The sequence below is a fragment of the Amycolatopsis pretoriensis genome (assembly GCF_900107925.1).
GTDB lineage: Bacteria > Actinomycetota > Actinomycetes > Mycobacteriales > Pseudonocardiaceae > Amycolatopsis > Amycolatopsis pretoriensis.
In genome coordinates this window covers 54,496-111,674 of the sequence record NZ_FNUJ01000017.1, presented here as the reverse complement: position 1 = coordinate 111,674, position 57,179 = coordinate 54,496, and the positions used below count along the sequence as shown (strand labels likewise).

Here is a 57,179-nt window from a genome sequence, read left to right as displayed (position 1 = left end):
GTGCCGATCATGCTGGTGCTCGCGTTGATCGCGGCGCTCGCGATCGACAGTGCCCGGCTGCACGCTCCCGGGTTCTTCCGGGTCGTGATCTTCCTGCCCTACGCCGTGCCCGCCGTGGTCGCCGCGCTGATGTGGGGCTTCATCTACGGTGACCACTTCGGACTGGCCGCCGACCTCAACCACCTCTTCGGCACCGACGCGATCAAGCCGCTGTCCCAGAACTGGCTGCTCACCTCGATCGGCAACGTCGTCACGTGGGAGTTCGTCGGCTACAACATGCTGATCTTCTACTCCGCGCTCAAGGTGATCCCGAAGGAACTGTTCGAAGCGGCCTCGATCGACGGCGCCGGCGCGTTCCGCACGATCCTGTCGGTCAAGCTCCCGGCGATCCGCGGCGCCATCGTCATCGCCACGATCTTCTCGATCATCGGCAGCTTCCAGCTGTTCAACGAACCGAACATCATGCGCAACCTGGTGCCCAACGTGATCGGCACGTTCTACACGCCGAACATGTACGCCTACAACCTTTCCTTCGCCGGCCAGCAGTACAACTACTCCGCCGCGGTCGCGATCGTGATGGGCGTGATCACCGCGGTCATCGCCTACGTCGTGCAGCTGCGCGGCTCCCGGAAGGGGATGTGACGTGGCGACCTTCTCGGTGACGCGGCCGCGCAAGTCCCGCGTCCTCACCGCGGTCATGGCGCTGTACCTGCTCTACACCCTGGTGCCGCTGGCCTGGCTGCTGATCAACGCCGCCAAGACGCAGGACGCCCTCTTCACGACGTCGGGCCTGTCCTTCGGCGGCTCGTTCGCGCTGTTCGACAACATCGCCCAGACCTTCACCTACAACGGCGGGATCTTCTTCCGCTGGCTGGGCAACACCTTGCTCTACGTCGTGGTCGGCGCCGGCGGCGCGACGATCCTCGCCACCGCGGCGGGCTACGGCCTGGCCAAGTACCGCTTCCCGGGCCGCCGCGCGGTGTTCGCCGTCGTGCTCGGGGCCGTGGCCGTCCCCGCCACGGCGCTCGCCGTGCCGACGTTCCTGATGTTCAGCAAGCTCGGGCTGACCAACACCCCCCTTGCCATCATCATCCCGTCGCTGATCAGCCCGTTCGGCCTCTACCTGATCTGGGTCTACGCCGCCGACGCGATCCCCGACGAGCTCCTCGAAGCGGCGCGGATCGACGGCGCGGGCGAGTTCCGGATCTTCCTCACCGTGACACTGCGCCAGCTCGTCCCCGGGATCGTCACGGTCGCGCTGTTCACGATGGTGCAGACCTGGAACAACTACTTCCTGCCGCTGATCATGCTCAGCGAGCCCAAGTGGTACCCGCTGACCGTCGGGCTCAACCAGTGGAGCGCGCAGGCCAACGGCGCCGGCGCGCAGCCGATCTTCAACCTCGTGCTCACCGGCTCGCTGCTCACGATCATCCCCCTCGTCCTCGCTTTCCTGCTCATGCAACGGTTCTGGCAGTCCGGGCTGAGCGCGGGCAGCGTCAAGCAATAGCCGTCACACCGTCGTGAAGGGACACTCGATGTCACGCATCCGCAGTCGCGCCAAGGCGTTCGCCGCCGTGGCGCTCGCCGCCGCCCTCGCGGTCGGCTGCTCGTCCGGGAGCTCGTCCGGTCCCGCCGCGGCCACCGGCACCCAGGACTCGGTCGACGCCGCCCTCAAGGCGGGCGGGACGATCACGTACTGGAGCTGGACTCCCTCGGCCAAGGACCAGGTCGCGGCGTTCGAGAAGGAATACCCGAACGTGCACGTGAACTACGTCAACGCCGGGACGAACAAGGACGAGTACACCAAGCTCCAGAACGCGATCAAGGCCGGCAACGGCGCACCGGACGTGGCGCAGATCGAGTACTACGCGCTGCCGCAGTTCGCGTTGACCGACTCGCTGGTCAACCTCGATCAATTCGGCTTCGGCTCGTTCGAAAAGGACTACAGCGCCTCGACCTGGGCGCAGGTGAAGAACAGCACCGGGCTCTACGGCCTGCCGCAGGACTCCGGTCCGATGGCGTTGTTCTACAACAAGGAGGTCTTCGACAAGAACGGCATCGCCGTGCCGAAGACGTGGGACGAGTACCTCGCGGCGGCCAAGAAGCTGCACGCGGCCGACCCCACCAAGTACATCACCTCCGACACCGGTGACCCCGGGTTCGCGCTGAGCATGATGTGGCAGGCGGGCGGGCGGCCGTTCAGCGTCGACGGCAAGAACGTCAAGATCAACTTCGGTGACGCGGGTGTCAAGAAGTGGACCGCGGACTGGGACCAGCTGATCCAGGGCAAGCTGCTCGCCCCGGTCAAGGAGTGGTCCGACGACTGGTTCCGCGCGCTCGGTGACGGCACCATCTCGTCGCTGGTCACCGGAGCCTGGATGCCCGGCAACTTCATGTCCTCGGTGACCGCCGGCAGCGGGAAGTGGGCCGTCGCGCCGATGCCGACCTACGACGGCAAGCCGGTGACCGCGGAGAACGGCGGCAGCACCCAGTCCGTGGTCAAACAGAGCGCCAACCCGGCGCTGGCCGCGGCGTTCGTGCGCTGGCTCAACCACGGCGGCGGTGTCCAGCCCTTCATCAAGAGCGGCGGCTTCCCGTCCACGACGGCCGACCTGACCTCGCCCGCGTTCGTCGACGAGGCCGTGCCGTACTTCGGCGGGCAGAAGATCAACCAGGTGCTGACGAGCGCGTCGAAGGACGTCGCGCCGGGCTGGACCTACCTGCCGTACCAGACCTACGCCAACAGCGTCTTCAGCGACACCGTCGGCAAGGCCTACCTGAACGGCACCGGGCTCGACGCCGGTCTCGCCGCCTGGCAGCAGGCGCTCGTCGACTACGGCAACCAGCAGGGCTTTACGGTCAGCGCCGGATGACCGTCCACATCGAAGGTGACGCGGGCCGGGTCGTCGGCCCGGTCCCGCGGCGCCTCTTCGGCTCGTTCGTCGAGCACATGGGCCGGTCCGTCTACACGGGACTGTACGAACCGGACCACTCCACTTCGGACGATCGCGGGTTCCGCGGCGACGTGCTGGAGCTGGTCCGGGAGCTCGGGCCCAGCGTGCTCCGCTACCCCGGCGGCAACTTCGTCTCCGGCTACCGCTGGGAAGACGGCGTCGGCCCGGACCGGCCGGTCCGGCTCGACCCGGCCTGGCACAGCGTGGAGTCCAACCGCTTCGGCCTGCACGAATTCGCCGCGTGGGCCGAAGCCGCGGGCGCCGAGGTGATGTACGCCGTCAACCTCGGCACCCGCGGCATCCAGGACGCCGCCGACGTCCTGGAGTACTGCAACCACCCGGGCGGTACGGAGCTGAGCGAGCGGCGCCGCGCCAACGGCGCCGACCGCCCGTTCGGCTTCAAGCTGTGGTGCCTCGGCAACGAGATGGACGGCCCGTGGCAGATCGGCCACAAGACGGCCGACGAGTACGGCCGCCTGGCCGCCGAGACCGCGCGGCTCATGCGGATGATCGACCCGGCCGTCGAACTCGTCGTCGCGGGCAGCTCGCACGCGGACATGCCGACGTTCGGGTCGTGGGAACGCACGGTGCTGCGCCACACCGCCGAGCTGGTCGACCACATCTCGCTGCACGCCTACTACCAGGAGCTGCACGGCGACACCGACAGCTACCTGGCCAGCGGCGCCGCGCTGGACCGGTTCATCGGCACCACCGCGGGAATCATCGACGAGACACTCACGGAACTGGGCCTGGACAAGAAGATCGGCATCAGCGTCGACGAGTGGAACGTCTGGGACCTGCGCCGTTGGAACGAGGTCGACCAGGCACGCCTCGCCGAGGGTGGCTGGCGGGAGCACCCGCGGATCATCGAGGACGACTACACCGTCACCGACGCCGTCGTCGTCGGCTCGCTGCTGAGTTCGTTGCTGCGCAACGTCGACCGCGTCACCATGGCCAACCAGGCGCAGCTGGTGAACGTCATCGCGCCGATCCGCACCGAGCCCGGCGGCCCGGCGTGGCGGCAGACGACGTTCCACCCGTTCCAGCGGGTGGCCGCGCTGGCGAGCGGGGTGAGCCTGCGCCTGTCGGTCGAGGGCGACCGGATCCGCACCGCGCAACACGGCGAAGTCGACCTCGTCGACGTCGCCGCGACGGCGGGGGAATCCGGGCGTGGCGCGGTGTTCCTGACCAACCGCGCCACCGCGTCGCCCACCGAAGTCCGCATCCGCCTGCGTGGCGCGCGATACGGCGTCTATGCGGCCGAAACGCTGACCACACCCGAAGGCGGGACGCGGCACACGACCAACACCGCCGCCGCACAACCGGTCCGGCCGGTGCCGCTACCCGGCGCCGCCGCGACGTCCGACCCAGGGGGGACGACCATCACCGTGACACTGCCACCGCTGTCCTGGACCGTGCTCCAGCTGAGCCTCCAGGCGGCTTCGCATGCCTGAGTTCGCCATCGGGGAGACCGACTTCCTGCTCGACGGGCAGCCGTTCCGGATCCTGTCCGGTGCCCTGCACTACTTCCGGGTGCACCCGGACCTGTGGGCCGACCGGATCGACAAGGCCCGCCGGATGGGTCTCAACACCATCGAGACGTACGTCCCCTGGAACGCCCACGCCCCTTCGCCGGACACGTTCGACCTGACCGGCGGCCTCGACCTCGGCCGCTTCCTGGAGCTGATCGCCGAAGCCGGGATGTACGCGATCGTCCGGCCCGGGCCGTACATCTGCGCGGAGTGGGACAACGGCGGCCTGCCGGCGTGGCTGTTCCGCGACCCGGCCGTCGGCGTCCGCCGGTACGAGCCGCGTTACCTCGCGGCCGTGCGCGAATACCTGACGCGCGTCTACGAAGTCGTGGTCCCGCACCAGGTCGACCGCGGCGGGCCGGTGCTGCTCGTCCAGGTCGAGAACGAGTACGGCGCGTTCGGCGACGACAAGCAGTACCTGCGGGCGCTGGCGGACCACACGCGCGCGTCGGGGATCACCGTGCCACTGACCACAGTGGACCAGCCCGACATGCTCGAAGCCGGCAGCCTCGACGGACTTCACCGCACGGCCTCGTTCGGCTCCGGCGCGCGCGAGCGGCTCGCGATCCTGCGCGCGCACCAGCCGACCGGGCCGCTGATGTGCAGCGAGTTCTGGAACGGCTGGTTCGACCACTGGGGCGCGCACCACCACACGACCCCCGCCGCGGACGCCGCGGCCGAGCTCGACGCGCTGCTCGCCGCGGGCGCGTCGGTCAACCTGTACATGTTCCACGGCGGCACCAACTTCGGCCTCACCAACGGCGCCAACGACAAGGGCGTCTACCAGCCGCTGGTGACCTCGTACGACTACGACGCGCCGCTGGACGAAGCCGGCGACCCGACGCCGAAGTACCACGCGTTCCGGGACGTGATCGCGCGCTACCACAAGGTGCCGGACGCGGTCCCGCCGCCGGCGCGGCCCGCGCCGACCGCCCACGCCGTGCTGCGCGACCCGGTCCGGCTGCTCGACGCCCCGGACCGCTGGGGCACCTGGGAATTCCACGAGGAGCTGCCCGCGTTCGACGACCTGACGCCGATGCCGCGCCTGGCGCTGCTGCGCTGCTTCATCGAGGGCGACCGGCCGGGGGTGCTGACGTTCGGCGAGGTGCGCGACCGCGCGACGGTGTTCTTCGACGGCGATCCGGTGGGCACGCTGCAGCGCGACCACCACGAGCGGGCGATCGCGCTGCCGCGGGCGCACGGCGAGCTGCTGGTGCTGGTCGAGGACCAGGGCCGCGTCGACTACGGCCCGCGGATCGGCGAGGCGAAGGGCATCATCGGCGGGGCGGCGCTGCACGGCGAGCCGCTGACCGGCTGGGACGTGCTGCCGCTGGAGCTGGAAGCGCTTCCCGGGCTGCGGCCGGCGGCGCCGTCGCTGGTCGCCGGCGCGGTGGCCGGGCCGGTGCTGCTGCGGGCTTCGGTGGACGTCGACGCGTCCGCGGACCTCTTCCTCGACACCGGCGAGTGGGGCAAGGGCCTGGTGTGGTTCAACGGGTTCCCGCTCGGCCGCTACTGGCGGCGCGGGCCGCAGCGGACGCTGTACGTGCCGCGCCCGGTCGTCCGCGCGGGCGCCAACGACCTCGTCGTGCTCGAACTGGACACGATGCTCGACCCGGCGGCGCGGTTCGTGCCGCGGCCGCTGCTGGGCCACACGGAGGCCTGAGGAAGTCCCCACCGAACGAAGGGCAAGTTCGACGATGAACCTGCGGCGTTTGCTGACCGTCCTTTGTGTACCTCTGGTGGCGACGGGGGTGGCCGCGGCACCCGCGTCGGCGGCCACCGCCGTCACCGTCCGACCCGATCCGACCTACCGCCAGCAGCCGTTCGAAGGCTGGGGGTCGAGCCTGGCGTGGATGGCCGAGGCGACCGGCGGCTACCCCGACTCCGTCCGGAACCGCCTGGCGGACCTCGTCTTCGGCCCCAGCGGGCTGAACCTGAACATCGCGCGGTTCAACGTCGGCGGCGGCAACGCCCCGGACGTCCCGGACTACCTGCGGCCCGGCGGCGCGGTGCCGGGCTGGTGGAAGGCGCCCGCCGGGACCACCCGCGCCGACAAGGACTGGTGGACACCGGGCGACCCGGCCGAATTCGACAAGTCCGCGGACCCGAACCAGCGCTGGTGGGTCGACAAGATCAAGAGCCGCGTCACGAAGTGGGAGGCGTTCAGCAACTCACCGCCGTACTTCCAGACCGTGTCGGGGTACGTCTCGGGCGGCTTCACCGCCACCGACGAGCAGCTGCGCCCGGACAAGATCGGCGACTTCACGGCGTACCTGGCGCAGGTCGTGCGCACGCTGGAACGCGCGCACGGCATCAAGTTCTCTTCGGTGGACCCGTTGAACGAGCCGAACACGAACTACTGGAAGACCACCCTCGGCGCCGACGGCAACCCGACCGGCGGCCGTCAGGAGGGCGCCCACATCGGGCCGGCCGTGCAGTCGCGGCTGATCCCGGCGATGGCCGCGGCGCTGCCCGCGAAGGTCGTTTCCGCGCCCGACGAAACCAATCCGGACATCTTCGCCGCGGACTGGGCCGGCTGGTCCGCCGAGGCGCGGGCGGCGGCCGGGCGGCTGAACGTGCACACCTACGGCACCGGCAACCGGCCGATCCCGCGTGACCTGGCCAAGGGCGCGTCGAAGTCGTTGTGGATGAGCGAGGTCGGCGGGAGCTGGCTGGACCGGCAGGACTTCACCAGCATGGACCCGGGGCTCGGGCTGGCCGGCCAGATCACCGACGACCTGCGCCTGCTGGAGCCGAGCGCGTGGGTCAGCTGGCAGCCGATCGAGGACTACGACAACATGAAGCCGGGCGGGGAGTCCGCGGCGGGGATGAACTGGGGCGAGATCCAGGTTCCGTTCGACTGCACCACTTCGGACTGTCCTATCCGGACGAACACGAAGTTCGACACGATGCGGAACTTCACCCACTACATCCGCCCGGGTGACCGGCTGATCGCGTCGGACGACACCGCCTCGACGGCCGCGATGCGCGGCGACGACCTGTCGTCGGTGGTCCACGTCAACTCGGGCAACGCGGAGCAGGACGTCACGCTGGACCTGTCCGGCTTCGGGTGCGTCCGGCCGGGCGCTTCGGTGACGCCGGTCGTCACCGACGTCGCGGGTGCGCTGCGCCGCGGCAAACCGGTGCGGGTGACGTCGGCGAAGGCGACGCTGCGGGTCCCGGCGCGGTCGGTGACCACGTTCCTGGTCGACGGGGTGCGGTCGACGGCTGCGGGCACGGGCCTGGGCTCGGGGAAGCCGTTCACGTTCACCGGGGTACAGGGCGGCAAGTCGCTGTCGGCGGAGAACGGCGGGCTGGTCCAGCGCACGACGGACGCGTCGGTGCCCGCGCAGCGCTGGACGCTGACCGACCGCACGGGCCGCTACGGCAACCGCGACCGGTTCTCGATCGCGTCGGCGGCGACGGGCGAGGTCCTGAGCACCTCGGGCGGCGCGGTGACGCTGGCCCCGCGGGGAACGACGGACGCGGCGTCGCAGTGGACGCTGTCGACGACGGGCGACGGGACGTGGACGTTCGTCAACGCGGCGAGCGGGCAGCTGCTGGACGTAACGGGCGAGTCCCGCGACGACGGCGCCCGGATCGGCCTGTACCGGCCGACGAACGGACCCAACCAGCGCTGGCAGGCCGAAGCTCGTTAGGGGCTGTGGACAACCCGGGCAACCCCGCGCGGAGGGCGCCGATTTCGTCGGTGCCCTCCGCTAGCGTGGATACCGGGGGCTGCTCAGTCAGCCGAGCCGTACGGACGCTGCGACGCGCCCTTGCGGCCCTCCGCTTCACGGCCTTCGTCGGCCGCGATCTCCTCGGCGCCGCGGCGGCCGCTGTCGCTCGAGTCCGGCTCCGTGTCCGTCGGGGACAGCGTCCCCTCCGAAGCGACTCCGGAACCGCGCGAACCGCTCGCCTCCCGGGCCTTGTCCGCGGCGGCCGCCGCCGTCGGGTCGTCGCCCGCGACGTCCGGTGCCCAGCCGTGGTGGTTCTCCTGTTCGGCCATGACGGCCTCCTCACCTGCCCCCTGTACCGGTCCGCGTACCCGGCGGGAGCGGCGGCAAACCCGGCCGCGAACCCGGCCGCGGACCCGGCCGCGAACTCAGCCCGCCGGCTTGAGCGGGTCGCCGGCTTGAGCGGGTCGTGCCCGATCGACATCAGCCGGTGCCGCCAGTGCTGCTCGCCCGCCGTCGGCTCGAGGTCGTCGCGGCGCTGCGCGTGCACCCGGTCGACCACCTTGCGCATCACGTCGGCGTCGTGCTCATCCGCGTCGCCCCGGCGCTTGCGCAGCACCGCCAGCACCTGGTGGCCGGTCGGCGGACCCGCCTCGTCGGGCAGCGGTTCGGCCTCCGGGCCCGCGTCGCGCGTGCGCAGCCAGTCCTCCAGCTCGCGCGAAGTCATGTTCACCACCCGGTGGAACTCCGCCCACAACTCGTCGTCAACTGCCGTGTTGCTCATTTTCGAGGTCTACCCGGCGCGGCCCTCGCCAAACCGGACCCACCCGGCCGGTAGAGTTCTCCCGGACCCGTTGAAACGCCAGCGGTGGTCTTGGTTGACGCTGCTGGCGAGCTCTTTCCCATTGCTCGCCGCTTGACGCATGGGAGGGGTGGATCTTGCCGACCACTGGCGACGCCATGGCGGAGCGGGTCGACGAGCTGAACGCCGTCCTGTCGGATCTCGTCGGGGTCCTCGAATCGGTCTCGGACACGCCAGGCCTGCTGGACGCGGTGTGCGGCGAAGCGGTCCGGGTGGTGCCCGACGCGGACCTCGCGAGCATCGTGGTCGTCCGCGACGGGGTGACGCAGACCGCGGCCTTCACCGACGAGCGCGCCCGGCGCATCGACGACGTGCAGTACGCGGCGGGCGACGGTCCGGGCCTGTTCGCGGCGCTCACGGGCGAGGTGGTGCGGGTCGCCGTCGGCGACACCGGCGACCGGTGGCCCGAGTTCGTCCTCGCGGCCAAGGAACTCGGCGTGGGCAGCTACCTGGCGGTTCCGCTGCGCGTGGACGACGCGCTCGTCGGGGCGATCACGCTGTTCGGCTTCGGCGCGCACGGCTACCACGAGTTCGACACGAAGGTGCTGCGGCTGTTCACGTTGTGCGTGGAGACGGTCCTGCGGCTGACCCGCCGCTACCGGGAGGCCCGCCGGCTCGCCGACGAGCTCCGCAACGCGATGGAGACCCGGGCGGTGATCGAGCAGGCCAAGGGCATGCTGATGCTCATCCACCGGGCGAGTGAGGACGCGGCGATGCAACGGCTGATCGTCGAATCGCAGCACACGAACACGAAGCTGCGCGACGTCGCGGCCCGCTTCACGAAGAGGATGAGCTCGGCCGACGGAGGTCGCGGCTAGCCGCGGCGAAGAGCGGGACCAGCGCGGGGTCGTTGAACGCGGTGATCCGCGCGACCCGGGTCCCGAGCACCGTCAGCACCTGGACGCCGTGGGCGGCGAACCCGCCGCCCACGGCTTCGTACTCCAGCAACGCCGGCTGGCCGTTCGCCTTCGCCGGGACCAGCCGCCACGCTCCCGGCCGCAGCACCCGGCGGCTCAGGAAGCCCACGACCGCGTCCCGGCCGGTGAACCACGTCGGGATCGGCGGCATCTCCAGCTCGACGTCGGCGCGCAGCAACGTCACCAGCGCGCCCGGGTCGGCGCGGACGAACGCGTCGACGTACCGGTCGAGCAGCCGGCCCTGCCCGGCCGGTTCCGCCAGGTCCTCCTGGACCGGGCCCGCCTCGGCGAGCCGGCCGCGGGCGCGGCGCAACGCGCTGTCGACCGCCGCCGGGGTCGTGTCCAGGATCTCGGCCACCTCGGCCGTGCCGAACGCCAGCACGTCCCGCAGGGTCAGCACCGCCCGCTGCCGGGCGGGCAGCAGCTGCAGCGCGGCGATGAACGCCAGCCGCACCCCGGCGCGCCCGGCCACGACCGCGGCCGGGTCGAGGAGCGCGTCCGGGATCGGCTGGAGCCACGGCACCGACGGGTCCGCGGCCGCCACCGCGACCCGGTGGTCGTCGGCCGGCGCGCCCAGCCCGGAGGGCAGCGGCCGCCGGGCCCGGGTCTGCAGCGCCGTCAGGCACGCGGTCGTGGCGATCTTGTACAGCCAGCGCCGCACCGACGAGCGGCCCTCGAACCCGCCGAACGCCCGCCACGCCCGCAGGTACGTCTCCTGCACGAGGTCCTCGGCGTCGTGGATCGAGCCGAGCAGGCGGTAGCAGTGCGCGAGCAGCTCGGGCCGGAAGGGCGCGGTCTCGGCGGCGAAGTCGGGCATGGCACTCAGAGCGTACGCAGGCCGGTGCCGCTGACCTGGTATTCGGCGGCGTCGCCGTCGACGACCTCGAGGACGGCCTTGGCGACCTGCTCCGGCGTCAGGACCGGCTCCATCTTCGCGACGAAGGTGTCGCGGTCGACGCCGTTCCGCGCCGCGTAGCCCTCGACGCCGACGGTGCCGAGGCCGGTGGTGGGCGTCAGCTGCGGCAGGAGCGTGGCGAACCGGAGGCCGAGCCCGGCGCGTTCCGACTCCTCGGCGCCATACGCGCGCAGGTACCGGATCGCGGCCTTCGCGCTGGCGTACCCACCGCTGAGCGGCGACCCGCCGAGGGCGGCCCCGCTCGACATCGAGACGACGACACCGCCCTTCTCGAGCGGCTCCCGGAGCGCGGCGCGCGTCCAGGCGAAGACGTGCCGGGTGTCGACGTGCCAGTTGCGGCTGAAGGTCTCCCACGTCTGTTCGTGCACGGGCGCCATGTGCGGCACGGCGCCCGCGTTGAGGACGAGCAGGCCCGGGCGGTGTTCGCGGAGTACCCCGGAAGCGAGGGCGTCGTCGGTCGCGTCGGCGGCGACGGGGACGAAGCCCGCCCCGAGTTCGGCGCGCACGGCGTCGAGGTCGGACGCGCTGCGGGCGATGCCGACGACGGTGCGGCCGGCGGCGACGAGCGCGGCGGCGATGGCGCGCCCGAAGCCGCGGCCGGCCCCGGTGACTACGGCGGTGGTGGACATGCGGACTCCCCGGTGGTCGATGCGGTGCGGACCGGATCAAGACCGCCGGGGGAGCGGGAAACCGTCGCGGAGTGACTCAGCTCACAGGGGCTTGGCGGACGGGCGGCGGTGCAGCAGGTCGAACCGCGACCACATCGCCTCTGCCGCTTCGATCGACTCGCTCGTCCGTGCCGGGTCCACGGCCGCCAGCTGGGCGACGATCGCCTGGACCAGCGCCATGCCCGCGGTCAGCGACGGGAAGAACGTCACGCCCTCGGCCGGCACCATCAGCACCTGCTCCACCGCGCCCGCCAGGGCCGGGCTGGCCGCGTCCGTCACCGCGAACACGCGTGCGCCGCGGCTCTTCGCCTCGCTCGCCGCCAGGACCGTGCTCTCGTACAGGCGCCAGAAGCTGATCGCCACGAGGACGTCGTCCGACGTCAGCTTCGCCGTCTGGTTGGCCAGTTCCGCGTCGCCCGCCGTCACCGCGTGGACGTCGTACCCCGCGAGACGCGCGTTGTGCGCGAAGGCGATGCCAACCGCCGCGTAGCTGCCGTCGGCGATCACCAGCGTCCGGCGGGCCGCGGCGATCGCGCGGGCGACCTCGCGGATCACCTCTTCGTCGAACCGCCGGTTCAGCAGCGCGAGGCTGTCGAGGTCCCGGCGCAGGGACGCGGACCCGGGCGAGTCGACGCCGCGGTGCTCCTCGGCGACCTGCGGCGCGCTCAGCGACGACATGTACCGGGCCCGCAGCTCCTGCTGCAACGCCGGCCAGCCGGCGAAGCCCAGCGCCTGCGCCGTGCGCGTCACGGTCGCCACGTTGACGCCGGCGAGCTGGGCCAGCTCGGCCGTCGAGCCGAAGGACGCCCGCCGCGGCTGGGAGACGAGGACCTCCAGTACCGCGGCCGATTTCGGCCGCAGCCCCCGCTCGGGCAGCCGGTCCCGCAGCCACCCCTCGAAACCGTCGTCGGTCTCCGCCACTCGTCCCTCCCTCTGTCGAGGTGAACCGTAACGCAGGGATGTCGACTTGCAACGAACATTGCAAAACCGTGAAAACGCAGTATACGTTGTCCGCACTCCCCGGCGCCCGACACGGAAGGCGTTCCCCCATGACCCTGCTGACCCGACTGGATCGGCTGCCGCTCAGCCGGCCCCACTACAAGCTGCTGCTCATCGGCGGGCTCGGCTACACCTTCGACGGCATGGACTCGGCGGTCGTCGCCTTCCTGCTGCCCAGCGCCAAGGCGGCGTGGGGCCTCGACAACGGCCAGCTCGGCCTGATCGGCTCCGCGACGCCGTTCGGCTTCCTCTTCGGCGCGATCGCGGCCGGCCTGCTCGGCGACCGCATCGGCCGCAAGAAGGTCATGATGTACGCGCTGGCCTTCTACGCGCTTTTCTCGGTCATCGCGTCCTTCTCGCCCAACTACGAGGTCTTCCTCGGCGCGCGGGTGCTCGCGGGGGCGGGCGCCGGCGCCGAAAGCGCGATCATCGCGCCGTTCCTGTCCGAGTTCGTGCCGGCCAAGCGGCGCGGCTGGTTCGTCGGCGCGCTCGCCGGCTTCTTCTCCTTCGGGTTCGTCGCGGCCGCGCTGATCGGGCGGTTCGTCGTGCCGTCGTTCGACGAGGGCTGGCGGGTCGCGCAGCTGGTCACCGCGCTGCCGATCGTGATGCTGCTGTGGTGGCGGCGGTCGCTGCCCGAGTCGCCGCGGTTCCTGCTCGCCCAGGGCCGGGTCACCGAAGCCGAAAACGTCGTCGCCAAGCTGGAACGCGACGTCGAGAAGGCCACCCGTACGGCCCTCCCGCCGGTGCCGCCCGCCGACGCGGCGCCGGCCACCGAGACGCCGAAGGTCAACCTCTTCAGCGCGCTGAAGTTCCTGTGGAGCCCGGCGATGCGGCGCCGGACGGCGGTGATCTGGACCGTCTGGTTCGTGATCACGTTCTCCTACTACGGCTTCTTCTCGTGGATCCCGACGCTGCTCGTCGAACGCGGCATCACCGTGACGAAGAGCTTCGAGTTCTCGATCATCATCTACCTGGCGCAGGTGCCCGGGTACTTCTCCGCCGCGTGGCTGTCCGAGCGGCTCGACCGCAAGCACACGATCGCGCTGTACCTCGCGGGTTCGGCCGTGAGCGCGTTCTGGCTGAGCCAGACGAGCGCGCCGTGGTCGATCACGCTCGCCGGGGCGGTGCTGTCGTTCTTCCTCAACGGCACCTACGCCGGGGTGTACTCCTACACGCCCGAGGTGTTCCCGACCTGGATCCGCGCCAGCGGCACCGGCCTGTCCAGCGCGTTCGGCCGGGTCGGCAGCATCCTCGCGCCGACGATCATCGGCCTGTCCTCGGCGAGCCTCGGGTTCGCCGGCGTCTTCGGCATGACGACGGCGGTGCTGGCGGCCGGGGTGCTCTGCGTGCTCGTCTTCGGCCTGTCCACCGCGGGCCGGTCCCTGGAAGAACTGACCGAACACGGCGCGCCGAAGGCCGCCGCGAAGGAGATGACGAAGTGAGTCTGTCCACTGTGGAGGAACGGGTGCGCGACGCGATCGGCGTGCGGCTGTTCACGGTGCTCGCGTGGGTGCCCGAACGCCGGGCGCTGCGGCGGGTGCACAGCAGCCACCCGGCGGAGTACCCGGTGGGCGGGGAGAAGACGGTCGAGGTCGCCGCGGGCTGGCTCGACAAGTGCGTCACCGCGCAGGAGCCGTACTTCGGGCGGGACCGCGCGGCGGTGCGCGAGATCTTCGCCGACCACGAACTGATCGAAGGGCTCGGCTGCGGCTCGATCATCAACGTGCCGGTGATCGCCGACGGCCGCACGCTCGGGGTGCTCAACATCCTCGACGCGGAAGGCGCCTACGACGACGATGCGGTGGTGGTGGCCGAATCCCTGACGCCACTGGCCGTGTCGGCCCTGCTCGACCTGGAGAAGGAGAACCGGTGACCGGATCCCTGCTGCTGCGCAACGCCCGGCTGCTCGACCCGCTGTCCGGCGAGTACACCGAAGGCGACCTGCGCGCTTCGGACGGCCGCATCGTGGAGGCCGGGCCGAACCTCGCCGCGGCCGACGTGCCGACGCTCGACGTGCGCGGCGCGGTCGTGCTGCCCGGGCTGGTCGACGCACACGTGCACGTCACGGCGTCGACGGCGGACCTCGGCTCGCTGCCGTCGTCGTCACCGTCCTACGTGGCCGCTCAGGCCGCGCAGACCATGAGCCGGATGCTCGACCGCGGGTTCACCACGGTCCGCGACGCCTCCGGCGCCGACTACGGATTGGCCGACGCCCAGGCGGACGGGCTGTTCCGCGGGCCGCGCCTGCTGTTCTGCGGCCGCGCGCTGAGCCAGACCGGCGGCCACGGCGACAGCCGCACCCGCGGCACCCAGGTCAAGGACGACCACCCGTGCTGCGCGGGCCTGGGCCGGGTGGCCGACGGAGTCGACGCGGTCCGCGCGGCCGCCCGCGACGAGCTGCGCAAGGGCGCCCACCACATCAAGGTGATGGCCTCCGGCGGCGTCGCGTCCCCGACCGACCGCATCGACTCGACGCAGTACTCGGCGGAGGAGCTGAGCGCGATCGTCGAGGAGGCGACGGCGGCGAACCGGTACGTGGCGGCGCACGCGTACACCGCCCGCGCGGTGAACCGGGCGCTGGAGCTGGGCGTCCGCTCGATCGAGCACGGCAACCTGCTCGACGACCGCAGCGTTTCGCTGTTCCTTTCCCAGGAGGCGTACCTGGTCCCGACACTGGTGACGTACTGGGCGCTGAAGGAGGAAGGCCGCGAGCACGGCCTCCCGGAGTCGAGCTGGCGCAAGGTCGACGAGGTCCTGGGCGCGGGCATGGCGGCGCTGGAGCGAGCGGCCCGCGGCGGCGTGCAGCTGGTCTACGGAACGGATCTGCTGGGCGGCATGCACCGCCACCAGAATCACGAGTTCCGCCTGCGCGGCGAAGTCCAGAGCCCACTGGAGGTCATCCGGTCGGCGACGTCGACCGCGGCGGACCTGCTGAACCTGACGGGTGAGATCGGCACACTGGCCGTGGGCGCGCACGCGGATCTCCTGGTGGTGGACGGAGATCCGCTCGCGGACATCGGCGTTTTGGCCGAACCGAAGCACTTCCGCCACATCGTCCAGGGCGGCGAGGTGGTCGCGGGCTGAAGGGCACCTTCGTTGCATGAGACGTGCTGAAGGGCACCTTCGTCGCACGAGATGACAGCAAGGTGCCCTTCAGCCGCCTACCAGTTCCGCACCGCGGGCGCGTACCCCGCCGGTTTGTCGCCCACCTTCGTATCCGGTGTCACGATCCAGTTCTGGTACTGCGCCGTGAACATCCGGTACACCGACGCCGGCGGGACCGCGCTCGCCTCGTCGAGCACCGCGCGCAGCTCGGCCGGGATTTCGAAGTCCAGCGCCGCCATGCTCGCTTCCAGCTGGCCGGCGCTGCTCGCGCCCACGATCGCCGAGGCGATGCCCGGCTGCGTCGCCACCCAGTTGATCGCCACCTGGGCCATCGTGACGCCCAGCTTGGTCGCGACCTCTTCGAGGGGCTTCAGCAGCTGCCAGTCGCGTTCGGTCCAGGTCTGCGCGTCCGGGTCGGCGAACCGGCCCGTGCCGCCGTCGCGGTACTTGCCCGTCAGGAAGCCGCCGGCCAGCGGGCTCCACGCCGTGACGCCGAGGCCGAGTTCCTGGCCCATCGGGACGTGCTCGGTCTCGATCTGGCGCTGTACCAAGGAATACGGCAGCTGGAGGTTGATCATCGGGGTGAGCGAGTTCGCCTCGGCGATGCTCTGCGCGCGAGCCGCGTACCAGGCCGGGACGTCGGACAGGCCCGCGTAGCGGATCTTGCCCGCCCGGGCGAGGTCGTCGAGCGTGCGCACGACCTCCTCGACCGGGGTGAGCCGGTCCCAGGTGTGCAAGAGGAACAGGTCGACGTAGTCGGTGCCCAGGCGGCGCAGCGACGCCTCGAGCGCGCGGATCAGGTGCTTGCGGCCGTTGCCGCCCGCGTTGGGATCGCCGGGGTCGACGCTGTTGGTGAACTTGGTGGTCAAGACCACCCGGTCGCGCACCTTCGCTTCGGCGATGAGGCGGCCGAGGATGGTTTCGCTCTCGCCGGCGGTGTAGAAGTCCGCCGTGTCGAGGAAGTTGCCGCCCTCGTCGAGGTACTTGCGGAAGATCGGGCGGGCTTCGTCTTCGGTTTTGCCGTAGGCGGCATGGAAACCGCCGGTGCCGAAGTTCATGGTGCCGAGCGCGAGCCGGCTGACGCGCAGTCCGGACCGGCCGAGGAGGTAGTACTGGTCGAGTGCCATGACTTCAGCGTGCCGAGCCATTTTTGGACCCGCAAGTCCATTCGCCGTGGGTGCCGGAGGGAGGCCGGCACCCACGGCGTGGACTCAGCGGCAGCGGTAGCTCGACGCCACCGCCGGGTCGCCACCCGTGTACCGCGAGACCGACGGGAGCGGGCACAGGTTCCGGGTCTTGCCGTCCGCCGAAGCGGCCGTCAGCGTCGCCGGGGCCTTGCCCTTCTCCACCCAGTCGACGAGCTGCCCGAGCGCGTTCGTCGGCTCCGGGCCGCCACCGCCGAAGCAGTGCTCGACACCCGGCGCGGAGAACAGCCGGTAGAAGTCGTTCACCCGGTGCGCGCCACCCATGGTCCGCTCCACTTCACGGCGGTAGGACAGCGTGCCGCCCGGCGGGATCAGCTGGTCGTTCGCGCCCACGAACGTGATCAGCTTGCCGCCGGCGCGGCGGAAGGCCGACAGGTCCGGGTCGGACGTGCCGATGACGTCGTCGTACTCCCGCACCGACTGGCGGAACAGGTCGGCGAACTGGCCGTAGGTCAGCTTCGAGGTGTCAAAACCGGCCTGCTTCTCCAGGAACGACTGCACCCACTTGACGGCCACCGGGAAGCCCGGCGCGACGAGCGTGCCGTCGGGGCCGGGTGTCGTGCCGGCCAGCCAGGTGAAGTCCGCGCCCTTGGGCAGCCCGGACCACAGCTTGCGGCCGCGTTCGTCGGTCGGCCCGGCCCAGATCTTGCGCATGACCTCGGCGTCCGCCGCCGTGACGGTGAACTCCTGGCCGTCGCAGACGACCTTCGTCCCGACGAGGGTGCGCGGGTCGTAACTGCACTCGTCCGGGCGGTCGACGATGCCGTTGGTGACGCCGTCACGCGCGTCGCACGCCTGGACCGCGGCGGTCCGGAACGCCGAAAGCACGCAGGTGCTGGGGAAGTCGTGGCTCTGGTTCATCACGATCTGCGGCCACAGCGTCGCGACGGCGAACTGCGTCCAGTCGACGGCCGGGGCGTTGGCCAGGATGCCGTCGAAGTCGCCGGCGTGGTTCTGGGCCTCGGAGTAGCCCTGGCGGCCGCCGGTCGAACAGCCGGTCCAGTACGAGTACGCCACCGGGCGGTGGTAGTACCGCTGCGTGACGGCCTTGCCGATCAGGGCCTCTTCGTGCACCGAACGGGTGGCGAAGTTGGTCAGCAGTGTCTGGTCGACCTGGCCGGGCGCGGTCAGCGCCCACGACGTGTCGAGCCCGTCCAGGGACACGCCGGCGTCGGTCGTGACGCCGGTGTAGCCGTCCTTGACGGCCTGGGCGAGGCCGTCGAAGTCGCCGGCGGCGTAGGCGCTGCCGCCGAGCGCCTGCAGCCGTCCGGTCCAGCCGGTGTCGGGCAGGGCGACGGCGACCTTGACGTGGTCGCGGCCGGAGTGGGTGAGCGTGACGGTGAGCTGGCAGTACGCGGTCTTGTGCTCCGCCTGGACCGACTCGATCTTCGCGCCGGCGGGCGCCTCGACCGGCACGGCGGCACAGACCGGCGTCGCGGCCGACGCGCTCGGGGCGAGCGGGATCAGCCCGGTCAGCAGGAGCGGCACGGCGGCCGCCAAGAACTTGGGGATGCGTCTCATCGGTTCCTCGGGTCGCTTGCGTGGACGCTGCGAAGCTAGGCGGCGGCAGGTGGCCGCCGCGCCCGTCGGGTGACGCTGTTGATGTACGTCACTTAGCCCTGAGCTGCGGAAACACCGGTTGGGTAAGGTCGGTCGCATGGCGTTGCACGGGCGGGAAGCCGAGCTGAAGGAGCTGGGTGAGCTCGTCGACGGTCCCGGAGATCGCAGTGGCGTCGTGATCCGCGGCGAAGCGGGTATCGGCAAGTCGGCGCTGGTGGCCGAGACGGCGGACGCGGCCTCGGTCGCGGGCCTGCGCGTGCTGCGGACGACCGGGGCGGAGGCCGAGCGGAACCTCGCGTACGCGGGTCTGCACCAGCTGCTCTACCCGGCCCGGGCGGGGGTGGCCGAGCTGCCGGCGCCGCAGCGGGACGCGCTGCGCACGGCGCTGGGCCTGGCGGACGGCGTCACGCCGAGTGCGTACCTGGTGGGGCTCGCGACGTTGACGTTGCTGGCCGAGGAGGCGGCGGCGAAGCCGTTGCTGCTGGTGGCGGAGGACGTGCACGGGCTGGACCGGGCGAGCGCGGACGTCCTGGCGTTCGTGGCGCGGCGGATCGAGAACGAGCCGATCGTCCTGGTGGCGACGCTGCGGGAGGGGGCGGCTTCGCCGCTGCTGGACGCGGGGTTGGCACCGATGGTCCTGGAGCGCCTGGCGGCGGACGACGCGGCGGACCTGCTGGACGCGGTCGCGCCCCGGTTGGCACCGGCGGTCCGGACCAGGTTGCTGACGGAGGCGGCGGGACATCCGCTGGCGTTGACGGAGCTGCCGGCGGCGTTGGCGGACTTCGACGGGCTGGACCCGGTGCTGCCGTTGACGGAGAGGCTGGAGCGGACGTTCACGGCCCGGGTGGCGGGCTTGCCGGAGGTGACGCGGACGGCGTTGCTGGTGGCGGCAGTGAACGAGACGACGGCGCTGGCCGAGACGCTGGCGGCGACGAGGGTGCTCGTAAGAGCGGACGTCGAGCCCGACATCCTCACTCCCGCCGTCGAGGCCCGGCTCGTCGAACTGTCCGCCGGCACCGTCACCTTCCGCCACCCCCTCATGCGCTCCGCCATCCCCGCCGCCGCGACACCCGCCGAGCGGCGCCGAGCCCACCTCGCCCTCGTCGAAGCCCTCCGCGACCAGCCCGATCGCCGCGCCTGGCACCAAGCCGCCGCGACCGCCGGTCCCGATGAGACGGTGGCCGCCGCTCTCGAAGCGACTGCCGAACGCGCCCGGTACCGGGGTGGGGCCGCCGCTGCCATCGCCGCTCTCGAGCAAGCCGCGCGGCTGAGCGAGCCCGGAACCCGAACCGGTCGGCTGCTGAAAGCCGCCGAACTGGCCGTCGAGTCGGGACGCCGCGAGACCGCCGAACGGCTCGTCCACGCCGCCAACCCCGCCACCCCCAGCCAGCGGGCCACGGCGAGCCGGCTGCTGAGCGAGTTCGAAGACGGCGTCCGCGAAGACCCCGCCCGCGTCGCCGAACTCGCGGCCACCGCCCAGGCCGTCGCCGCCGACGGGGAAACCACCGCCGCCCTGCGGATCCTCTGGAGCGCCGCCATGCGGTGCTTCTGGACCGAGCCCGGCCCGGCCGCGCGAAAAGCGCTGCTCGACGTCGCCGACGCGCTGCCCGTCCCGGCCGGCGATCCGCGGATCGTGGCCGTCACCGCGTACGTCGCTCCCTTCGAACGCGGCCCAGCCGTCCTGGAAAAGCTGAAAGAGCTGGCCGCGCGGACCGGCGCCGATCCCGAAGTCGACCGCTACCTCGGCAGCGCCGCCCTCCAGGTCGGGGCCTTCGACCTCGCCGCGCGCTTCTCCGCGGCCGCCGCGCCGGGCCTGCGCGCGCAAGGCCGGCTCGGGCTGCTGCCGCGCGCGCTGGCCGTCCTCGCGTGGAGCCGCGTGCGGCTCGGGGACCTGGCCGGCGCCGTCCCCGCCGCCGCGGAGGCCGCCCGGTTCGCCCGCGAAACCGGTCAGCCGTTCATGTACGGCCTGGCCACCGCCGTCCAGGCCGAGATCGCCGCCCTGCGCGGCGACCACAAGCAGGCGAAAACCCTCGCCGCCGAGGCCGAACGCACCGGGCTGGCCGCCGGGGCCCGGCCGGTGCTCGCCACCGTCCAGCTCACGCGCGGGCTCACCAACCTGAGCGAAGGCCGCTTCGAAGACGCCTTCGCCGACCTGCGCCGGCCTCTCGACCCCGCCGACCCCGCCTACCAGCTGGCCTTGCGCGCGTACTGCGTCGCGGAGCTGGCCGAGGCCGCGGTCCGGGCCGGGCGGACCGGCGACCTGCGGGACGTCCTGGCCGAGCTGGAGTGCCTGGACTCGCCGTCGCCCGCGCTGCACATCGGGCTGCGCTACGCCCGCGCGGTGCTCGACCCGAGCGACGAGCGGTTCGCCGAAGCGCTGGGGGCCGACCTGAGCGGCTGGCCCGCCGAACGCGGCCGCGTCCACCTGGCTTTCGGCGAGTGGCTGCGGCGGCAGCGGCGGGTCGTCGAATCCCGGACGCACCTGCGCACCGCGCGCGAGACGTTCGACGCCCTCGGCATGACGGCCTGGGCCGAGCGGGCCCGGGGCGAGCTGCGCGGGGCGGGCGAGTCGAGCCCGAACCGCGGCCCGGACGCGCGCGAGAAGCTGACCCCGCACGAGCTGAGCATCGCCCAGCTGGCCGCCGACGGGCTGACGAACCGGGAGATCGGGCAGCGGCTGTACCTTTCGCACCGGACCGTCGGCACCCACCTGCACCGGATCTTCCCCAAGCTGGGTGTGAGCTCCCGCGCCGACCTCGCCGCGACGCTGAAAACCCTGGACGGGTGACGTACACCGGCTGCGTCACCCGACGGGCGCGTAAGTCACCGGACCGGCTCTAACGTCGTGAAAGTCCCACGGTCTTTCGCACAGGAGTCAAGATGATCAGCAGGAGAAGGTTCGGGCAGGCGTTCGCGGCGGGGCTGGCGGCGACGTCCTTGGCGGCCTGCTCGTCGAACGCGGCCGCCCCCGCCGCGGCGCCGTCGACGACCCCTGACCTGCGGGCCGGCGCGGGCGAGCACACCTCGCTCGGCGAGGTCAAGCACGCCGACGCGGGGGTGCTGAACATGGCCTACTACGAGTCGGGGCCGGCGACCGGGCAGCCGGTGCTCCTGCTGCACGGCTGGCCGTACGACCCGTACAGCTACGTCGACGTCGCGCCGATCCTGGCCGCGGCCGGCTACCGGGTGATCATCCCGTTCCTGCGCGGCTACGGCCCGACGGTGTTCAAGTCGGCCCAGACCGTCCGCAACGGCCAGCAGGCGGCCGTCGCGCTCGACGTCGTCGCGCTGATGGACACGCTCAAGATCGACCAGGCCGTCCTGGGCGGCTACGACTGGGGTTCGCGGACGGTCGACGTCATCGCGGCGCTGTTCCCGGAGCGGTGCAAGGCGGTCGTCGCGGTGAGCGGGTACATCGTCACGAACCTGGCGGCGAACCAGAAACCCCTCGCGCCGCAAGCGGAACTCGGCTGGTGGTACCAGTACTACTTCGCGACCGAGCGCGGCCGCGCGGGTTACGCGGCCAACCGCCACGACTTCAACAAGCTGATCTGGAAGACGGCGTCCCCGGCGTGGCACTTCGACGACGCGACGTACGACCGCAGCGCGGCGGCGTTCGAAAACCCGGACCACGTCGACATCGTGATCCACAACTACCGCTGGCGGCTGAGCCTCGCCCCGGGCGAGCCGCAGTACGAGGCGTACGAGCAGAAGCTGCAGACGGGCCCGCCGATCCCGGTCCCGGCGATCACGATCGCGAGCGACTTCGACGGCGCGGCCAAGGACGGGAAGGCGTACCGCGCGAAGTACACGGGCAAGTACGAGCACCGGATCCTGGACGGGATCGGGCACAACGTGCCGCAGGAGGCGCCGAAGCCGTTCGCCCAGGCGATCCTCGACGCCGCCCGCATGTGACGAGCGGGCGCGCGGTGGATCTACCCGAAGACGGTCGTTGCTCACCTCCGGTTGAGCCAAGCACATTCGATGCCGGATGCAACACGGAAACGGAGTCGCGATATCGACGACTGAGGTAGCGGTAGCGCTGACCGCCTGGATGCCGGACAGCCGTACGCAATGATCCGCTGGATCAGGCCCGGTGGCCACCGTCGGGTCTGACCTGTCGGTTCGCCCGGTCTCGGTGAAGCCGCCGCGCATGCTCGGCAAGCCGTTTCGAGTCACCGGTCGCGCAGCTCAAGCCAGCCGTTGTCCGTCACTGAAGTATGCGGGTGCCGTCCGCCGCGGATAGCGGTCGGCGAACATCGTCCGGGGGGCCTCAATTCGGCCTTCGCAGGTCACAAAGCGCTCTCGCCGGTTTACGGCCAGTCAACGCTGTGTCTACCATCGACGAACTTGTAGGTACGTGTCGAAGCTGCATGCGCGAAAGGCTCCGGCGATGCTGAAAAGTCTGATTGAGTGGTTCGACAAACAGCTGCTGGCCCGTGGGACAGCGGCGACAGTTCGATCGATCTTCGCGGTGCTGGGCTTTTCGGTGGCGGTGGCGGCGGTTCCCGGAGTGCCGACGGTCAAGTTCGCAGGGCTGCTTCTCATGATCCTTCTGGCGCTGACTTTCGCGCTGGTGTTGCTGCACGACCGGGCGCGGCTGAAGCAACAAGCTGATGAAGACCGCTTCTTGCTGGCCCGCTATTGCCGATTTCTCGCCGAACGGCACGGCTACGTGGCCCGGGTCCTGAGTTGGCGCCAGACCGCGGTGATCGACGAAGAGGGCGGCTCCAAAGAGGTGATCCGCATCCATGCGGTGTCGATGCGCCGCCAGCTGTACTTCCTGCCGTTGAAATTCGGGGCTCGTTGGGATCAGCCGAAGGCAGTTCAGAAGCAGGTGCGAGTCAAGGTGCGGAGCCTGCTCCTGGAGGACACACGCGGCACGTCTTGGCGCACCACGATCAATTGGCTGCCCGACGGGCGCTTGGAGCTGATTTGTCACTTGCGTGCGCCGGTCAAGATCGGTGCGGACATCAAGCTGGAGATCGAATGGTGCTGGCCGGGCAAGTGCGCGCCGTTGGTCAAGCGCCACGAGCCTGAGGAGTTCATCTTCAAGTTCAACAAGCTGATGCCCGTGGAGTACGCCGAGTACAAGATCACTTTGCCTGTCGGGCAAGAGGCCTACTGCGAGCCAATCGGCTTCGCGGAGCCCAGTGAGTCGTTCGAGATCCTCGTCAGGAACAACCCCAACGAAAGTAAGACCTACACTTTCATGGGTATAGGTCTTACTCCCGGTCGAGAACTCGGCATGCGCCTCGAGGTGAAGCCTCGAGATTCAGCGCGAATGTCCAAAGACGACTGAGCAGTCTCAGCCGCCGTTCTCTCCGCCCAACTTTGTCATGATCGTTTTCTCCGGATGCTTCGGGTGGTGCGCACAGCCGTCGGACCGGTCGGCCTTCAGGCGGCTCTAGGCGGCCGGTGCCACCCGGTCGCGTCAAGTTGCGCGGACCGTATCGCGCTCACTCTCCGTTCGCGACTCGGCTGGTGCGCAACGGTCTTCAATTCATTCCGTGGAGTGATCTTGGTCTTGGCGACCGCCGTCCTACCAGGTCATTCGGGGCGTCGTGGTACTTGCGTGCGCCTCATGAGTCGTCGGCGACGATTCGATCGTTACCAGGAGCTATCGGGGTGGATCTCTTCTGTGCGCCGATCGTAGGATCAGCTCGTCCGCCGTTGCAGCTCTCCGTGGTGAACGTGGCGACGGCCGTGAAGGTCACTTCGGACGTCAGCCGCGCACCTCACCGCCTTCGAGCCGCAGCCACCGGTCGATCCCGATCGCGTCGAGGAAGCGTTCGTCGTGGCTCACCACCACGAACGCGCCGCGGAACGCCGTCAGCGCGCTCTCCAGCTGTCCCGTGCTCACCAGGTCGAGGTTGTTCGTCGGCTCGTCCAGCAACAGCAGCTGCGGGGCCGGCTCGGCGAACAGCACGCACGCCAGCGTCGCGCGCAGCCGTTCGCCACCCGAGAGGACGCCGACCGGCAGGTGCACCCGCGAGCCGCGGAACAGGAAGCGTGCCAACAGGTTCATCCGCTGCGCCGGTGGCGACGCCGGTGCGAAGGCCGCCAGGTTCTCGGCCACCGTCCGGTCGTCGTCGAGCAGATCCAGGCGCTGGGACAGGAACGCGATCCGCCCGTCCGCGCGCGACACCGAACCGCTGCCGGGAGCCAGGTCACCGTTCACCAGCCGCAGCAAAGTGGACTTCCCAGTGCCGTTGGCCCCGGTCAGCGCGATCCGCTCCGGCCCGCGGATCGCCAGGTCGACGCCGTCCGGGAACAGCCCGCGGGCGCGCAGGCCCTCGCCGAGGAACAGCGTGCGCCCCGCCGGGACCTCCGTCCGCGGCAGCTCCAGGCTGATCTTCTGCTCGTCCCGCCGCGCGCGTTCGGCCTGGTCGAGCTTGGCCTTCGCCGCGCCGACGCGGGCCGCGTGCGTCCCGTCTGCCTTGGCCGCCGACTCCTGGGCGTTGCGCTTCATCGTGCCCGCGAAGATCTTCGGCAGCCCGGCGTTGCCCAGGTTGCGCGACGCCGTGCTCGCGCGGCGGGCGGCGCGCTCGCGGGCCTGCTGCATCTCCCGCTTCTCGCGTTTGACCTCCTGCTCGGCGTTGCGGATGTTCTTCTCGGCGACCTCCCGCGCGGCTTGGGCGGCCTCTTCGTACGCCGTGAAGTTGCCGCCGTGGAACCGGATTTCGCCGCGGTCGAGCTCGGCGATCCGGTCCATCCGGTCGAGCAGCGCGCGGTCGTGGCTGACCACGACCAGGCAGCCGGACCAGTCGTCGAGCACCGCGTACAGCCGGTGGCGGGCGTCGAGGTCGAGGTTGTTGGTCGGCTCGTCGAGCAGCAGCACGTCGGGTCGCTTGAGCAGCTGCGCGGCCAGCCCGAGGGAGACGATCTGGCCGCCGGACAGCGTGCTCAGCGACCGGTCCAGCGCGACGTCGAGGCCGAGCCGGTCCAGCTGGGCGCGGGTGCGTTCCTCGATGTCCCAGTCGGTGCCGATGGTGGTGAAGTGCGCCTCGGCGGCGTCCCCGGATTCGACGGCCGCGATGGCCGCCAGGACCGGTGCGACGCCGAGGACTTCGGCGACGGACGGCTCCCCGCTCAGCGGCAGGTCCTGCGGCAGGTAGCCGAGGACGCCGTCGGCGGCGACGCTGCCGGCCGACGGCCGCAGGACGCCCGCGACGAGCTTCAGCAGCGTCGACTTGCCGGAGCCGTTCGGGGCGACCAGGCCGGTGCGGCCGGCCGGGAAGGTGGCGGAGAGGCGGTCGAAGACGGGGGTGTCGTCCGGCCAGGAGAAGGACAGGCCGGACAGCACGATTTCGGACATGGTGAAGACCTCGAAGTGGTGCGAAGCGAAAGGGGGACGTCGAAAGCGGCCCGCGCCGGCACTGCCGGGGGCCTGCACACTCCGGAGCTATCCGGAGATGTCGACGTCACCTGCCACGACTGCTCTCCTCCACAAGGATCTTGCTTCGAACATAGCAGGGTTGTCCGGCGACCGGCCGGGTAACCGCCCCGGATGCGCATCGTGGTCACGGGAGCAACGGGCAACCTCGGTACCGGCGTCGTCGCGGCCCTGCGGGCCGATCCGCAGGTCGAGACGGTCGTCGGGCTGGCGCGGCGGCCGGCCGAGGGCGTCGTCGCCGCCGACGTCGAGCGGGCCGACCTCGCACCGCTCTTCCAGGGCGCCGACGCCGTCGTCCACCTGGCGTGGCTGTTCCAGCCGACGCGCCGCCCGGAAACGACGTGGCGGGCGAACGTCCTCGGGTCGCTGCGCGTGTTCGACGCCGCGGCCGCGGCCGGCGTGCCCAGGCTCGTCTACTCGTCGTCCGTCGGCGCGTACTCGCCCCGCGTGGACGACGAACCGGTGACCGAAGACTGGCCGACGCACGGCTGGCCCGGCGCGGCCTACACCCGCGAGAAGTCCTATGTGGAGCGTTACCTCGACAGTTTCGAGCAGCGTCACCCGAAGCTCGACGTCGTGCGCGTCCGGCCCGCGTTCGTCTTCCAGCGCGCGGCCGCGACGGCGCAGCGCCGCCTGTTCGGCGGGCCGTTCGTGCCGGGCAGCCTGGTCCGGCCGGGGCTGATCCCGCTGATCCCGGACGTCCGGGGCCTGCGGGCGCAGGTCGTGCACACCGAAGACCTGGCCGACGCGGTCCGCCGGGCCGTGACGCGGCCGGTGAAAGGGCCGTTCAACATCGCGACGGGCCCGGTTGTCGACCCGAAGTTCGCGGCCGAGCTGCTGCACGCGCGGACGATCCCGATGCCGGCGGGAGTGGTCCGGGGCGCGGTGGACGCGGCCTGGCGGCTGCACGCGGTCCCGGCGACCCCCGGGCTCTTCGACGCCGTCCTGCGCCTGCCGCTGATGGACACGAGCCGCGCGGAGTCCGAGCTGGACTGGCGGCCGAAGCACGACGCCGCGTACACGCTGAACGAGTTCCTCAAGGGACTTCGCGAGGGCGCGGGCGGAGACACGGCCCCGCTCGCGCCGGACGAGCACCGGCTGCACGAGATCGCGACCGGCGTCGGCAAGCGCCCCTAGCCGCTGGACGGTGCCTTGCTGAGGTCGACGACGCAGAAGCGGTTGCCATCGGGGTCGGCGAGGACGACGAAGTCCGGCTCGGCGGGGTAGCGGTCCCAGCCGACCTCGGTGGCGCCCAGTCCGAGCAGCCGGGCGACCTCGGCCGTCTGCTCCGCCGTCGTGTCGACCAGCAGGTCGAGGTGCACGCGCGGGTACGGCTCGACCGGCGACTCGCTGTGCATCAGCCCGAGCGCGCGCCCGGAGCCGTCGGCGTGCTCCAGCGTGCGCCAGCGGTCGCTGGCCCACTCCTCGGCGACGACGAGGTGCAGCGCCGCCGACCAGAACGCGGCGGCGCGATCGACGTCGGAAACGCCGATCACCGGGAACCCGAGCCTGAGCACCTTTCCGAGGGTAGCCGTTTGTGCGGCCACCGAGCGGGCAACCGCCTCCGAAACGACCTCCGGAGGCGAACGTGAAGGCAGTGGTGTGGCACGACGTCGGGGACATCCGGCTGGACGAGGTGCCCGACCCGAAGATCCTGGAGCCGAGTGACGCCCTCATCCGGATCACCCGCAGCGCGATCTGCGGCACCGACCTGCACCTCGTGCGCGGGACGATGCCCGGGATGGTGCCGGGCACCGTGCTGGGCCACGAGGCCGTCGGCGTGGTCGAGGAGGTCGGCCCGGCCGTGCGCGGCTTCACCCCCGGTGACCGCGTGGTCGTGACGTCGACGATCGGGTGCGGGACCTGCTCGTACTGCCGGGCCGGGTACTTCGCCCAGTGCGACACGGCCAACCCGAACGGGCCGGGCGCCGGGACGTCGTTCTTCGGCGGCCCCGAGACCACCGGCCCGGTCGACGGGCTGCAAGCGGAGTACGCGCGGATCCCCTTCGCGATGACCACGCTCGTCCGGATCCCCGACAACGTCGCCGACGACCAGGCGATCTTCGTCTCCGACATCTTCCCGACCGCGTGGTTCGGCGCCCGCCTGGCCGAGGTCGGCGCGGGGGACAGCGTGCTCGTGCTGGGCGCCGGCGCGGTCGGGCAGTTCGCCATCGCGTCGGCCAAGCGCCAGGGCGCGGGCCGGGTGTTCGTCGTGGACGGCATCGCCTCCCGGCTGGACCTCGCCCGCGGCCAGAACGCCGAGACGGTCGACTTCAACGCCGAAGACCCGGTCGCCCTGGTCAAGGAGCTGACCGGCGGCATCGGCGTGGACCGGGTGATCGACGCGGTCGGCGTCGACGCCCAGCGTCCGGCCCGCGGGCCCGCCGCCGGACAGGGGGACGACCTGGAAGCGGAACGCGAGGTGGCCGCGCCGGACGCCGCTCCGGACGGCGACCAGTGGGTGCCCGGGAACGCGCCCAGCCTGGCCGCGCGCTGGGCCGTCGAGGCCGTGGCCAAGGCCGGGACGATCGGCGTGATCGGCGTCTACCCGCCGGGCTTCGACCGGTTCCCGTTCGGCCAGGCGATGAACAAGAACCTCACCGTCCACATGGGAAACTGCAACCACCGCCGGTACGTGCCGAAGCTGCTCGGGCTGGTCGCCTCCGGCGCGGTCGACCCGACGCCGTTCATCACCCAGCACGAAGAGCCCACGTCCGCGATCGACGCCTACCGGACGTTCGACCGCCGCGAGGAGGGCTGGCTCAAGACGGTCCTGGACGTCTCGTGACCACCGGGGTGGCGCTCGCCCTGACGGTCGACGGGACCGAGCGCCGGGTCGCGGTCGATCCGCGGCGGACGCTGCTCGACCTGCTGCGCGACCAGCTCGGTGTGTACAGCCCGAAGAAGGGCTGCGACCACGGCCAGTGCGGCGCCTGCACGGTACTGCTCGACGGCCGCCGCGTGCTCGCCTGCCTAGTCCTCGCCGTGACCTGCGAAGGCGCGGAGGTGACGACGGCCGCCGGCCTGGCGCCCGACGGCGAGCTGCACCCCGTGCAGCAGGCGTTCCTCGAGCACGACGGCTTCCAGTGCGGCTACTGCACCCCCGGCCAGATCTGTTCCGCCGCCGGGCTGCTGACCGAGTTCGCCGAGAGCGCGCCGAGTCACGTCACGGTCACCGATACTCCACAGTGGACGGACGAGGAGATCGCCGAGCGGATGAGCGGGAACCTCTGCCGCTGCGGGGCCTACGCCGGGATCGTGGCCGCTGTCCGGCAGGCGGGAGGGAACCGGTGAAACCCTTCGCGTACGCCAGGCCGGCCACGGCGGCCGAGGCGGTCGAAGCCGTCGCGGGTGATCCGGCGGCGGCGTTCCTGGGCGGCGGCACCAACCTCGTCGACCACCTGAAGCTCGGCATCACCGCACCCGGCCGGATCGTCGACGTCACGGCGTTGACGTCGACGGAGATCCGGGAAGACGACGACGGCGGCCTGGAGATCGGCGCCGGCGTGCGCAACAGCGACCTCGCGGCCGATCAGCGCGTGCGCAAGCGCTTCCCGGTGCTGGCCCAGGCCTTGCTGTCCGGCGCGTCGGCGCAGCTGCGGAACATGGCCACCACCGGCGGCAACCCGTTACAGCGCACACGGTGCCTGTACTTCCAGGACGTCACGACGCCGTGCACCAAGCGAAACCCGGGCGAGAGCTGCTCGGCGCTCGGCGGGGCCACCCGCCAGCACGCGATCCTCGGCGCGTCCGAGCACTGCGTCGCCACCCACCCGTCGGATCTGGCGGTGGCGCTGGCCGCGCTGGACGCCCGCGTGCACGTGCTCGGGCCGGAGGGCGAGCGGGAAATCCCGTTCACCGATCTCCACCGCCTGCCCGGCGACCGGCCGGACCGCGACACCGTGCTCGGTCACGGCGACCTGATCACCGCGATCACCGTCCCGGCGCTGCCGTGGGCCCGCCGGTCGGCCTACCGCAAGGTCCGCGACCGCGCGTCCTACGCGTTCGCGTTGGTCTCCGTCGCGGCCGCGGTGTCCATTGTGGATGACAAGGTCGAAGACGTCCGGGTCGCGCTCGGCGGCGTCGCGCACAAGCCGTGGCGCGCCCACCGCGCGGAGGAAGCACTGCGCGGTGAACGGCCGACCGAGGCGCTGTTCCGCGCGGCCGCCGAGGCCGAGCTGGCCGACGCCCGCCCGCTCGACGGGATCGACGGGGGAAACGCTTTCAAGATCCCGCTCGTCACCCGCACCCTGACCGCCGTCCTGCGTGACCTGACCGCCGAGGAGCCGGGCCGATGACCGAACTGCTGGAACCACGGGCCATCGGCCGTGCCCTCACCCGCCGCGACGGGCCGGCGAAGGTCACCGGCACCGCGCCGTACGCCTACGAGGCACCCGTCGAGCACGCGGCCTACTGCCACCCGGTGCAGGCGGCCATCGCCCGTGGCCGGTGCACGCGGGTCGGTACCGTCGAGGCCGAGTCACTCGAAGGCGTCCTGCGGGTGCTGACGCCGTTCACCGCCGAACGGCTGGCCGACACCGAGGACGCCGAGCTGGCCGTGCTGCAGGACCGGGAAGTCCCGTTCCGCGGCAGCGTGCTCGCCCTGGTGGTCGCCGAGAGCCCGGAGACCGCGCGGCAGGCCTCGGCCCTCGTCGAGATCGACTACGACCGCGACGAAGCCGAGGTCGAGCTGCGGGCCGACCGCGACGACCTGTACAAACCCGAGAAGGTCAACCCGTCGTTCCCGACGGACACCGACGAGGGTGACGTCGACACCGCCCTGCGGGAGTCCGAGGTGACCGTGGATCAGACGTACACGACGGCGATGTACCACAACAACCCGCTCGAACCGCACACCACGACGGCGCTCTGGGAAGACGACACGCTCACGCTGTGGGATTCCACGCAGGGCGTCCACCCGGTGCGCGGCACGGTCGCGAAGGTGTTCGGGCTGCCCGAAGAGCAGGTTCGGGTGATCTGCCCGTACGTCGGCGGCGGGTTCGGGTCGAAGGGCACCGCGCACGTCCACGTCGTCCTCGCGGCGCTGGCCGCGCGGGGCGTGCCGGGCCGACCGGTGAAGCTCGCGCTGACCCGGCAGCAGATGTTCAGTCTGGCCGGCTACCGCACGCCGACGATCCAGCGGATGCGCCTGGGCGCCGGCCGCGACGGGCGGCTGACGGTGCTGCGGCTGGACGTCGTCGAGCAGACGTCGCGGATCAAGGAGTTCGCGGAGCAGACCGCGCTGCCGGCGCGGATGATGTACGCCACGCCCAACCGGCGCACCAGCCACCGGCTCGCCGCGCTCGACGTGCCGGTGCCGTCGTGGATGCGCGCGCCGGGGGAGTGCCCCGGCATGTTCGGGCCCGAGGTGGCGATGGACGAACTCGCGTACGAGCTGGACCTGGACCCGGTCGAGCTGCGTGTCCGCAACGAACCCGAGCGCGACCCGGAGACCGGGAACCCGTTCTCCAGCCGCAACCTCGTCGAGTGCCTGCGCACCGGAGCCGACGAGTTCGGCTGGGCGGACCGGGATCCGCGGCCGGGTGTGCGCCGGGACGGGCGGTGGCTGGTCGGCACCGGCGTCGCCGCGTCGGTCTACCCGGCGCGACGGCAACCGGGCTCGGTCGCCGTGCTCCGGTTCGAAAACGGGCGCTACACCGCGGAGATCGGGGCCGCCGACCTCGGCACCGGCGCCTGGACGGTCCTCCCGCAGATCGCGGCGGACGCCCTCGGCGTGCCGGTCGAGGACGTCGACGTCCGCATCGGCGACACCGAGCAGCCGAAGGCGACGGTGGCCGGCGGCTCCACCGGGACGGCGTCGTGGGGCTCGACCCTGGTGGCGGCCGCCGAGGCGTTCCGCGACAAGTACGGCGACGACCCCGGCGACGGGGACGAGGTTTCGGCGGAGACGCCGGAAAACCCGGACGAGGACCGGTACGCGATGTACGCGTTCGGCGCGCAGTTCGCCGAGGCCCGCGTCGACGCCGACACCGGTGAGGTCCGGGTGGCGCGGCTGCACGGCACGTTCGCGGCGGGCCGGATCGTCAACCCGCGCACGGCCCGCTCGCAGTTCCTCGGCGGCATGACCATGGGCCTGTCCATGGCCCTGCACGAGCACAGCCTGCTCGACCCGCGGTTCGGCCACGTCGTCAACCACGACCTGGCGGAGTACCACATCGCGGCCAACGCGGACGTGCTCGACCTGAAGGCGGACTGGCTCGACGAGGTCGACCCGCACCTGAACCCCATGGGCAGCAAGGGGGTCGGCGAGATCGGCATCGTGGGGACGGCGGCGGCCGTGGCCAACGCCGTCTTCCACGCCACCGGTGTCCGGGTGCGCGACCTGCCGATCACCCTCGACAAGCTGCTGCCGGGACTGCCTTGATCAGTGCCCCTGGATCTCCGGTTCCGGGTACTCGCCGCGGCGGCGGTCGACGGCCGTCGTGGCGATGCCGAGCGCGATCATCGCGACGCCGAGGCCGAGGTGCAGCCAGTCGTCGGCGTCGTCGACCGGGATGAAGTTGGCCGGGGTGTCGTGGTTCATCGCCAGCCCGAACACGAAGAGCAGGACGTAGATCCCGCCGCCGATCATGAGGAAGGCCCGCGACCCGCCGTTGCTCCGCGCGGCCAGCACGCCGAGCACACCGAACAGCAGGTGGACCAGGTTGTGCAGCACGGAAACGGTGAACACGCCGAACAGCCGCGCCCCCGACTCGTGCCCGGCGAAGTGCAGGTCGCCGTAGCCGGCGGTGATCCCCGGCACGAACCCGAGCACCCCCACCACCAGGAACGCGATCCCGACCACCAGGGCCGCGGTTCGCGCCGTGCTCCGCCGCGACCGGATTTCCGTTGCCATGACACCTCCGCATGAGTGGGTAGCCGCGTGGCTACCCGGCGGGGGCGCGGACAAACGGCTCACGCCTCGACGGCCGCGCGCACCTCCTCCAGCACCCGGCGCAGCGGCTGCCCGGTGGCGTCCGCGGCGGCCTTGACCTCCTCGTACTCCGGCTGCGCGGTGACGACCGACCCGTTCAGGAAGCCGCGCTTCACACTCACCTCGTGCCCGCGGTAGTCGACGGTCACCCGGTCACGCGGCAGGGACCGCCGCTCGACGGGGGACAGCCGTACGCCCAGCGTCGACGTGTGGGCGAACACCGCCGCACAGACGCCGTCGACGCGGTCATCGGCTGACAGTGCCGTCAAGACCATGCCCGGGCGGCCCTTCGGCGCCGTCACCGGGGCGCACCACGCGTCCGCGGCACCCGCGCCGCGCAGAGCCGCCAGGACCTCGGGCCACAACCGGGGGTCGAGGTCGTCGACCGTCGTCTCGACGACGGTCATCTTCGCGCGCACCCACGCTCGTTCTTCCGAGGCCGCACCGACGACGACCCGGACGATGTTCGCGTGCCCGGGGGGATCGGCCGTGCCCGCGCCGACGCCGACCTTGACCGGTACGCACGCCGGCATCGGGCCGTAGGCGCCGGCCAGCGTGACCAGCAGGGCGGCGCCCGTGGGGGTGCACAGCTCCCGCGCCGCCGGGTGCGCGGCGACCGGCGCGCCCGCGTCGGTGAGCAGCGCGAGCACCGCGGGCGGCGGCACGGTCAGCCGGCCGTGCGCCGCGGACACCGTGCCGGCCCCGACGGCGATCGGCGAGACCGTCACGGTCGCGGCCAGCAGGCCGAGCGCGTCCAGGCCGACGGCGCACCCGACGATGTCGGCGATCGCGTCCAGCGCGCCGACTTCGTGGAAGTGCACGTGGTCGCGGCCGATGCCGTGCACGGCCGCTTCGGCGTCCGCCAGCCGGTCGAACACCTTGGTGGCAAAGGCTTTCACGGCGTCGGGCAGCGCGGCGGCGGAGATCAGGCCGAGGATCTCCGGGAGGTGCCGGGCGTGCCGCGTCTCGGGAGCGTCGACGACGACGTGCCGCGCCCGCAGGCCGTGGCGCCGCACCACCTGTTCGGTCAGCCGGATGCCGTCGACGCCCAGCCCGGCCAGGCCTTCGGTGATCGCGTCGAAGTCCGCGCCCGCGTCGACCAGCGCCGCGAGCAGCATGTCGCCGGCGCAGCCGTTGCCCGCGTCGATCCACGCGACCGTCACGGCGCCACCGACTGCCGGGCGACGCGGGCCGCGGCGACGCCCGCGCCGAAGCCGTTGTCGATGTTGACCGTCACCACGCCGGGGGCGCAGCTGTTCAACATGGTCAGGAACGCGGTCAGGCCCTCGAGGTGCCAGCCGTAGCCGACGCTCGTCGGCACCGCGATCAGCGGCTTCCCGCACAGTCCACCGAGGACGGTCGGCAGCGCGGCCTCCATGCCGGCGATCGCCACGACGGCGTCGGCCGCCGCGATCCGGTCGCGTTCGGCCAGCAGCCGGTGCAGCCCGGCCACGCCGACGTCGACCACGAGGTCCGGCTCCGCGCCGAAGACCGCGACCGTCGTGGCGCACTCCCGCGCGACCGGCAGGTCCGACGTCCCGGCGCACACGACGGCCACCGTGCCGCGCGGCGGCGGTACGGTTCCGAGCGTCACCGTCCGGCCGGCGTCGTCGATGTCCGCGCCGGGCAAGCGATCCCGGCACAGGGCGCGCGCCTCTTCGCCGACGCGGGTGGCGAGCACCGCGCGGCCGGGATGGGCCTCGTGCAGCCGCGCGAGCGCCGCCGCGATCTGCTCCGGCGTCTTCCCCGCGCCGAACACCACTTCCGGGTCGCCGGTCCGGGCGGCCCGGTCGAGGTCCAATCGCGCAAAGCCCAGATCGGCGGTCGCCGCCGTAACCCCAGTCGATACCACCTTCGACACGTTAGCCTTCTCGCGCGTCGTATGTAAACTGCTCCCGGGGGATAGCGCACGAATACGGCAATGGGTTGACTGGGTGGACCCGCCGCGATCGACTTACCGCACGCAACACGCCTCGAGCGGAGGACAAGTGCTGTTCTTTTGCCGAAATACGCGCACCGTGACCGCGCCACCAGCGGGGTCGCCGTAATGGAGACCGGAATCGAAGACCGCCTGCTCGCCCGGGTCCGGGAGCTCGGCGCCGTCGCCGTCGCGTTCTCCGGCGGGGTCGACTCGGCGCTCGTGCTGGCCGCGGCCGCGCGGGCGCTGCCCGGCGACCGCGTGCTGGCCGCGATCGCCGACTCGCCGAGCCTCGCACGGGCGGAACTCGCTGCGGCGCGGGGGATCGCGGCCGGCCTCGGCGTCGAGCTCGCCGAGGTCGCGACCGGTGAGCTCGCCGTTCCCGGGTACCGGGACAACGCCGGCGACCGCTGCTACTTCTGCAAGCGCACGGTGCTGGACGCGATCGGCGCGCTCGCGCTGCGGCGCGGGTTCGCGCACGTGGCGACCGGCACGCACGCCGACGACCACCGCGCCCTGCACCGCCCCGGCCTGCGCGCGGCCCGCGAGCTGCGCGTCGTCGAGCCGCTGGCCGCGGCGGGGCTGGGAAAAGCCGAGGTCAGGGCGCTCGCGGCCGCGTGGTCGCTGCCCGTGGCGGACAAGCCGTCGACACCTTGCCTGGCCTCACGTATCTCCGTGGGGGTGCCCGTCTCTTTAGGAAGGTTGGGGTTGGTGGAACGCGCCGAGATCGCGGTGGGCGCGCGGCTGGCCGAGGCGGGGATCCGCCCTCGGGACCTGCGCGTCCGCTTGCTCGGCCGGGGATTCCGGGTGGAGGTGGATGGCCCTGCGCACGTGGCTGTCGCAACGCGGCCGGGGCTCGCCGCGGCCGTGGTCGGCGAGCTCGCCGGCCTCGGGCTGACCGGCCCCGGTGAGGTCGGCGCCTACCGGGCCCCCGCACTCGCGCCACCGCCGTAGGCATTCGCCCGCGCGGTGATTTGTGCCGTCACCGAACGGGCTATGAAAAAACCACACACCGAACCCGCCGCTATCGTGTCGGACATATTCGTCGGCCAATTGCGACGATTCGTGTACGGACCGAGTCGATCATTCCCGGCGGTACCGTGGCGAAAACACCCTGTCGGTTGTTCCGTCCTGCCGAGCGCATTTCTCGGCTATGTTTCCCGAGTTCGGCGGTGACCGCTGCGAACGGTAGCCGCCCGCGTACGGTGGGGAGGATCGCATGTACTTCGAGTTGCTCGGCACCCTGCGGGTCCAGCGTGACGGGGAGCGGGTGGACCTCGGCGGTCTGCGCCAGCAGCGGCTGCTGGTGATGCTGCTGCTGAGCGTGAACAAGGTCGTCGGCGCCGACCGGCTGCTGGAGGCCATGTGGGACGGTGAGCCGCCGGTGACCGCGCGAAGACAGCTGCACAACGCGGTCGCCGCGCTGAGACGCAGCTTCGGGGCGGCCAAGCACCTCGTGGTCAAGGACGGTCCCGGCTACCGGATCACCGCCGACCCCCAGGACGTCGACGCGCACCGGTTCACCGCGCTGGTCGGGTCGGCCTCGGCGGCGGCCGCGGCCGGGCGGGCCACCGCGGCCGTCGAGCACCTGGAGGCGGCGCTCGCGCTGTGGAACGGCCCCGCACTGTCCGGGTTGAACAGCCCGGTGTTCGAGATCGTCGCCGCGCGGTTCGAGGAGAACCGGTTGACCGCGACCGAACGGCTCATCGGGCTGCGCCTGGACGCCGGCGAGGCGTCGTCGCTCGTCCCGCAGCTCGGCGAGCTCGTCTCGCGGCACCCGCTGCGCGAGGAGACCCGCAAGCTGCTGATGCTGGCGCTGCACCGGTGCGGCCGGACGGCCGACGCGCTCAACGCCTACGAACAGGGCCGGCGGATGCTGCGCGACGAGCTGGGCGTCGACCCGGGGGCGAGCATCCGCGAGCTGTACGAACGGATCCTGCGCGACGACCCGCCGAAGCGGCGGCCGGCCGAGCCCGCGGCCGGCCGCTCGTTCCTGCCCTACGACACCGCGCACTTCACCGGCCGCGCCGAGGAGCTGCGGTTCCTGGCCGGCAGCCGGCCCGCCGGGACCGCGTTGAGCATCCTGGCCGTCGACGGGATGGCCGGGTCCGGCAAGACGACGCTGGCGGTCCGGCTCGCCCACCAGCTCGCGCACCGGTACCCCGAGGGCCACCTCTACATCGACCTGCACGGGCACACCGCCGACCAGGCGCCGCTCGAACCGGACGCGGCGCTGGAGCGGCTGCTGCTGGACTTCGGGCTCCCGCCGTCCCGGATCCCCCGCGACGCCCGGCAGCGCGCGGCCCGCTGGCGCGCGGAGGTCGCCGAGCGGCGCGTCCTGGTGGTGCTGGACAACGCGCTCGACGCGCGGCAGGTCCGCCCGCTGCTGCCCGGCACGGGCAAGGCGCAGGTGATCATCACCAGCCGCCGTCGCCTGGCGGGGCTCGACGGGGTGACGTCCCGCTCCCTGGACGTCTTCCCGTCGTCGGACGCGGCCGCGCTGTTCACCCGGATCGCCGGCCCGGAGCGGACCGCCGCCCGGCCGGACGCGGTCGCGGAGATCGTGGCGCTGTGCGGGAACCTGCCGCTGGCGATCACGATCGCCGCGTGCCGCTTCCACAACCGGCCCGCGTGGTCCTTGGAGGACTTGGCGTTCCGCTTGCGCGACCGCGGGCAGCGGCTGTCCGAGCTGAGCCTGGAGGACCGGAGTGTGGTGTCGCGCTTCGAGGTGTCGTACGAGCGGTTGACGGCTGCGCAGCGCCGGCTGTTCCGGGCGCTGGGGGCGTTCGCCGGCGAGGAGTTCGACGCGACCGACGCGGCGCTGCTGGTGAACCAGCCGGGGCCGGCGGTCGAGCGGGTGCTGGAGGAGCTGTTCGACGCGCACGTGCTGCGGCAGCGGACGGCGGGGCGGTACCACTTCCACGCCCTGGTCCGGGAACACGCCCGGGCGAAGGGGGAGGAGCACGAGGCGCTGCTGTCGACGTTCGGCCGGGCGCTGCCCTCGGTCGGCGAGCTGGAGTGCAGCCTCGGCTGATCCCGGTCCACCGGAGAACCCCGCGCGAGCCGCGGGGTTTTTCTGTCCTTCTGTGACAACTCGGGCACGCACCGCAAACCCTTGCCGCGCAATGCATCCGCCCCGATGCAGGGCCGATGCACCGGCAAGGCCGCGCCGATGGCCGGGCCCGGCATCCTCGGTACCAGGAGCAAAAGCCGCGGTCCCGCAGCAGAAAGTGATGCCATGGAGTTCACGCACAAGACCGTCCTGAGCCCCGAGCTGCGTGCCCGGGTGCTCGCCGATCCGAGCATCGGCGGGGGAAACCTGCTGCCCGCGATGCTCGAGCTCAACCCCTTCCCGGACGAGCCCTTCATCCACTCGCTGACGCCGATCCCCTACACCGACGGCGGCACCAAGCACCGGTTCAGCCTGCGGGACCTCGACCACCTCGTGCAGAGCTGGTCGGTCTGGTACCTGGAGCGGGGCGTCCGCCCGCACGACCGGGTCGCGGTCTTCCCGCCGGACTCCATCCAGTACTTCCTGCACCTCTCGGCGCTCGCGCAGATCGGCGCGATCTCCATGCTGATCAACAGCAACGCGAAGCGGGACAGCGCCGTCGCCCTGATCGAGCGCAGCGGGGCCACCGGCCTCTACACCGACGCCGAACGCCTCGCCCGGATCGCCCCGGACCTCGACCGGCTGAACCTGAAGTGGGTCCACACCGACCAGACCGGTCCGCCGCCGGCCGTCCTGCCGGACGCCGCCCGGTTCCGCCACCACCCGGACGACCCCGTCGGTCTCATGCACTCCTCCGGCACCACCGGCCTGCCCAAGCCCGTGATCCACACGCACAAGACCATTTTGGACGGTCCGAAGTGGCGTGCGGTGAACTACCAGGAAGAGCCGGACGCGCTCATCCTCAACACGCTTCCGCAGTCGCACCAAGGATGTGTGTCGTTCAACGCCTACGCCGTGCTGGGCGGCCAGCCGATGGTCGTGCACCGCGACGTCTCCGGCGCCGAACTCGCCGACGCCGTCGAGGAGCACCAGCCGACGATGGTGATGGCCTTCGGGCACGCCTACCCGGAGCTCGCCGCAATCGAGACGCCGCCGGGCGCGCTCGACTCGGTCAACATCTGGGTGTCCATGGCGGACGCCATCCACGAGCGGCACCTGAAGAACATCCTCGGCCGCCGGTCGCCCGAACGGCCGCCGGCCGCGTTCCTGGACCGGCTCGGCACCACCGAACTCGGCTGGGGCGTGCTCATGCAGCCGCGCACCCTCGCGACCGAGCGCAACGACCGCTGCGTCGGCAAGTCGGTCGGCTTCGCCGAAGTCGCCATCGTGCGGGAGAACGGCACGCTCGCCGAGCCCTACGAGTACGGCTTCCTCGGCGCGAAACCGCCGTCGATGACCGTGGGCTACTGGGGCAACCAGGACACCTACTACCGCAGCAAGCTCGCCGGCTACTGGCTGACCGGGGACGTCGCCTACCGCGACGAAGAGGGCAACTTCTACCAGGTCGACCGCGCGGTCGACGTCGTGCACACCGCCGACGGCCCCGGTTACTCGGTGCTGATGGAGGAACTGATCCTCAACGAGGTCGCCGGCGTCGAGGACTGCACCGTCGTCGCCGGCGGTTACGGCGGCGAAAAGGTGGCCGTGGCCGTCGTGACCGGCCGGGACGTGGACGCCGAGAAGGTGCTGTTCGCGGCCAACGAAGCCCTGCGCGCCAACGGGAAACCCGAGCTGTCGGTCGTCGAGGTCGCCACCGGCGACGAGGACTTCCCGCTCGGCGTGACCGGGAAGTCGCTCAAGCGGTTCCTGCGCGACAAGTACAAGGACCTCGCCGTCCACGTCCGGGACCGCCGGGGCAAAACCCTCGCGACGAGCGACGCGCTCGCGTGACCAGAGAAGAGACGATCGCCGTGACCCACCAAGACCAACTGCTCGTGTTCGACGAGACCGTGACCCGCGCCCGGGTCGACGGCTGGCTGCGGTACCTGGAGTCCGCCGGCTCACCGACGCAGGTGTACCGCCTCGGCGCGAGCCACGTCCTCCCGGTGTCCGGAGTGGACAACGCCGATCTGCTCGCCGCGGCGGCCGACCTGCCGTCGCCCACCCGGCGCGTACCGCGGGGCGGCGAGGCGTGGCTGGGCCGCCGGGAGCTGCGTCCGGCCGGGACCGAGGTCGCCCTCGGCTCCACGACGATCGGGGACGGCTCGGTCGCGGTGATCGCCGGCCCGTGCGCGGTCGAGACGCCGGAGCAGATGCTGGCCACGGCGGAGATCGTGGCCGAGCACGGCGCCGTCGCGTTGCGCGGCGGGGTCTTCAAGCCGCGGACGTCACCGCATTCGTTCCAGGGCCTCGGCTTCTCGGGCCTGGAGCTGCTCGTCGAGGCGCGGAAGCGGACCGGCCTGCCGTTCGTCACCGAGGTCGTCGACGCGGAGCACGTCAAGCGGCTGGCCGAGGTCGTCGACGGCTTCCAGATCGGCGCGCGGAACATGCAGAACTTCGCGCTGCTGAGCGCGGTGGGCCAGAGCGGCCTGCCGGTGGTGCTCAAACGCGGGTTCGGCTGCACCGTCGAGGAGACCCTCGCGGCCGGGGAGTACCTGCTGCTGGAGGGCAACGACCAGGTGGTGCTGTGCGAACGCGGCATCCGCACGTTCGAGCCGTCCGCGCGGTTCACCCTCGACCTGACGGCGGTGGCGCTGTGGAAGCAGCGCACCCACCTGCCGGTGATCGTCGACCCGAGCCACTCGGGCGGGCGGCCGGAACTGGTCGAGCCGCTGTCGCTCGCCGCGGTCGCGGCCGGGGCGGACGCGCTGCTGATCGACGTCCACGTCCAGCCGGAACAGGCGCTGTGCGACGCCAAGCAGGCGTTGCGGCCGGAGCAGTTCGCCGGGCTGATGACCCGGCTGGCCGGCGCCGCGGCGGGCTTGGGCCGCACCTTGCAAAGACGCTGACCGAAACCAGTACGGGAGTGGGAGACAGTGTTCGGGGAGACGTCGGAGATCGCCGTGGTCGGGCTCGGCCCACGCGGGCTGTCGGTCGCGGAACGGCTGAGCGCCAACGCACGCGCGCTCGTGCCGCGGGGCCAGCGGCTCGTCGTGCACCTCGTCGACCCGCGGCTGGCCGACGGCGGCCAGGTGTGGCGCAGCACGCAGGACCGCCTGCTGCTGATGAACACCGTCGCCTCGCAGGTGACGATGTTCGTCGACGACACCGTCGACTGCGCCGGCCCGGTCGTGCGCGGCCCGAGCCTGTACGAGTGGGCGCGGTCGATCGCCCTGCTCGGCAGCCCGGACGTGCCGGACGCCGTCCGCGCCGAAGCCGAGGGGCTGGGGCCGGACGACTACCCGTCGCGGGCGTTCTACGGCAGCTACCTGCGGTGGACGCGGCGGCGGATCACGCGGACCGCGCCGCCGTCGCTCGCGTTCGTGGCGCACCAGGCGCGCGCGGTCGACGTCCGGGACACCGGCGGCGGCCGGCAGGACGTCGTGCTCGACGACGGCACGACCATCGGCGGGCTGGCCGCCGTCGTGCTCGCGCTGGGCCACCAGCCGCACGAGCTCGGCCCGGCCGAGGCGGGCCTGAGCCGGTACGCCGACCGGCACGGCCTGCGGTACGTGCCGCCGGGCAACCCGGCCGACGCGTCGCTCGACGACGTGCCGGCGGGGGAGCCGGTGCTGCTGCGCGGGATGGGCTTGAACTTCTTCGACCACCTGGCCCTGCTCACCCTCGGCCGCGGCGGCGAGTTCGTCCGCGAGCCGGGCGGCGCGCTGGCGTACGTGCCGTCCGGACGGGAACCGCGGCTGGTCGCCGGCTCGCGGCGCGGCGTCCCGTACCAGGCCCGCGCCCGCAACGAAAAGGGTGCGTCCGGACGGCACGAACCGCGGTTCCTCACCACGTCGGTGATCGAGCGGCTGCGGGCCGGTGCCGACTTCCGCCGGGACGTCTGGCCGCTGATCGATCAGGAGGTCCGGACGGTCTTCTACGCGGCCGTGGTGCGGGAGCGGGGATGCGCGTGCGACGCCGAGGAGTTCACCGAAGCCTTCGGGGCGGCCGGGCCCGCGGAAGTGCCCGCGGATCCCTTGGCGGTGCGGGAAACCGAGGCCCAGCGGATCGTGCTGGCCAAGTTCGGCGTCGAGCGGACGTGGGACTGGAGAGGGGTCGCGGCGCCGTACTCGGCCGCCGACCTCGCTTCGACGGCGACGTTCCGCGCTTGGCTGCGGTCCTATGTGGACACGGAGCTGGCCGAGGCGCAGCAGGGCAACGTGACCGGCCCGCTCAAGGCGGCCACGGACGTCCTGCGCGACCTGCGCAACGAGATCCGGCTGGTCGTCGACCACGGCGGCATCTCCGGCGCGTCCTACCGCGACGACCTGCGGCGCTGGTACATGCCGCTCAACGCGTACCTGTCGATCGGGCCGCCCGCCGAACGCGTCGAGCAGTTCGGCGCGCTGCTGGACGCGGGCGTGCTCGAAGTGCTCGGTCCCGACCTGCGGATCGAGGCGGCCGGCGGCCGGTTCGCCGCGCGGTCGGCCGCGTGCCCCGATGTCACGGTCCACGCGAAGACGCTGATCGAGGCCCGCCTGCCGGACACCGACCTGCGGCGCACGACGGACCCGTTGCTGCGCGCGCTGCTGGCGCGTGGGGAATGCCGGCCGTACCGCATCGAGGAGTTCGAGACGGGCGGCCTCGCGGTGACGCGCCGGCCGTACCACGTCCTGGACGCGGCCGGCCGGCCCCACGTGAGCCGCTTCGCGTTCGGCGTGCCGACGGAAGCGGTGCACTGGGTGACGGCGGCCGGCATCCGGCCCGGCGTCAACTCGGTGATCCTCGGCGACGCGGACGCGATCGCGCGTTCGTGCCTGCGGATCGCCGCCGAACGAGACGACCTGGGGAGGACCGCGTGAGCGAGCTGCTCGCCCCCGCGTGGGCCGGGACCGGCGCCGGCGCGCTCGTCGCCGACCACGCCCTGCTGACCGCGATGCTCGACACCGAAGCCGCGCTGGCCGAGGCGCAAGCCGAACTCGGCGTGCTCCCCGAAACCGCGGCCAAGGCCATCCGGGCCGTGCGCGCCGAAGATCTCGACAGCCAGGCCATCGCCGCCGGGGTGCGCGAGACCGCGAACCCCGTGGTCGCGTTCGTCGCCGGGCTCACCGCCGCGGTCGACCCGGCCGCCGCCGAGTACGTCCACCGCGGCAGCACCAGCCAGGACATCCTCGACACCGCCCTGATGCTGCTCTGCGCGACCACCCTCGACCGCGTGGAACGCGATCTGCTGGCGACCGCCGCGAGCCTGGCGGACCACGTCCGGACCCACCGGGACACGCCGATGGCCGGGCGCACCCTGACCCAGCACGCCGTGCCGGTCACCTTCGGGCTCAAGGCGGCGACCTGGCTGCACCTCGTCCTCGACGCCGTCGAGCGGGTGCGCCGGGTGAAACCGCCGGTCTCGCTCGGCGGCGCGGCCGGAACCCTCGCCGCCTACGAGGAGTACGCGGCCGACGGCAATGCGGCACTTTCACGTGAAAGTGCCGCCTCGGTGCTGCCCGACCGGGTGGCGGAAAAGCTCGGCCTGGCCCCGCAAGTACTGCCCTGGCACGGGATCCGCACGCCGATCGCCGACGTCGCCTCGGCACTGCTGGTCACCACGGGCGCGCTCGGCAAGATCGCCGCGGACGTCCTCGTGCTGGCACGCACCGAGATCGGCGAGGTCACCGAGGAACGCGCGCCCGGCCGTGGCGCGTCTTCGGCGATGCCGCAGAAGCACAACCCGGTCTTCGCGACGCTCGTGGCGACCGCGGCCCGGCAGCTGCCGCCGCTCGCCGTCGTCCTCTTCGGCTCGATGACCGCCGAGGACGAACGCTCCTCCGGTGGCTGGCACGCCGAGTGGCAGCCGCTGCGGGACGCCTTGCGGATCGCCGCCGGGGCAGCCGCCAACGGTGTCCGGCTGGCCGAGACGCTGCGGGTGCACCCGGAGGCGATGGCGGCGAACCTGCGGCTGACGCGGGGCGCGATCGTGTCCGAACGCGTCAACGCCGTCCTCGCCCCGAAGCTGGGCAAGGCCGCGGCCAAGCGCCTGCTGACCGAAGCGACCGCCGAGGCCGAGCGGACCGGCGCGGACCTGGCCGGCCTGCTCGACGTTTCCCCCGGCCTGCTGGACCCGGCGGGCTACACCGGACTGTCCGGCCCGCTGGCCGACCGGGCCCTGGCCCGCTTCGAACGCGAGGAGCGACGATGACGACCCTGGACTTCGCCCACGAGCGGACCGACCCGATGCCCGCCGAGCAACGCGAAGAGTTCCTGCGCATGCCGGGCTTCGGTTCGCTCTACTCCGATCACATGGTCACCGCCCGGTGGACCGCCGACCGCGGCTGGCACGACGCCCGCAGCCGACCGCTCGCCGCGTTCACGCTGCACCCGGCCACCATGGCGTTCCACTACGGACAGACGATCTTCGAGGGGCTGAAAGCGTTCTGGCGGCCCGATGGCCGACACGTCCTCTTCCGGCCGCGCGACCACGCCGCCCGGTTCGCGCGGTCGGCCCGCCGGATGGCGATGCCCGAACTGCCGGAGACGGACTTCCTCGCCGCCGTGACGGCGTTGCTGTGCATCGACGGCGACTGGGTGCCGCGGGCCCGCGGCCACAGCTTCTACCTGCGGCCGTTCATGATCGCGAGCGAGACGCACCTGTCGAACCGGCCCGCCGAGGAGTACCTGTTCGCGGTCATCGGCAGCCCCGCCCGGCCGGCCGCGGCGGAACCGGCGCCGATCCGGCTGTGGGCGTCGCCGGAGTACGTCCGCGCGGCCGACGGCGGCACCGGCACGATCAAGTGCGGCGGCAACTACGGCGGGTCGTACGTCGCGCAGCGGGAAGCCGCCGCGCACGGCTGTCACCAGGTCGTCTGGCTGGACGCGCGCGAACGCCGGTACGTCGAGGAAGTGGGCGGCTCCAACCTGTTCTTCGTCGAGGGCGACCGGCTCGTGACACCCCCGCTGAGCGAAACGCTGCTGGCCGGCGTCACCCGCGACTCGATCCTCCGGCTGGCCGGGCGGCTCGGGCTGGCGGTCGCCGAAGAGCCGGTCACCCTCGAAGACTGGGAACGCGGCTGCCGGTCCGGGCGCATCACGGAGACGTTCGCGTGCGGCACGGCCCGCGCGCTGGCCCCGGTCGGGCACGCGGTCACGCCGGCGGGCGAGTGGGCGATCGGCGACGGCACCACGGGCCCGGTCACCCGCCGCCTGCTGAACACGCTGCTGGACATCCAGTACGGCGAGACCCCCGACGAGTTCGGCTGGCTGCACACCCCGGAGAGGACCCCGTGAAGATCGACTTCTACTTCGACCCGGCCTGCCCGTTCGCCTGGATCACCTCGCGGTGGATCCTCGAGGTCGAACGGCACCGCGAAGTCACCCTGCGGTTCCGCGTGATGAGCCTCGGCGTGCTCAACGAAGACCGCGAGATCGAGCCGTGGTACCGCGAGTTCTGCGACCGCTCGTGGGGGCCCGTCCGGGTGTGCGTCGCCGCCGCGCATCAGCACGGCGAGGACGTCCTGCGCGACCTCTACACCGCGCTCGGCAGCCGGATCCACAATGGACGGAACAAGGACTTCCCCGACGTCGTCGCGCAAGCGCTGGCGGAGGTCGGCCTGCCGGCCGGGCTGATCGACGCGATGGAGAGCACCGAGTACGACGAAGCCCTCCGCAAGAGCCACGCCGAAGCGCTGGCCCCGGTCGGCGCGGACCTCGGCACCCCGGCCATCCACGTCGACGGCTCCGGCTTCTTCGGTCCCGTGCTCAACGCCATCCCGCGCGGGCAGGACGCGGCCGACCTCTTCGACGGCGTGGTCGCGCTCTCGCGCAACCCGCACTTCTTCGAGCTGAAGCGCGCCCGGACGCCGGGCCTGGACTACGAGTGAGGGAACGGACATGAGACGCATCGGGTTCGTCGAGTCGAACCGGTCCGGATCCGGCTTCGACGCCCTGCGGGCGGCGCGCGGGCTGGGCCTGCACGTCACCTTCTTCAGCTGCGGGCTGGACCGCTACCACGCGACGCCGGGTGGCACCGAGGTGCTCGAAACGTGCGTCGACGAGTTCGTGTCCTGCCCGACCCACGAGCTGGAACCGCTGCTGGAGGCGGTCAAGGCCGTCGACGCCGCCAAGCCGCTCGACGCGCTGCTGTCGGTGGCCGAGTACGAGGTGATCCAGGCCGCCGAGGCGGCCCGCCAGCTCGGCCTGCCCGGTCCCGACCCGGCCGCCATCCGGATCGCCCGCGACAAGGCCGCGCAACGGCGGCGGTGGGCCGAGCGCGGAGTCCCCGTCCCGGAGTTCCGGGTGGTCACCACGGCCGAACAGGCCGTGCGCGCCGCCGAAGAGATCGGCTTGCCCTGCGTGGTCAAGGCCGTCGACGAGACCAGCGGCGCGCACGTCGTCCGCTGCACGACGCTCGACGAGGTCACCGGCACGTTCACCGCGATCCGCTCCGCGACGACCAACCGGCGCGGCCAGGCCCGCTCGCCCGAGGTGCTCGTCGAAGAGTGCCTCGTCGGGTTCGAGGTCAGCGTCGAGGTGCTGGCCGAGGCGGGCGCGGTCCGCGTGCTCGGCGTCACCGACAAGATCCTCGGCGGCCGCAACCGGTTCGTCGAGCTGGGGCACAGCTTCCCGACGGCGCTGCCCGGCGATGTCCGGCGCGAGCTGGAGTCGGCCGCCGTGGCCGCGACCGAGGCCGTCGGCTTCGACCTCGGCATCGCGCACGTGGAGATCAAGTACACCGGCGACGGCCCGAAGCTGATCGAAATCAACCCGCGGCCGGCGGGCGACCGGATCACCGAGCTGATGGACGCGAGCTTCGGCTGGAGCACGATGGAACTGCTGCTCCGCCAGTACCTCGGCGAATCCACCGGCGACGTCGTGGCCGAGCCGAAGTGCGGAGCCGCCATCCGGTACCTCACCGCCGACCCCGGGGTCGTGACCGCCGTGACCGGCCTGGACATCGCGGCCGCGGTGCCCGGGGTCCGCGAAGCCGGGGTGTCGGTCGAACCCGGCGGGCGGGTCGACCCGTTGCGGGTGAACGAAGACCGCGTCGGCCACGTCCTCGCCACGGCCGCCGACGCCTACCTGGCGGGCCGGATCGCCGAGGCCGCCGCCCAGCAGATCGTGGTGGAAACCCGCGCCGATGCGCCGCCGATGGCCCGCTGATGGCCGCGTCGGTGAGGCTGGACCCCGGACCGGGAGGAAGAGAAGACATGCCGAACCTCGTGATGGTGATGCCCTATAAGGCATACCTCGGCAAGGCGCGGGCGGAGGGCTTCCGGATCACCGCGATCTGGGACCCGGCCGAGGCCACGCGGCTGTTCGGCGCGGAGGCGCCCGCGTACCTCAAGGAGGTCGAGGGCCTCGCCGAGAGCCTGTGGCTGGTGGACTTCACCGACCGCGGCGCCTACGCCGAAGCGATCCGCGCGGCCGTGCGGGACACCGGTGCCGGGCACGTCTGGCACGTCGGCAGCGAGGAGAGCATGCAGCTTGCCTACGAGGTCGCCGACGAGCTGGGCGTGGCCGTCAACTCGCCGCGCTCGGTGTTCCTGCTCAACGACAAGCTCGCCATGCGGACCCTGTTGCACGACAAGGGCATCTCGACCGTCCGGTTCGCCGTCGCGGACCGCTGGCAGGACGTCGAACCCCTGCTCGCGCGGTTCACGCTGCCGGTCGTCGTGAAGCCCGCCGCGCTGTCGGCCAGCCGCGGGACGAGGTTGCTCACCGATCCGGCCGAGCTGCCCGCCTGGGGCGACGAGCTGGCCGCGCTGGCCTACTCCGGCCCGCTCCTGGTCGAGGAATACCTGCGCGGCCCGGAATTCAGCGTCGAGACGATGACCGTGCGCGGCGAGCACCACGTCCTCGGCGTGACGCGCAAGCTGCTCGGCCCGCTCCCGCACTTCGTCGAGCGGGGTCACCTCTTCGGCGAGCCGGAAACGGCCGAGACGCGGGAGGTCGCCGCGCTCGCGGTCGAGCTGCTCGACGCCGTCGGCTACCAGTGCGGCCCGGCGCACACCGAGGTCATCCGCACCGCGGACGGGCCGCGGATCGTCGAGTCGCAGGCCCGGCTGGGCGGGGACAAGATCCCGGACATCATCGAGCACGCGCGCGGTTTCGACGTCAAGCGCGCGATGTTCGCCGCGCTCGCCGGGCGGACGTCGCTGCCGGAGCCGGGTGGCTCGGTGGGGCACATCGCGTACTTCTCCTTCCCCACGGGAGTTCTGCGGTCCGTCGAGGGTCTCGATGCGGCGAAGGCACTGCCCTATGTGGACACCCTGAGCTTCCCCTTCGCTCCCGGAGACGTCCTGCCGGAGACCGTCAGTTCCAAGACCCGGCACGGTTTCGTGATCCTCACCGGTTCCGAAGACGCGGAACAGGCCCAAGCCCGCGCGGACCACGTCCGCTCGCTGATCGAGGTGGTCCTCCGATGAGGAGCTTCTTCGCCCTGCACCGCAACGTCCGGGTCCGGATCGGCCTCGCGTTCGTGCACAAGCTGATCGACGCGATGATCCTGACGTTCATCGCGATCTACCTCGCGGCGCACGTGGGTGTCGCCGTCGCGGGCGCGCTGATCCTGGTGTTCGCCGCGTTCGCGTTGGTCGGCATGCTGGTGGGCGGCCACCTGTCCGAACGCTGGGGCCGGCGTCCGGTGCTCGTCATCGGCGACCTGATCGGCACGGGGTTCCTCGTCGTGATGGCGGTCGCCTACTACTCGGAGTGGGGCGCGCTCGCGGTCTACTTCTCCTACGCCGTGGTGAAGTTCGGGACGAACCTCGCGCTGCCCGCCAACGACGCGACGATCATCGACGTCACGCCGCCGGAGGACCGCAAGTTCGTCTACACGGTCAACTACTGGGTGATCAACGTCGCCCTCGGCACCGGCGCCCTGCTCGGCGCTTTCCTGTACAGCACCCACTTCGGCGCGGTGATCCTCGGCGGCGCGATCGGGATGGCGTTCGCCCTCACGATCACGGTGACGATGGTGGCGGAGACCAAGCCGGAGGTCCCCCGGCCGCCGACCAAGTTGACCGGGCTCGCGCAGTTCGCGCAGGGCTACAAGGTCGTGCTGGCCGACTCGACGTTCCGCCGGCTGATCATCGCGGCCACGCTGATCCTGACCCTCGAAGGGCAGCTGAGCACCGCGATCGGCATCCGGCTGTCGACGGACTTCCCGACGCAGCCCGTGTTCCCGTTCGGCGCGGTGACCGGTGTGGAGATGCTCGGCGTGCTCAAGGCGGTCAACACGGTCCTGGTCGTGGCGTTCGCCCTGGTGGTCAACACGCTGCTGAAGCGGATGCCGGATCGCGCGCGGCTCTACGCGGGCATCACGTTGTACGCGGGCGGGTTCGCCGTGCTGGCGGTCACCGACGACGCGTGGCTGCTGCTCGTCGCCGTCGTCGTGCTGACCGTCGGGGAACTGATGAACCTCCCGGTGCAGCAGGCGCTGCTCGCCGAACTGGCGCCGGACGACGGCCGGCCGCGGTACCTGGCCGCGTACTACCTGCACATCCGGTTCGGCCAGATCGTCAACTCGATCCTGATCAGCCTGAGCGCGGTGGTGAGCATGGCCGGGATGGCCGGGATCTACCTGGCCTTCGGCGTCGTGATCATCCTGCAGTACCGGGCGATCCTGGCCCGGCGCGAGACCCGCGTCGCGGTCTCCGCCTGACTCCCTGGGAAGGTAACCATGTCGGCACGGTCCGAGCGGATCACCAAGGCCTACCTCGCCGGGTGCGAGGAGGCGGACAGCCCGCTGCGCCACGCGCGCGAGAGCCTCGAGCTGTCGGAGACCAAACGGCGGTCCTGGCCCCGGCTGCTGCCGCGGCCGGTCGTCGTGGACGAGGCGGAGTACCGGGCGTTCGGCCGCGACCTCGTGACGGTCTACGAGCTCGTCGGCAGCCTGCCGCGGCGGCTGTTCGACGGCGATTTCGACCGGTTCCGCCGGTCGCTCGGCATCGACGACCGGCACGCGGCGCTGATGACCCGGCTGCTCGGCGAGGAACCGCCGCCGCTGTACGGCCGCGCCGACGTCTACTACGACGGCTCGGCGTTCAAGCTGCTGGAGTACAACATCGGCAGCGCCCTCGGCGGCCTGGACATGGTGGGCACGCTGCCCAAGGCGTACCTGCGGGTCCCCGCGGTCGCCGAGTTCGCCGCCGAGCACGGCCTCGGGTTCCTCGACATGGGCTCCGACCTCGCCGAGGCGCTGCGCAACGCGGGCAAGACGATCGGCGCCGGCGAGCCGGTGGTGGCGATCGTCGAAGGCCCCGGCGGGATGACGACGTACGGCCACCAGCGGCGCGCGATCGCCGAGCTGCTCGAGGAAAACGACGTCGTCTGCCGGGTGGGGGAGATCGGCGACCTGGAGTTCCGGTCCGGGAAGCCATACCTCGACGGTGCGCGTGTCGACGTCATCCTGCGCTACTACGGCCTCGAGGAAATGCTGGAGCACCCGGACTGCGACGCGCTCCTGGAGCCGGTCTTCCGCGCCCACGAGAACGGCCAGGTCGTCGTCTGGACGCCGACGAACGTGTTCAGCAACAAGGGAACCCTGGCGATGCTGTCCGAGTTCGTGGACGCCTTCGAGCCGGCCGAGCGGGCGGCGATCGAGCGCGTGCTGCCGTGGTGCCGGATGCTCGGCCGCCCCGGCGCCGGCCCGGACGCCGGGCGCATCGACGAGTGCCTCGAACGGCAGGACCAGCTGGTGTACAAGCCGACCGGCCTCTACGGCGGCCAGGGCGTCGTCATCGGCCCCGAGGTCGACGCGGCGACCTGGCGGGAAACGCTCGAAGCCGGCTCGCGGACCGGTTCGCTCGTCCAGGAGATCGTGCGGCCCAACCTGGAGACGGTGATCGACCCCGAGACCGGCGCGCGGTCCGAGTGGTACGCGCTGTGGGCGGCGTTCATGACCCCGTCCGGCCTTTCCGGCGGCGGCGTGCGCGCGATCCCGCCCGGCGGCACCACCGTCATCACGATGATCAACAACCCCGACGTCCGCAACACCTGCCTCTTCACCTGCTGAGCAAGGAGAACCCCGGTGCCCCGACTCGTCGACCTCACCCACGGCTTCTACGACGGAATGCCGTCCTACCCCGCCGACTGGTTCCCGAAGTTCGTCAGCGAACGCTCGATGACGCCGGAGACCGACCCGTACGGCACCAAGCGCACGTTCTCGTACCTGCACGTGTTCCCGCACAACGGGACGCACATGGAGTACAAGCTGCACTTCTACCCCGGCACCGAAGGCATCGACGAGGTGCCGCTGCAGACGTTGATCGGCCGCGCCTGCGTCGCCGACCTGTCGCACAAGGGCGAGCTGGACGAGGTGACCGGCGACGACCTGGAGAAGGCGCTGCGGCCGGTGTGGCAGCCCGGCGACCGGCTGCTCATCCGCACCGACTACCTGCGGCACAACTGGGGCCGGCCCGACTACTGGGACCGCCCGCCGTACCTGACGCCGTCGGCCGCGCAGTGGGCGATCGACAACGGCGCCTGTCTCATCGGCTTCGACTGCCTCACCGAGCGGCCGGGCGACGGCGAGTCCCCGGTGCACCACGCGCTGCTGGCCGCCGGGATCCCGCTGCTGGAGTACGTCACGAACATGCACGAGCTGACCAAGCAGGTGGTGCAGCTGATCGCGCTGCCCACCAAGGTCGCCGGCGCCGAGGCCGCACCGGCGCGCGTCATCGCGATGGAGGACTCGGATGACTGAATCGGTCGCCCTCTCGGCCGTCGGTGGTGACGCCGACGTGCCGGACGGCCTGGCCCGGCTGCTCGACCTGCTCGGCGACCCGCTGTCCGCGCTGCCGCCCGGCGCGGAGGTGCTGATCAAGCCGAACCTCTTCCAGACCGCGCCCGGCTTCCACGTGCGGCCGGCGCTGCTGGCCGCGATCGCCCGAGCTGTCGCCGAACACGGGGCACGGCCGGTGATCGCCGAGCGCACGCACGCGATCTACGAAATCCTGCGTGACCACGAGGCCGCGAAGTACGCCCGCGTCGTCAGTTTCGACGACTTGCCGCTGCGCATCACCGGCATCCCCGGGGCGACGTCGCTGCGGGTGCCGATCGCCGTCCCCGAGCTGATCCTGGACTGCGACTACTTCATCGGCGTCCCGCAGCTGCGCACGCACGCGAGCGTCGTCTACTCGAACGCGATGAAGAACCTGGTCGGGCTGCTGCCCGGGTACACGACCCGGATCGTGCACATGGCCGGCGTCGACGAGTCCACTGTGGACTTGAACCTGATGCGCCCGCAGGACCTGGTCGTCTGCGACGGGACCACCGTGATCGAGGGCAACTACCCGATGGACGGGCAGGCCCGTGAGGTCGGCTTCCTGGCGGCGAGCCGCAACGCCGTCGCGCTCGACGTCGCGGTCGGGACGCTGGCGGGCTTCGACCCGGACAGCGTCGCCTACCTGCGCGACGCGCACGCGCGGGGGATGGGTCCCCTTTCCCTCGACGACATCGAGCTGCTCGGGACCCCGCTCGACGAGCTGGCCTTCGACATGGTGAAAGCGCCGGTCGAGATCGTCGTGCCGCGCGAAGGCATCCACGTCCACGCCGACAACGCGTGCCCGGCGTGCAGCCGGTTCGTCGCCGGCGCCATGCGGGCGCTGGCCGGCGAACTGTGCGAGTGGGACGGGGAAATGACGGTCATCTCCGGGCCGCAGGTTTCGCTCCCGCCGTTGCGCGGGGAGGTCGTCCTCGTCGGGAACTGCCTGTACGAGAGCCGGGACCTCGGCATCTTCGTCGAAGGCTGCCCGCCGCGGGCGATCCAGCTCGCCGCGTTCCGCTACGCGATGGGCAAGCCCGTCGGCGACCACGAGCGGACGCAGTTCCGCGTGCCGGCGGTCGCGCGATGATCACGTCCGCGCTGTCCCCGGGCGCCCGGCTGCACCGCTGTGTCGTCCCACTGGTGTCCACAGTGGACCCGGTGGCGGCCGCGGCGGCCCTGCGGCCCGCCGGACGCGTCATGCTCACCGCCGGGCCGGGCGGGCGGGACGCGGTGCTGGCGGCGGGGGAGCTCGCCGTGCTGTCGCACCCCGGCGGCGACGGGCCCGCGCCGCTCACCGCGGCGGTGGACCTGCTGGCCGGGCTGGACCTGCCGCCGGACCGCACCGACGCCGAGGCGGCCTGGTACGGGTTCCTGGCCTACGACGCCGCGCGCGACTTCGAACGGCTGCCCAGCCGGCACCCGGCGAGCGGCCGGCCGGTGTACGAGTTCTTCCTGCCCGAGGTGCTGGTCACCGAGGGCCGGGTGATCGGCCGGGGCACGACCCCCGCGGCGGCCCGCAAGGCGGCCGAGCGGGTCGCGCGGACGCTCGACGGGCTCGTCGTCGCTCCACTCGGGACGGTCGCGGTCGGCGCCGGGACGTTCGGCTTCGCCTACGACGAGTACGTTCACGCTCTGCGGCGAGCTCAGCAGCACATCCTGGACGGCGATGTCTTCCAGCTGGTGCTGTCGAACCCCTGGACGGCGCCGGCCACTGTGGACGGATTGACCGTCTACAGGCGACTGACGGAGATCAACCCGTCGCCTTACCACTTCTGGTACGGCGGACCGGAGTTCGAAGCCGTGGGCGCGTCGCCGGAGCCGTGCTTGACGCTGAGAGGTGGCCGGGCGCTGATCCGCCCGCTGGCCGGGACCCGCCCGCGGGGCCGCGACGGCCGCGCCGACCGGCTCGCCGAGGATGACCTGCGCTCGTCGGTGAAGGAGCTGGCCGAGCACCGGATGCTGGTCGACCTGGCCCGCAACGACCTGGGCCGCGTTTGCCGCCCCGGCACGGTTTCGGTGGAGCGGCTGATGGAGGTCGAGCGGTACTCGCACGTCATGCACCTGACGTCCGACGTGTGGGGCGAGCCGGCCCGCGAGCATGGGACGGCCGAGCTGATCCGGGCGACGTTCCCGGCGGGCACCATGACGGGCACGCCGAAGGTGCGCGCGATGGAGATCATCGATTCTTTGGAGCCTGCGCGGCGCTGGCTGTACTCGGGCGCGGTCGGCTCGTTCGGGGTGTCCCATGTGGACCTGTACCTGACGATCCGCAGCATGGTGTGGTGCGACGGCGAAATCCGGCTGCAGGCGGGCGGCGGCATCGTCCACGACTCCGACCCGGCGGAGGAGTACGCGGAGTGCCTGGCGAAGCTCGGGTCCGGGGCGCGGGCCCTGGGCGTGACGGTGGAAGGGGCGGCCGCGTGATCTGCGTGCTCGACAACTACGACTCGTTCGTCTACAACCTGGTGCAGTACCTGGGCGACCTCGGGGCGTCGTGCCAGGTGTACCGCAACGACGAGGTGTCGGTCGCGGACGTGGCCGCGCTCGAGCCGGAGATGGTGCTGATCTCCCCGGGCCCGGGCGACCCGGCGGACGCGGGCATTTCGGTGGAGCTGGTCCGCGCACTGGCGGGGCGGGTACCGATCCTCGGGGTGTGCCTGGGCCACCAGGCGATCGGAGCGGCGTTCGGCGCCCGGGTGGTGCACGCGGCGGAGCCGATGCACGGCAAGTGCTCACCCCTGGCCCACGACGGCCGGGGTGTGTTCACGGGATTGCCGAACCCGTTGACGGTGGCCCGCTACCACTCGCTGGTACTGGACCCGGCCTCGCTGCCGGCGGACCTGGTGGTGACGGCGTGGTCGTCGACGGGCGAGGTGATGGGAGTGCGGCACCGGGAGCTGCCGATCGAGGGGGTCCAGTTCCACCCGGAGTCCCTGTTCACCGAGGGCGGCATGGCGATGGTGGCGAACGCCCTGCGTCCGCGCACCCTCGTGCGCAGTTAGGCGAGTTCCGCCGAAACGACCGGCGTCAGCCCGGGGTCGCGGCGCCGAAGCCGCCTCGGGCGCGCGGCTGAAGAGTGCCTTTCAGCTCGCCCGCTGGGCCAGCTCCGCCGAGGCGGCCGACGCCGGCACGCGCGGCGGTTCGCCGCCACCGGCCGGCCAGCCGGTCGGGCCGGAGCCCCTCGGGCGCGCGGCTCGAGGTGCCTCTTCGGCTAGCCCGCTAGACCAGCTCCGCCGAAACGACCGGCGTCAGCCCGCGCAGCCGGTCCAGCAGCGGCTCGGTCTCCTCCGCGGCCAGCAGCACCGCGCAGACCATGCTGCTCTCGCGAACACCGTCCTTGATGTCGACGGACAGCTCGTGGACCAAGTGGCCACCCAAGGCGCTGACCAGCGCCGGGATCTCGTCGGCGCCGCCGACGAAGTACGTGGCGATGCGGCGGCGCAGCAGCATCGCCGAGCGGTTTGCGGGAATGGCGAAAGACGTGGACATGGCTGATCTCCCAAGAGAAAGACGGGTATGAGAGGCCAGGTCCCGGGAAAGCGCGATCGACGACGCTGCGCGCCGGCGACCTGGGTTCAGCCGGCGCGCCGGGTTACGAGTCGCGAGGACGTCATCAGGCGCTGCACGGCGTCAGGCTAACACGCAGGCGGCTCAAGGACGCAACACCCGATCGAGGAGCGCGGTCACCGTGTCGCGGTAGCGGCGCGGGTCCAGATCGGGCTCCCACGAGCGCTGGAGCAGGAAACCCTGGATCAGCGCGAGCAGCACCCGCGCGAACATGTCCGGCTCGACGCCCTCCGGCAACCCCATGCCGGCCAGCGCCCGGCCGACCTCGTCGAGCGGGGCGAGCCCCTCGGTGACGATCCGCCGGAGCCGCTCGTCGTGCTGGGCGCGGGCCCAGACGTGGACCGTCACGCGCCGCCGCCGGGCCTCCTCCGGGTCGGCCACCCAGTCGAAGTACGCGTCCAGGAACCGCTTCAGCGCGTCCGGTCCGCCGTCCGCGATCGCCGCGGCGACGAGGTCGCGCTCGTGTTCGTGCCGGTCGGCGGCGACCGCCTCGATGATCGCCTCCTTGCCGTCGAAGTAGCGGTAGATCGCGCCCGCGCTCATCCCCGACTCGGCGACGATGTCCTGCATGGACGCGCCGTCCGGGCCGGCCTTCTCGAAGCACGTCATCACCGCGTCGAGGATCCGCTGACGCTGGGCCGCGCGGCGCTCGTCACTGATGCGGGGCATCGGCCCTCCTCGCCGCGATCGCGATCCGGTACAGCCCCGAGCCGCCGCCCGCTTCCTGGGCCGAGACGTCTTGTCGCAGGTCGAAGCCGTGCTCGGCCAGGAATGCGCCGGTCGAGGCCGGCAGCAACCCGAAGGTCCACGGCTCCCCGGACCGCGCGACGGCCCGCACCCACCGGCGCGCCTCGGGGAAGGGGCTCGGCTCGTGCAGCGCGCGGACGTCGACGTAGGTGAAGACCAGGTCGCCGCCGAGCCCGTGCACGGCGGCCAGCGTCGTGCCGACGGCCTCGGCGGTCAGGTAGTTGGTGACGCCCTCCCAGACGAACACGCTCGGTTTCCGCGGGTCGAAGCCGCTTTCGGTGAGCCGGGCCGGGAGGTCGTCGCGTTCGAAGTCGACCGGCACGTACCGAGGGCCCGCGCCCAGGACGGCTCGCTTCCGGGCCTGGGTGGCCGGGTGGTCGACCTCGAAGACGGCCCGGCCGGCGAGCGCGGGCAGCCGGTGGGCGCGCGTGTCGTAGCCGGCGCCGAGCAGGACGCACTGGGTTTCGCCGGTCATGGCCGAGGTCAGGGCGTCGTCGATCACCTTGGTCCGCGTGATGCCGGACGCGCGCGGTCCGGGCCCGGCGACTGCGTCGTAGAGGCTGAACGCGAGGTGCCGGACGCCGGGCAGCCGCGCCGCTTCGGCGAGGACGCGCAGCGACGGACGCAGGAAGGCGGTCGCGTACGGGTCGTCGAAGAGGCGGCGCCCGGCTGGGCGGTGGGATTCGAACGCCCGCTGCAGGGCCATCGTCTCCGCGGTGAAGCTGGCTCGGGACTCCATAGCGAATGATTGTTCGCTTTGGCGGGCCGGTCGCGCAAGCCCCGGGGTCAGCCGGCGCGGATGACGCCCAGGCCCAGCGGGGTGACCTCGTGGATCTGCGACTTCCCCGACCGCGCGGTGGTGATCAGCCCGCTCGCCCGCAGCACCGACGCCTGCTGGCTGGCCGTCGCCAGCGACACGCCCGTCAGCGCCGCCAGCTCGCTCGTGTTGCACCGGGTGGTCGCCACCGTCACCAGCACCCGCGCCCGCGTCTGGCCGAGCAGCGCCACCAGGGACGGCCCGGGCTCGGCGTCGCTGTCGAAACGCTGGTGGCCGATCGAGTACACCAGCACCGGCGGCAGGGCCGGGTCCTTGTACGTCGTCGGCATGCCGTGCGCGAAGAACGTCGGGACGAGGCGGAGGCCGCGGCCGTCGAGGTGCAGCTCCTGCTCGATCGGGAAGCGCACCCGCAGCACCGGCGGCGTCCACGTGACGTCCGGGTGCAGCGTCGAGAGCAGCAGCTGCGGCCCGCCGCGGTCCAGGTTCGCCTGCAGCCGGCGGCGGTCGCGGGCGACGGCGTGGCGGACCGTCGCCCAGTCCGGGGCCAGGCACTGGCGGTAGTAGTCGTGCAGGGCCGTGCCGAGCCGGTGCAGTTCGCGGGTCTCGCCGCCGGCCAGCCGGCGCAGCCACGGC

General features: G+C 72.0%; 49 protein-coding genes and 1 pseudogene (2 of these 50 only partly in view). 34 read left to right on the top strand and 16 right to left on the bottom strand.

Going from position 1 to position 57,179, the window contains the following annotated elements; translation table 11 throughout:
- The 6 genes from BLV96_RS46530 to BLV96_RS46505 form a co-directional block, all read left to right on the top strand.
- Positions 1-642: the 3' portion of a carbohydrate ABC transporter permease gene (locus BLV96_RS46530; RefSeq protein WP_167379958.1), read on the top strand. 288 nt of this gene lie to the left of the window's left edge; 642 of the gene's 930 nt are visible here — the last part of the coding sequence; its start codon lies beyond the left edge, outside the window; the stop codon is at positions 640-642.
- A 1-nt stretch (position 643) separates the two neighbouring features.
- Complete coding sequence (locus tag BLV96_RS46525; RefSeq protein ID WP_086680637.1) at positions 644-1,507, top strand: carbohydrate ABC transporter permease; 864 nt, start codon at positions 644-646, stop codon at positions 1,505-1,507.
- A 28-nt stretch (positions 1,508-1,535) separates the two neighbouring features.
- Entirely contained in the window at positions 1,536-2,873 is a 1,338-nt protein-coding gene (locus tag BLV96_RS46520; RefSeq protein WP_208608520.1) for an extracellular solute-binding protein, read from the top strand.
- Positions 2,870-4,408, top strand: a complete 1,539-nt coding sequence (locus BLV96_RS46515; protein ID WP_086680641.1) for an alpha-N-arabinofuranosidase — start codon at positions 2,870-2,872, stop codon at positions 4,406-4,408. The genes BLV96_RS46520 and BLV96_RS46515 overlap by 4 nt, the downstream gene beginning before the upstream one ends.
- Positions 4,401-6,149, top strand: a complete 1,749-nt coding sequence (locus BLV96_RS46510) for a glycoside hydrolase family 35 protein (RefSeq protein WP_091390425.1) — start codon at positions 4,401-4,403, stop codon at positions 6,147-6,149. Before BLV96_RS46515 ends, BLV96_RS46510 begins: the two co-directional genes overlap by 8 nt.
- A gap of 76 nt (positions 6,150-6,225) precedes the next feature.
- Entirely contained in the window at positions 6,226-8,145 is a 1,920-nt protein-coding gene (locus tag BLV96_RS46505) for an RICIN domain-containing protein (protein ID WP_244180977.1), read from the top strand.
- 83 nt (positions 8,146-8,228) lie between these two features.
- Here BLV96_RS46505 and BLV96_RS50180 read toward each other — a convergent pair whose 3' ends face one another.
- Positions 8,229-8,495, bottom strand: coding sequence for a hypothetical protein (locus BLV96_RS50180; protein WP_167379954.1), 267 nt, complete (start codon positions 8,493-8,495; stop codon positions 8,229-8,231).
- A gap of 119 nt (positions 8,496-8,614) precedes the next feature.
- A pseudogene (locus tag BLV96_RS46500) lies at positions 8,615-8,947 on the bottom strand (DUF3140 domain-containing protein); the annotation flags it as partial.
- A gap of 176 nt (positions 8,948-9,123) precedes the next feature.
- Here BLV96_RS46500 and BLV96_RS46495 point away from each other — a divergent pair.
- On the top strand, positions 9,124-9,843 hold the full coding sequence (locus tag BLV96_RS46495) for an ANTAR domain-containing response regulator (RefSeq protein WP_167379963.1): 720 nt from the start codon (positions 9,124-9,126) through the stop codon (positions 9,841-9,843).
- On the opposite strand, the gene BLV96_RS46490 is transcribed toward BLV96_RS46495, so the two are convergent.
- From BLV96_RS46490 to BLV96_RS46480, 3 genes are all read right to left on the bottom strand, one after another.
- On the bottom strand, positions 9,803-10,759 hold the full coding sequence (locus BLV96_RS46490; protein ID WP_086675794.1) for an RNA polymerase subunit sigma-70: 957 nt from the start codon (positions 10,757-10,759) through the stop codon (positions 9,803-9,805). The two genes, BLV96_RS46495 and BLV96_RS46490, sit on opposite strands and share 41 nt — an antisense overlap.
- 5 nt (positions 10,760-10,764) lie before the next feature.
- Positions 10,765-11,487 carry an SDR family oxidoreductase gene (locus BLV96_RS46485; RefSeq protein WP_086675793.1) on the bottom strand — a complete coding sequence of 241 codons (723 nt, stop codon included), beginning with the start codon at positions 11,485-11,487 and terminating at the stop codon, positions 10,765-10,767.
- An 81-nt stretch (positions 11,488-11,568) separates the two neighbouring features.
- Entirely contained in the window at positions 11,569-12,447 is an 879-nt protein-coding gene (locus tag BLV96_RS46480; RefSeq protein WP_086675792.1) for a MurR/RpiR family transcriptional regulator, read from the bottom strand.
- Between the two features lie 128 nt (positions 12,448-12,575).
- On the opposite strand from BLV96_RS46480, the gene BLV96_RS46475 reads away from it, so the two are divergent.
- The 3 genes from BLV96_RS46475 to BLV96_RS46465 are packed head-to-tail and all read left to right on the top strand — an operon-like array spanning position 12,576 to position 15,609.
- Positions 12,576-13,967 (top strand): MFS transporter, encoded by a 1,392-nt coding sequence (locus BLV96_RS46475; protein ID WP_086675791.1) that lies wholly within the window; start codon positions 12,576-12,578, stop codon positions 13,965-13,967.
- Positions 13,964-14,398 (top strand): GAF domain-containing protein, encoded by a 435-nt coding sequence (locus BLV96_RS46470; protein ID WP_086675790.1) that lies wholly within the window; start codon positions 13,964-13,966, stop codon positions 14,396-14,398. Before BLV96_RS46475 ends, BLV96_RS46470 begins: the two co-directional genes overlap by 4 nt.
- The gene (locus tag BLV96_RS46465) at positions 14,395-15,609 is read left to right on the top strand and encodes a metal-dependent hydrolase family protein (protein WP_086675789.1); all 1,215 of its coding nucleotides are present in this window, start codon (positions 14,395-14,397) and stop codon (positions 15,607-15,609) included. Before BLV96_RS46470 ends, BLV96_RS46465 begins: the two co-directional genes overlap by 4 nt.
- Positions 15,610-15,686: 77 nt before the next feature.
- Here BLV96_RS46465 and BLV96_RS46460 read toward each other — a convergent pair whose 3' ends face one another.
- Together BLV96_RS46460 and BLV96_RS46455 are read right to left on the bottom strand one after the other, a co-directional pair.
- Positions 15,687-16,757 carry an aldo/keto reductase gene (locus BLV96_RS46460; protein WP_086675788.1) on the bottom strand — a complete coding sequence of 357 codons (1,071 nt, stop codon included), beginning with the start codon at positions 16,755-16,757 and terminating at the stop codon, positions 15,687-15,689.
- Between the two features lie 84 nt (positions 16,758-16,841).
- Positions 16,842-18,356, bottom strand: a complete 1,515-nt coding sequence (locus BLV96_RS46455) for a tannase/feruloyl esterase family alpha/beta hydrolase (RefSeq protein WP_086675787.1) — start codon at positions 18,354-18,356, stop codon at positions 16,842-16,844.
- A 136-nt stretch (positions 18,357-18,492) separates the two neighbouring features.
- Between BLV96_RS46455 and BLV96_RS46450 the strand changes: the two genes are divergently transcribed.
- From BLV96_RS46450 to BLV96_RS46440, 3 genes are all read left to right on the top strand, one after another.
- Complete coding sequence (locus BLV96_RS46450; RefSeq protein WP_086675786.1) at positions 18,493-21,183, top strand: helix-turn-helix transcriptional regulator; 2,691 nt, start codon at positions 18,493-18,495, stop codon at positions 21,181-21,183.
- A gap of 92 nt (positions 21,184-21,275) precedes the next feature.
- A complete protein-coding gene (locus BLV96_RS46445; RefSeq protein ID WP_086675785.1) occupies positions 21,276-22,310 on the top strand; it encodes an alpha/beta fold hydrolase in 1,035 nt (344 codons plus the stop codon).
- Positions 22,311-22,755: 445 nt separating this feature from the next.
- On the top strand, positions 22,756-23,697 hold the full coding sequence (locus BLV96_RS46440; RefSeq protein ID WP_143051142.1) for a hypothetical protein: 942 nt from the start codon (positions 22,756-22,758) through the stop codon (positions 23,695-23,697).
- A gap of 423 nt (positions 23,698-24,120) precedes the next feature.
- Here BLV96_RS46440 and BLV96_RS46435 read toward each other — a convergent pair whose 3' ends face one another.
- Complete coding sequence (locus BLV96_RS46435; protein ID WP_086675783.1) at positions 24,121-25,713, bottom strand: ABC-F family ATP-binding cassette domain-containing protein; 1,593 nt, start codon at positions 25,711-25,713, stop codon at positions 24,121-24,123.
- A 192-nt stretch (positions 25,714-25,905) separates the two neighbouring features.
- Between BLV96_RS46435 and BLV96_RS46430 the strand changes: the two genes are divergently transcribed.
- Positions 25,906-26,928 (top strand): NAD-dependent epimerase/dehydratase family protein, encoded by a 1,023-nt coding sequence (locus tag BLV96_RS46430; protein WP_086675782.1) that lies wholly within the window; start codon positions 25,906-25,908, stop codon positions 26,926-26,928.
- On the opposite strand, the gene BLV96_RS46425 is transcribed toward BLV96_RS46430, so the two are convergent.
- Entirely contained in the window at positions 26,925-27,308 is a 384-nt protein-coding gene (locus BLV96_RS46425; protein WP_086675781.1) for a VOC family protein, read from the bottom strand. The genes BLV96_RS46430 and BLV96_RS46425 overlap by 4 nt on opposite strands.
- A 71-nt stretch (positions 27,309-27,379) precedes the next feature.
- On the opposite strand from BLV96_RS46425, the gene BLV96_RS46420 reads away from it, so the two are divergent.
- The 4 genes from BLV96_RS46420 to BLV96_RS46405 are packed head-to-tail and all read left to right on the top strand — an operon-like array spanning position 27,380 to position 32,176.
- A complete protein-coding gene (locus BLV96_RS46420; RefSeq protein WP_086675780.1) occupies positions 27,380-28,579 on the top strand; it encodes a zinc-dependent alcohol dehydrogenase in 1,200 nt (399 codons plus the stop codon).
- The gene (locus BLV96_RS46415) at positions 28,576-29,085 is read left to right on the top strand and encodes a (2Fe-2S)-binding protein (protein WP_208608519.1); all 510 of its coding nucleotides are present in this window, start codon (positions 28,576-28,578) and stop codon (positions 29,083-29,085) included. Before BLV96_RS46420 ends, BLV96_RS46415 begins: the two co-directional genes overlap by 4 nt.
- A complete protein-coding gene (locus tag BLV96_RS46410) occupies positions 29,082-30,089 on the top strand; it encodes an FAD binding domain-containing protein (protein WP_086675779.1) in 1,008 nt (335 codons plus the stop codon). Before BLV96_RS46415 ends, BLV96_RS46410 begins: the two co-directional genes overlap by 4 nt.
- Positions 30,086-32,176, top strand: coding sequence for a xanthine dehydrogenase family protein molybdopterin-binding subunit (locus BLV96_RS46405; RefSeq protein ID WP_086675778.1), 2,091 nt, complete (start codon positions 30,086-30,088; stop codon positions 32,174-32,176). The genes BLV96_RS46410 and BLV96_RS46405 overlap by 4 nt, the downstream gene beginning before the upstream one ends.
- Here the strand turns inward: BLV96_RS46405 and BLV96_RS46400 are convergent, their stop codons facing one another.
- The 3 genes from BLV96_RS46400 to larB are packed head-to-tail and all read right to left on the bottom strand — an operon-like array spanning position 32,177 to position 34,577.
- Positions 32,177-32,647, bottom strand: a complete 471-nt coding sequence (locus tag BLV96_RS46400) for a DUF4383 domain-containing protein (protein WP_086675777.1) — start codon at positions 32,645-32,647, stop codon at positions 32,177-32,179.
- A gap of 59 nt (positions 32,648-32,706) precedes the next feature.
- A complete protein-coding gene (gene larC, locus BLV96_RS46395; RefSeq protein WP_208608518.1) occupies positions 32,707-33,888 on the bottom strand; it encodes a nickel pincer cofactor biosynthesis protein LarC in 1,182 nt (393 codons plus the stop codon).
- Positions 33,885-34,577 (bottom strand): nickel pincer cofactor biosynthesis protein LarB, encoded by a 693-nt coding sequence (gene larB / locus BLV96_RS46390; RefSeq protein ID WP_244180976.1) that lies wholly within the window; start codon positions 34,575-34,577, stop codon positions 33,885-33,887. Before larB ends, larC begins: the two co-directional genes overlap by 4 nt.
- Positions 34,578-34,772: 195 nt before the next feature.
- On the opposite strand from larB, the gene larE reads away from it, so the two are divergent.
- The 16 genes from larE (at position 34,773) to BLV96_RS46310 (ending at position 54,456) form a co-directional block, all read left to right on the top strand.
- On the top strand, positions 34,773-35,597 hold the full coding sequence (larE, locus tag BLV96_RS46385) for an ATP-dependent sacrificial sulfur transferase LarE (RefSeq protein WP_086675775.1): 825 nt from the start codon (positions 34,773-34,775) through the stop codon (positions 35,595-35,597).
- Positions 35,598-35,862: 265 nt separating this feature from the next.
- Positions 35,863-37,677, top strand: a complete 1,815-nt coding sequence (locus BLV96_RS46380) for an AfsR/SARP family transcriptional regulator (RefSeq protein WP_086675774.1) — start codon at positions 35,863-35,865, stop codon at positions 37,675-37,677.
- Positions 37,678-37,881: 204 nt separating this feature from the next.
- Positions 37,882-39,546, top strand: a complete 1,665-nt coding sequence (locus BLV96_RS46375) for a class I adenylate-forming enzyme family protein (protein ID WP_086675773.1) — start codon at positions 37,882-37,884, stop codon at positions 39,544-39,546.
- Positions 39,543-40,604 carry a 3-deoxy-7-phosphoheptulonate synthase gene (aroF, locus tag BLV96_RS46370; protein ID WP_244180975.1) on the top strand — a complete coding sequence of 354 codons (1,062 nt, stop codon included), beginning with the start codon at positions 39,543-39,545 and terminating at the stop codon, positions 40,602-40,604. Before BLV96_RS46375 ends, aroF begins: the two co-directional genes overlap by 4 nt.
- Positions 40,605-40,631: 27 nt before the next feature.
- Positions 40,632-42,557: an FAD/NAD(P)-binding protein gene (locus BLV96_RS46365; RefSeq protein WP_086675772.1), complete on the top strand. Its 1,926-nt coding sequence runs from the start codon at positions 40,632-40,634 to the stop codon at positions 42,555-42,557.
- A complete protein-coding gene (locus BLV96_RS46360; protein WP_086675771.1) occupies positions 42,554-43,888 on the top strand; it encodes a lyase family protein in 1,335 nt (444 codons plus the stop codon). The genes BLV96_RS46365 and BLV96_RS46360 overlap by 4 nt, the downstream gene beginning before the upstream one ends.
- Positions 43,885-44,973 (top strand): branched-chain amino acid aminotransferase, encoded by a 1,089-nt coding sequence (locus BLV96_RS46355; RefSeq protein ID WP_086675770.1) that lies wholly within the window; start codon positions 43,885-43,887, stop codon positions 44,971-44,973. Before BLV96_RS46360 ends, BLV96_RS46355 begins: the two co-directional genes overlap by 4 nt.
- Entirely contained in the window at positions 44,970-45,566 is a 597-nt protein-coding gene (locus BLV96_RS46350) for a mycothiol-dependent nitroreductase Rv2466c family protein (protein ID WP_208608517.1), read from the top strand. Before BLV96_RS46355 ends, BLV96_RS46350 begins: the two co-directional genes overlap by 4 nt.
- Positions 45,567-45,576: 10 nt before the next feature.
- Positions 45,577-46,845 carry an ATP-grasp domain-containing protein gene (locus tag BLV96_RS46345; protein ID WP_086675769.1) on the top strand — a complete coding sequence of 423 codons (1,269 nt, stop codon included), beginning with the start codon at positions 45,577-45,579 and terminating at the stop codon, positions 46,843-46,845.
- A 47-nt stretch (positions 46,846-46,892) separates the two neighbouring features.
- Positions 46,893-48,110: an ATP-grasp domain-containing protein gene (locus BLV96_RS46340; protein ID WP_086675768.1), complete on the top strand. Its 1,218-nt coding sequence runs from the start codon at positions 46,893-46,895 to the stop codon at positions 48,108-48,110.
- Positions 48,107-49,348, top strand: a complete 1,242-nt coding sequence (locus BLV96_RS46335; protein ID WP_086675767.1) for an MFS transporter — start codon at positions 48,107-48,109, stop codon at positions 49,346-49,348. The genes BLV96_RS46340 and BLV96_RS46335 overlap by 4 nt, the downstream gene beginning before the upstream one ends.
- 18 nt (positions 49,349-49,366) lie before the next feature.
- Positions 49,367-50,701 carry a hypothetical protein gene (locus BLV96_RS46330; RefSeq protein WP_086675766.1) on the top strand — a complete coding sequence of 445 codons (1,335 nt, stop codon included), beginning with the start codon at positions 49,367-49,369 and terminating at the stop codon, positions 50,699-50,701.
- Between the two features lie 15 nt (positions 50,702-50,716).
- The gene (locus BLV96_RS46325) at positions 50,717-51,391 is read left to right on the top strand and encodes a cyclase family protein (RefSeq protein WP_086675765.1); all 675 of its coding nucleotides are present in this window, start codon (positions 50,717-50,719) and stop codon (positions 51,389-51,391) included.
- Positions 51,384-52,541, top strand: coding sequence for a DUF362 domain-containing protein (locus tag BLV96_RS46320; RefSeq protein WP_091390422.1), 1,158 nt, complete (start codon positions 51,384-51,386; stop codon positions 52,539-52,541). Before BLV96_RS46325 ends, BLV96_RS46320 begins: the two co-directional genes overlap by 8 nt.
- Positions 52,538-53,878, top strand: a complete 1,341-nt coding sequence (locus BLV96_RS46315; RefSeq protein WP_244180974.1) for an anthranilate synthase component I family protein — start codon at positions 52,538-52,540, stop codon at positions 53,876-53,878. Before BLV96_RS46320 ends, BLV96_RS46315 begins: the two co-directional genes overlap by 4 nt.
- On the top strand, positions 53,875-54,456 hold the full coding sequence (locus BLV96_RS46310) for an anthranilate synthase component II (protein WP_086679859.1): 582 nt from the start codon (positions 53,875-53,877) through the stop codon (positions 54,454-54,456). Before BLV96_RS46315 ends, BLV96_RS46310 begins: the two co-directional genes overlap by 4 nt.
- A gap of 217 nt (positions 54,457-54,673) precedes the next feature.
- Here the strand turns inward: BLV96_RS46310 and BLV96_RS46305 are convergent, their stop codons facing one another.
- From BLV96_RS46305 to BLV96_RS46290, 4 genes are all read right to left on the bottom strand, one after another.
- A complete protein-coding gene (locus BLV96_RS46305; RefSeq protein ID WP_086679857.1) occupies positions 54,674-54,943 on the bottom strand; it encodes a hypothetical protein in 270 nt (89 codons plus the stop codon).
- Positions 54,944-55,105: 162 nt separating this feature from the next.
- Positions 55,106-55,690, bottom strand: coding sequence for a TetR/AcrR family transcriptional regulator (locus BLV96_RS46300; RefSeq protein WP_086679855.1), 585 nt, complete (start codon positions 55,688-55,690; stop codon positions 55,106-55,108).
- The gene (locus BLV96_RS46295; protein ID WP_086679853.1) at positions 55,674-56,507 is read right to left on the bottom strand and encodes a class I SAM-dependent methyltransferase; all 834 of its coding nucleotides are present in this window, start codon (positions 56,505-56,507) and stop codon (positions 55,674-55,676) included. Before BLV96_RS46295 ends, BLV96_RS46300 begins: the two co-directional genes overlap by 17 nt.
- 47 nt (positions 56,508-56,554) lie before the next feature.
- On the bottom strand, positions 56,555-57,179 hold the 3' portion of the coding sequence (locus BLV96_RS46290; protein ID WP_086679851.1) for an ArsR/SmtB family transcription factor. Its footprint extends 335 nt past the window's final position; 625 of the gene's 960 nt are visible here — the last part of the coding sequence; its start codon lies beyond the right edge, outside the window; the stop codon is at positions 56,555-56,557.

Excerpts from the sequence above, each read along its gene's own strand:
- BLV96_RS46520 (WP_208608520.1), top strand. The coding sequence starts at position 1,536 with ATGTCACGCATCCGCAGTCGCGCCAAGGCGTTCGCCGCCGTGGCGCTC.
- BLV96_RS46515 (WP_086680641.1), top strand. The coding sequence starts at position 2,870 with ATGACCGTCCACATCGAAGGTGACGCGGGCCGGGTCGTCGGCCCGGTC.
- BLV96_RS46510 (WP_091390425.1), top strand. The coding sequence starts at position 4,401 with ATGCCTGAGTTCGCCATCGGGGAGACCGACTTCCTGCTCGACGGGCAG.
- BLV96_RS50180 (WP_167379954.1), bottom strand. The coding sequence starts at position 8,495 with ATGGCCGAACAGGAGAACCACCACGGCTGGGCACCGGACGTCGCGGGC.
- BLV96_RS46495 (WP_167379963.1), top strand. The coding sequence starts at position 9,124 with ATGGCGGAGCGGGTCGACGAGCTGAACGCCGTCCTGTCGGATCTCGTC.
- BLV96_RS46490 (WP_086675794.1), bottom strand. The coding sequence starts at position 10,759 with ATGCCCGACTTCGCCGCCGAGACCGCGCCCTTCCGGCCCGAGCTGCTC.
- BLV96_RS46485 (WP_086675793.1), bottom strand. The coding sequence starts at position 11,487 with ATGTCCACCACCGCCGTAGTCACCGGGGCCGGCCGCGGCTTCGGGCGC.
- BLV96_RS46475 (WP_086675791.1), top strand. The coding sequence starts at position 12,576 with ATGACCCTGCTGACCCGACTGGATCGGCTGCCGCTCAGCCGGCCCCAC.
- BLV96_RS46460 (WP_086675788.1), bottom strand. The coding sequence starts at position 16,757 with ATGGCACTCGACCAGTACTACCTCCTCGGCCGGTCCGGACTGCGCGTC.
- BLV96_RS46455 (WP_086675787.1), bottom strand. The coding sequence starts at position 18,356 with ATGAGACGCATCCCCAAGTTCTTGGCGGCCGCCGTGCCGCTCCTGCTG.
- BLV96_RS46450 (WP_086675786.1), top strand. The coding sequence starts at position 18,493 with ATGGCGTTGCACGGGCGGGAAGCCGAGCTGAAGGAGCTGGGTGAGCTC.
- BLV96_RS46445 (WP_086675785.1), top strand. The coding sequence starts at position 21,276 with ATGATCAGCAGGAGAAGGTTCGGGCAGGCGTTCGCGGCGGGGCTGGCG.
- BLV96_RS46435 (WP_086675783.1), bottom strand. The coding sequence starts at position 25,713 with ATGTCCGAAATCGTGCTGTCCGGCCTGTCCTTCTCCTGGCCGGACGAC.
- BLV96_RS46430 (WP_086675782.1), top strand. The coding sequence starts at position 25,906 with ATGCGCATCGTGGTCACGGGAGCAACGGGCAACCTCGGTACCGGCGTC.
- BLV96_RS46405 (WP_086675778.1), top strand. The coding sequence starts at position 30,086 with ATGACCGAACTGCTGGAACCACGGGCCATCGGCCGTGCCCTCACCCGC.
- BLV96_RS46400 (WP_086675777.1), bottom strand. The coding sequence starts at position 32,647 with ATGGCAACGGAAATCCGGTCGCGGCGGAGCACGGCGCGAACCGCGGCC.
- larE (WP_086675775.1), top strand. The coding sequence starts at position 34,773 with ATGGAGACCGGAATCGAAGACCGCCTGCTCGCCCGGGTCCGGGAGCTC.
- BLV96_RS46380 (WP_086675774.1), top strand. The coding sequence starts at position 35,863 with ATGTACTTCGAGTTGCTCGGCACCCTGCGGGTCCAGCGTGACGGGGAG.
- BLV96_RS46375 (WP_086675773.1), top strand. The coding sequence starts at position 37,882 with ATGGAGTTCACGCACAAGACCGTCCTGAGCCCCGAGCTGCGTGCCCGG.
- BLV96_RS46355 (WP_086675770.1), top strand. The coding sequence starts at position 43,885 with ATGACGACCCTGGACTTCGCCCACGAGCGGACCGACCCGATGCCCGCC.
- BLV96_RS46345 (WP_086675769.1), top strand. The coding sequence starts at position 45,577 with ATGAGACGCATCGGGTTCGTCGAGTCGAACCGGTCCGGATCCGGCTTC.
- BLV96_RS46340 (WP_086675768.1), top strand. The coding sequence starts at position 46,893 with ATGCCGAACCTCGTGATGGTGATGCCCTATAAGGCATACCTCGGCAAG.
- BLV96_RS46335 (WP_086675767.1), top strand. The coding sequence starts at position 48,107 with ATGAGGAGCTTCTTCGCCCTGCACCGCAACGTCCGGGTCCGGATCGGC.
- BLV96_RS46330 (WP_086675766.1), top strand. The coding sequence starts at position 49,367 with ATGTCGGCACGGTCCGAGCGGATCACCAAGGCCTACCTCGCCGGGTGC.
- BLV96_RS46320 (WP_091390422.1), top strand. The coding sequence starts at position 51,384 with ATGACTGAATCGGTCGCCCTCTCGGCCGTCGGTGGTGACGCCGACGTG.
- BLV96_RS46315 (WP_244180974.1), top strand. The coding sequence starts at position 52,538 with ATGATCACGTCCGCGCTGTCCCCGGGCGCCCGGCTGCACCGCTGTGTC.
- BLV96_RS46305 (WP_086679857.1), bottom strand. The coding sequence starts at position 54,943 with ATGTCCACGTCTTTCGCCATTCCCGCAAACCGCTCGGCGATGCTGCTG.
- BLV96_RS46300 (WP_086679855.1), bottom strand. The coding sequence starts at position 55,690 with ATGCCCCGCATCAGTGACGAGCGCCGCGCGGCCCAGCGTCAGCGGATC.
- BLV96_RS46295 (WP_086679853.1), bottom strand. The coding sequence starts at position 56,507 with ATGGAGTCCCGAGCCAGCTTCACCGCGGAGACGATGGCCCTGCAGCGG.